52 protein-coding genes and 1 pseudogene (1 of these 53 only partly in view) are annotated in these 52551 nt (G+C 73.3%); 30 read left to right on the top strand and 23 right to left on the bottom strand.

Annotated features, from left to right (window positions below; translation table 11 throughout):
* Positions 1-128: 128 nt before the first annotated feature.
* Together ACFY2K_RS30090 and ACFY2K_RS30085 are read right to left on the bottom strand one after the other, a co-directional pair.
* Complete coding sequence (locus tag ACFY2K_RS30090; RefSeq protein WP_380521884.1) at positions 129-542, bottom strand: SRPBCC family protein; 414 nt, start codon at positions 540-542, stop codon at positions 129-131.
* Between the two features lie 27 nt (positions 543-569).
* The gene (locus tag ACFY2K_RS30085) at positions 570-959 is read right to left on the bottom strand and encodes a VOC family protein (RefSeq protein ID WP_387715608.1); all 390 of its coding nucleotides are present in this window, start codon (positions 957-959) and stop codon (positions 570-572) included.
* A 128-nt stretch (positions 960-1087) separates the two neighbouring features.
* Between ACFY2K_RS30085 and ACFY2K_RS30080 the strand changes: the two genes are divergently transcribed.
* The gene (locus tag ACFY2K_RS30080; protein WP_387715605.1) at positions 1088-1915 is read left to right on the top strand and encodes a helix-turn-helix transcriptional regulator; all 828 of its coding nucleotides are present in this window, start codon (positions 1088-1090) and stop codon (positions 1913-1915) included.
* On the opposite strand, the gene ACFY2K_RS30075 is transcribed toward ACFY2K_RS30080, so the two are convergent.
* Together ACFY2K_RS30075 and ACFY2K_RS30070 are read right to left on the bottom strand one after the other, a co-directional pair.
* Positions 1905-2099: a DUF397 domain-containing protein gene (locus ACFY2K_RS30075; RefSeq protein ID WP_380590698.1), complete on the bottom strand. Its 195-nt coding sequence runs from the start codon at positions 2097-2099 to the stop codon at positions 1905-1907. The genes ACFY2K_RS30080 and ACFY2K_RS30075 overlap by 11 nt on opposite strands.
* A 2-nt stretch (positions 2100-2101) precedes the next feature.
* Positions 2102-2971 (bottom strand): helix-turn-helix domain-containing protein, encoded by an 870-nt coding sequence (locus ACFY2K_RS30070; RefSeq protein ID WP_380521876.1) that lies wholly within the window; start codon positions 2969-2971, stop codon positions 2102-2104.
* A gap of 142 nt (positions 2972-3113) precedes the next feature.
* Here ACFY2K_RS30070 and ACFY2K_RS30065 point away from each other — a divergent pair, with 142 nt between their 5' ends.
* From ACFY2K_RS30065 to ACFY2K_RS30050, 4 genes are all read left to right on the top strand, one after another.
* Complete coding sequence (locus ACFY2K_RS30065; RefSeq protein ID WP_375888510.1) at positions 3114-3491, top strand: ATP-binding protein; 378 nt, start codon at positions 3114-3116, stop codon at positions 3489-3491.
* Complete coding sequence (locus ACFY2K_RS30060) at positions 3488-3733, top strand: hypothetical protein (RefSeq protein ID WP_375888509.1); 246 nt, start codon at positions 3488-3490, stop codon at positions 3731-3733. Before ACFY2K_RS30065 ends, ACFY2K_RS30060 begins: the two co-directional genes overlap by 4 nt.
* A 103-nt stretch (positions 3734-3836) precedes the next feature.
* Positions 3837-4295, top strand: coding sequence for a MarR family winged helix-turn-helix transcriptional regulator (locus ACFY2K_RS30055; RefSeq protein WP_380638894.1), 459 nt, complete (start codon positions 3837-3839; stop codon positions 4293-4295).
* Between the two features lie 46 nt (positions 4296-4341).
* Positions 4342-4869: a hypothetical protein gene (locus tag ACFY2K_RS30050; RefSeq protein WP_387715600.1), complete on the top strand. Its 528-nt coding sequence runs from the start codon at positions 4342-4344 to the stop codon at positions 4867-4869.
* Between the two features lie 56 nt (positions 4870-4925).
* Here the strand turns inward: ACFY2K_RS30050 and ACFY2K_RS30045 are convergent, their stop codons facing one another.
* The 4 genes from ACFY2K_RS30045 to ACFY2K_RS30030 all read right to left on the bottom strand — a co-directional run bounded on the left by ACFY2K_RS30045 (position 4926) and on the right by ACFY2K_RS30030 (position 7364).
* Positions 4926-5540: a hypothetical protein gene (locus ACFY2K_RS30045; protein ID WP_387715597.1), complete on the bottom strand. Its 615-nt coding sequence runs from the start codon at positions 5538-5540 to the stop codon at positions 4926-4928.
* A 72-nt stretch (positions 5541-5612) separates the two neighbouring features.
* Positions 5613-6173, bottom strand: coding sequence for a GNAT family N-acetyltransferase (locus ACFY2K_RS30040; RefSeq protein WP_380638890.1), 561 nt, complete (start codon positions 6171-6173; stop codon positions 5613-5615).
* Positions 6174-6288: 115 nt separating this feature from the next.
* A complete protein-coding gene (locus tag ACFY2K_RS30035) occupies positions 6289-6849 on the bottom strand; it encodes an NIPSNAP family protein (RefSeq protein WP_380521866.1) in 561 nt (186 codons plus the stop codon).
* The gene (locus tag ACFY2K_RS30030; RefSeq protein WP_380638888.1) at positions 6846-7364 is read right to left on the bottom strand and encodes a hypothetical protein; all 519 of its coding nucleotides are present in this window, start codon (positions 7362-7364) and stop codon (positions 6846-6848) included. The genes ACFY2K_RS30035 and ACFY2K_RS30030 overlap by 4 nt, the downstream gene beginning before the upstream one ends.
* A 56-nt stretch (positions 7365-7420) precedes the next feature.
* On the opposite strand from ACFY2K_RS30030, the gene ACFY2K_RS30025 reads away from it, so the two are divergent.
* Positions 7421-8365 carry a helix-turn-helix transcriptional regulator gene (locus ACFY2K_RS30025; protein ID WP_380638886.1) on the top strand — a complete coding sequence of 315 codons (945 nt, stop codon included), beginning with the start codon at positions 7421-7423 and terminating at the stop codon, positions 8363-8365.
* Positions 8366-8429: 64 nt separating this feature from the next.
* Here the strand turns inward: ACFY2K_RS30025 and ACFY2K_RS30020 are convergent, their stop codons facing one another.
* Positions 8430-8627: a DUF397 domain-containing protein gene (locus ACFY2K_RS30020; RefSeq protein ID WP_375888879.1), complete on the bottom strand. Its 198-nt coding sequence runs from the start codon at positions 8625-8627 to the stop codon at positions 8430-8432.
* Between the two features lie 198 nt (positions 8628-8825).
* Between ACFY2K_RS30020 and ACFY2K_RS30015 the strand changes: the two genes are divergently transcribed.
* The 3 genes from ACFY2K_RS30015 to ACFY2K_RS30005 are packed head-to-tail and all read left to right on the top strand — an operon-like array spanning position 8826 to position 15479.
* Complete coding sequence (locus ACFY2K_RS30015) at positions 8826-10493, top strand: TIR-like protein FxsC (RefSeq protein WP_387715590.1); 1668 nt, start codon at positions 8826-8828, stop codon at positions 10491-10493.
* Positions 10490-14488 carry an FxSxx-COOH system tetratricopeptide repeat protein gene (fxsT, locus tag ACFY2K_RS30010; RefSeq protein ID WP_387715587.1) on the top strand — a complete coding sequence of 1333 codons (3999 nt, stop codon included), beginning with the start codon at positions 10490-10492 and terminating at the stop codon, positions 14486-14488. Before ACFY2K_RS30015 ends, fxsT begins: the two co-directional genes overlap by 4 nt.
* 28 nt (positions 14489-14516) lie before the next feature.
* Positions 14517-15479, top strand: coding sequence for a 2-hydroxyacid dehydrogenase (locus tag ACFY2K_RS30005; RefSeq protein ID WP_387715584.1), 963 nt, complete (start codon positions 14517-14519; stop codon positions 15477-15479).
* Positions 15480-15485: 6 nt separating this feature from the next.
* On the opposite strand, the gene ACFY2K_RS30000 is transcribed toward ACFY2K_RS30005, so the two are convergent.
* From ACFY2K_RS30000 to ACFY2K_RS29990, 3 genes are all read right to left on the bottom strand, one after another.
* Positions 15486-16340, bottom strand: coding sequence for an alpha/beta fold hydrolase (locus tag ACFY2K_RS30000; protein WP_375889199.1), 855 nt, complete (start codon positions 16338-16340; stop codon positions 15486-15488).
* 22 nt (positions 16341-16362) lie between these two features.
* Positions 16363-17262 (bottom strand): DUF4231 domain-containing protein, encoded by a 900-nt coding sequence (locus tag ACFY2K_RS29995; protein WP_387715581.1) that lies wholly within the window; start codon positions 17260-17262, stop codon positions 16363-16365.
* A gap of 193 nt (positions 17263-17455) precedes the next feature.
* Positions 17456-18220 carry an SIS domain-containing protein gene (locus ACFY2K_RS29990; RefSeq protein ID WP_375888891.1) on the bottom strand — a complete coding sequence of 255 codons (765 nt, stop codon included), beginning with the start codon at positions 18218-18220 and terminating at the stop codon, positions 17456-17458.
* A gap of 220 nt (positions 18221-18440) precedes the next feature.
* Here ACFY2K_RS29990 and ACFY2K_RS29985 point away from each other — a divergent pair, with 220 nt between their 5' ends.
* On the top strand, positions 18441-19139 hold the full coding sequence (locus tag ACFY2K_RS29985) for a metal-dependent transcriptional regulator (RefSeq protein ID WP_375888894.1): 699 nt from the start codon (positions 18441-18443) through the stop codon (positions 19137-19139).
* Positions 19140-19582: 443 nt separating this feature from the next.
* Here ACFY2K_RS29985 and ACFY2K_RS29980 read toward each other — a convergent pair whose 3' ends face one another.
* The gene (locus ACFY2K_RS29980) at positions 19583-20287 is read right to left on the bottom strand and encodes a bifunctional DNA primase/polymerase (protein WP_375888897.1); all 705 of its coding nucleotides are present in this window, start codon (positions 20285-20287) and stop codon (positions 19583-19585) included.
* A gap of 305 nt (positions 20288-20592) precedes the next feature.
* On the opposite strand from ACFY2K_RS29980, the gene ACFY2K_RS29975 reads away from it, so the two are divergent.
* Positions 20593-21969: a transcriptional regulator gene (locus ACFY2K_RS29975; protein ID WP_380399140.1), complete on the top strand. Its 1377-nt coding sequence runs from the start codon at positions 20593-20595 to the stop codon at positions 21967-21969.
* Between the two features lie 164 nt (positions 21970-22133).
* Entirely contained in the window at positions 22134-23327 is a 1194-nt protein-coding gene (locus ACFY2K_RS29970; protein WP_380638882.1) for a hypothetical protein, read from the top strand.
* A 109-nt stretch (positions 23328-23436) separates the two neighbouring features.
* Here ACFY2K_RS29970 and ACFY2K_RS29965 read toward each other — a convergent pair whose 3' ends face one another.
* Positions 23437-24738, bottom strand: a complete 1302-nt coding sequence (locus ACFY2K_RS29965) for an ABC transporter substrate-binding protein (RefSeq protein ID WP_380521847.1) — start codon at positions 24736-24738, stop codon at positions 23437-23439.
* Between the two features lie 175 nt (positions 24739-24913).
* Between ACFY2K_RS29965 and ACFY2K_RS29960 the strand changes: the two genes are divergently transcribed.
* Together ACFY2K_RS29960 and purU are read left to right on the top strand one after the other, a co-directional pair.
* Positions 24914-25429, top strand: coding sequence for a hypothetical protein (locus tag ACFY2K_RS29960; RefSeq protein WP_375888906.1), 516 nt, complete (start codon positions 24914-24916; stop codon positions 25427-25429).
* Positions 25430-25543: 114 nt separating this feature from the next.
* Positions 25544-26410 (top strand): formyltetrahydrofolate deformylase, encoded by an 867-nt coding sequence (purU, locus tag ACFY2K_RS29955; protein WP_380521845.1) that lies wholly within the window; start codon positions 25544-25546, stop codon positions 26408-26410.
* Positions 26411-26425: 15 nt separating this feature from the next.
* On the opposite strand, the gene ACFY2K_RS29950 is transcribed toward purU, so the two are convergent.
* Together ACFY2K_RS29950 and ACFY2K_RS29945 are read right to left on the bottom strand one after the other, a co-directional pair.
* Positions 26426-27652: a zf-HC2 domain-containing protein gene (locus ACFY2K_RS29950; RefSeq protein WP_375888910.1), complete on the bottom strand. Its 1227-nt coding sequence runs from the start codon at positions 27650-27652 to the stop codon at positions 26426-26428.
* A 37-nt stretch (positions 27653-27689) separates the two neighbouring features.
* Entirely contained in the window at positions 27690-28265 is a 576-nt protein-coding gene (locus tag ACFY2K_RS29945) for a sigma-70 family RNA polymerase sigma factor (protein ID WP_380399131.1), read from the bottom strand.
* Between the two features lie 701 nt (positions 28266-28966).
* On the opposite strand from ACFY2K_RS29945, the gene ACFY2K_RS29940 reads away from it, so the two are divergent.
* On the top strand, positions 28967-29440 hold the full coding sequence (locus ACFY2K_RS29940; RefSeq protein WP_375888915.1) for an ATP-binding protein: 474 nt from the start codon (positions 28967-28969) through the stop codon (positions 29438-29440).
* Positions 29441-29887: 447 nt separating this feature from the next.
* Here ACFY2K_RS29940 and ACFY2K_RS29935 read toward each other — a convergent pair whose 3' ends face one another.
* A complete protein-coding gene (locus tag ACFY2K_RS29935) occupies positions 29888-30859 on the bottom strand; it encodes a GlxA family transcriptional regulator (protein WP_380521841.1) in 972 nt (323 codons plus the stop codon).
* A gap of 240 nt (positions 30860-31099) precedes the next feature.
* Here ACFY2K_RS29935 and ACFY2K_RS29930 point away from each other — a divergent pair, with 240 nt between their 5' ends.
* The 5 genes and pseudogenes from ACFY2K_RS29930 to ACFY2K_RS29910 form a co-directional block, all read left to right on the top strand.
* Entirely contained in the window at positions 31100-32425 is a 1326-nt protein-coding gene (locus tag ACFY2K_RS29930) for an MFS transporter (protein WP_380521839.1), read from the top strand.
* 272 nt (positions 32426-32697) lie between these two features.
* Positions 32698-33330, top strand: coding sequence for a GNAT family N-acetyltransferase (locus ACFY2K_RS29925; protein WP_380590732.1), 633 nt, complete (start codon positions 32698-32700; stop codon positions 33328-33330).
* On the top strand, positions 33327-33671 hold the full coding sequence (locus tag ACFY2K_RS29920) for a DUF4229 domain-containing protein (protein WP_375888924.1): 345 nt from the start codon (positions 33327-33329) through the stop codon (positions 33669-33671). The genes ACFY2K_RS29925 and ACFY2K_RS29920 overlap by 4 nt, the downstream gene beginning before the upstream one ends.
* A gap of 27 nt (positions 33672-33698) precedes the next feature.
* On the top strand, positions 33699-34832 hold the full coding sequence (locus ACFY2K_RS29915; protein ID WP_387715568.1) for a LacI family DNA-binding transcriptional regulator: 1134 nt from the start codon (positions 33699-33701) through the stop codon (positions 34830-34832).
* Between the two features lie 300 nt (positions 34833-35132).
* Positions 35133-35630: pseudogene (locus ACFY2K_RS29910) on the top strand (SdrD B-like domain-containing protein); the annotation flags it as partial.
* 449 nt (positions 35631-36079) lie between these two features.
* Here the strand turns inward: ACFY2K_RS29910 and ACFY2K_RS29905 are convergent.
* Positions 36080-37288: an MFS transporter gene (locus ACFY2K_RS29905; RefSeq protein ID WP_375888930.1), complete on the bottom strand. Its 1209-nt coding sequence runs from the start codon at positions 37286-37288 to the stop codon at positions 36080-36082.
* A gap of 462 nt (positions 37289-37750) precedes the next feature.
* Between ACFY2K_RS29905 and ACFY2K_RS29900 the strand changes: the two genes are divergently transcribed.
* Positions 37751-39076: a dicarboxylate/amino acid:cation symporter gene (locus ACFY2K_RS29900; RefSeq protein ID WP_375888933.1), complete on the top strand. Its 1326-nt coding sequence runs from the start codon at positions 37751-37753 to the stop codon at positions 39074-39076.
* Between the two features lie 287 nt (positions 39077-39363).
* Here the strand turns inward: ACFY2K_RS29900 and ACFY2K_RS29895 are convergent, their stop codons facing one another.
* A complete protein-coding gene (locus tag ACFY2K_RS29895) occupies positions 39364-39567 on the bottom strand; it encodes a cold-shock protein (protein WP_030287184.1) in 204 nt (67 codons plus the stop codon).
* Between the two features lie 454 nt (positions 39568-40021).
* Here ACFY2K_RS29895 and ACFY2K_RS29890 point away from each other — a divergent pair, with 454 nt between their 5' ends.
* The 7 genes from ACFY2K_RS29890 to ACFY2K_RS29860 all read left to right on the top strand — a co-directional run bounded on the left by ACFY2K_RS29890 (position 40022) and on the right by ACFY2K_RS29860 (position 48161).
* Positions 40022-40933, top strand: coding sequence for a menaquinone biosynthetic enzyme MqnA/MqnD family protein (locus tag ACFY2K_RS29890; protein ID WP_375888937.1), 912 nt, complete (start codon positions 40022-40024; stop codon positions 40931-40933).
* A gap of 279 nt (positions 40934-41212) precedes the next feature.
* On the top strand, positions 41213-42946 hold the full coding sequence (locus ACFY2K_RS29885) for a serine/threonine-protein kinase (protein ID WP_387715563.1): 1734 nt from the start codon (positions 41213-41215) through the stop codon (positions 42944-42946).
* Positions 42947-43077: 131 nt separating this feature from the next.
* Positions 43078-44301 (top strand): cyclic dehypoxanthinyl futalosine synthase, encoded by a 1224-nt coding sequence (gene mqnC / locus ACFY2K_RS29880; RefSeq protein WP_380590738.1) that lies wholly within the window; start codon positions 43078-43080, stop codon positions 44299-44301.
* A 52-nt stretch (positions 44302-44353) separates the two neighbouring features.
* Entirely contained in the window at positions 44354-45043 is a 690-nt protein-coding gene (locus ACFY2K_RS29875; RefSeq protein ID WP_387715560.1) for a hypothetical protein, read from the top strand.
* Positions 45044-45375: 332 nt separating this feature from the next.
* Positions 45376-45963 (top strand): hypothetical protein, encoded by a 588-nt coding sequence (locus tag ACFY2K_RS29870; RefSeq protein WP_375888948.1) that lies wholly within the window; start codon positions 45376-45378, stop codon positions 45961-45963.
* Positions 45964-46033: 70 nt separating this feature from the next.
* Positions 46034-46729, top strand: a complete 696-nt coding sequence (locus ACFY2K_RS29865; protein ID WP_380399106.1) for a demethylmenaquinone methyltransferase — start codon at positions 46034-46036, stop codon at positions 46727-46729.
* A 142-nt stretch (positions 46730-46871) separates the two neighbouring features.
* On the top strand, positions 46872-48161 hold the full coding sequence (locus ACFY2K_RS29860) for a geranylgeranyl reductase family protein (protein ID WP_375889202.1): 1290 nt from the start codon (positions 46872-46874) through the stop codon (positions 48159-48161).
* A gap of 84 nt (positions 48162-48245) precedes the next feature.
* Here ACFY2K_RS29860 and ACFY2K_RS29855 read toward each other — a convergent pair whose 3' ends face one another.
* The 3 genes from ACFY2K_RS29855 to ACFY2K_RS29845 all read right to left on the bottom strand — a co-directional run bounded on the left by ACFY2K_RS29855 (position 48246) and on the right by ACFY2K_RS29845 (position 50241).
* Entirely contained in the window at positions 48246-48662 is a 417-nt protein-coding gene (locus ACFY2K_RS29855; RefSeq protein WP_380590742.1) for a MazG-like family protein, read from the bottom strand.
* A 139-nt stretch (positions 48663-48801) separates the two neighbouring features.
* Positions 48802-49512: a peptidylprolyl isomerase gene (locus ACFY2K_RS29850; protein WP_387715555.1), complete on the bottom strand. Its 711-nt coding sequence runs from the start codon at positions 49510-49512 to the stop codon at positions 48802-48804.
* A gap of 84 nt (positions 49513-49596) precedes the next feature.
* Complete coding sequence (locus ACFY2K_RS29845) at positions 49597-50241, bottom strand: TetR/AcrR family transcriptional regulator (protein ID WP_387715552.1); 645 nt, start codon at positions 50239-50241, stop codon at positions 49597-49599.
* 94 nt (positions 50242-50335) lie between these two features.
* Here ACFY2K_RS29845 and ACFY2K_RS29840 point away from each other — a divergent pair, with 94 nt between their 5' ends.
* Positions 50336-51001 (top strand): CatB-related O-acetyltransferase, encoded by a 666-nt coding sequence (locus ACFY2K_RS29840; RefSeq protein ID WP_387715550.1) that lies wholly within the window; start codon positions 50336-50338, stop codon positions 50999-51001.
* Between the two features lie 176 nt (positions 51002-51177).
* Positions 51178-52149, top strand: coding sequence for a DMT family transporter (locus tag ACFY2K_RS29835; protein ID WP_387715547.1), 972 nt, complete (start codon positions 51178-51180; stop codon positions 52147-52149).
* 13 nt (positions 52150-52162) lie between these two features.
* Here the strand turns inward: ACFY2K_RS29835 and ACFY2K_RS29830 are convergent, their stop codons facing one another.
* Positions 52163-52551, bottom strand: the 3' portion of a protein-coding gene (locus tag ACFY2K_RS29830) for a hypothetical protein (RefSeq protein WP_387715544.1). 196 nt of this gene lie beyond the right edge of the window; 389 of the gene's 585 nt are visible here — the last part of the coding sequence; the start codon falls outside the window, past its right edge; it ends in the stop codon at positions 52163-52165.

Raw genomic sequence — 52551 nt, 5'->3', positions numbered from 1 at the left:
GCCCGGCCGCTACGGGATCCTGGAACCGAGTCCGTGCCGCGCCAGTGAAAGCCGGACAGTTGGGGGGATTCCCCTACCGAACACCCTCTCAGAGCCGTCGAGGGTATGTCGCGGGCATGCCGCGGGCGTCAGGAAGCGAGGGCGGCGGCCTCCAGGGTCCGGCGGATCACCCGGATTCCCTGGTCGACCATCGCGGCGATGGGCTCCGCCAGGCCGTGCGGCTGCACGTCGGTGACCCAGACGAAGCGGCTGCGACCGCCGGGTTCGGCGAACACCTGCATGGAGGCGTGGTGGTGGGCGACGTCCATGGAGCCGCCGACCACCGAGTAGGCGATGCGCCGGAGGTCGTCGTCGAGCGAGACGATCAGCTCGTGTACCACCGTGCCGTCCGCGAAGGTCACCACCCGGACATCCCCCTCGACCCGGGTGTCGACCACGAACGCGGGGGCGAGCCGGTGATGGACCTCGCCCCAGTCGCGGATCGCCGCCCAGATCCCCGCGGGGTCGGCCTCGATCAGGACCTCTCGGTGCACGGTTGCCATGGGGGTACTCCTTGTCTGGGGGGACAGTCAGTTGGCGGTGGGCGCGGTGGCCGTCAGGGCCGGGACCAGGCAGAAGGGGTGGCCCTGGGGGTCGGTGAGGACGACCCACCGGCCCTCGCCCGGCTGGAACTCCGGCCGGGACGCGCTGAGAGCGAGCAGCGCCTCGACCGCGCCCTCCAGGTCGGCGACGGCGAAGTCGAGGTGCAGGTGCTTGCTCCCCTCGGGCCACTGCGGCGCCTGGTAGCCCTCGACGCGGACGAAGGCCAGGCCGGACCCTGTGCTGCCCGCGCCGATGGAGGCGAAGTCCTGGTCGCTGTAGGTGAGTTCCCAGTCGGTGGCGTGCTGGTAGAAGGCGGCGAGCGCCACCGGGTCGGCGCAGTCGACGACCACGGTGGTGAGCTGTGCGAGAACGGGCATGTGCGGACTCCAGAATCGTGAACGACCGGAAGCCTTACGGGCTTCGATGAGGAGCCTCGCCCAGCAGCCCCGCCCCGGTCTTGAACATCCTTGCGCGGCTGTCAGACCCGGTGCGTAGCGTTCGAAGGGTGCTCACCGCCGACCCTGTCGCCACCCGCCCCGGCTTCGCCATCAGCGCGGTGTCCTGCCGGTCCGACCACACCCGCTGGTCCGCGCCGGAGGTACGGGCCGACTACCGGGTGGTGCTGGTACGCCGTGGAAGGTTCCGCAGAACGGCCGGCGGCGCGCCCGCCGACATCGACACGGCCCTCGGCTACGTGGGCGTCCCGGGCGAGGAGGAGAGCTTCGCCCACCCCGCCGGGGGCGACACCTGCACGTCGATCAGCGTGGCGCCGCACCTGTGGCGCTCCCTGGCCGGGGACGTGGCGGAACCGACCGCACAGACGCTCTATACGGACCCGAAGCTCGACCTGGCCCACCGGCGCCTGCTCGCCGCCGGTCGGTCGGAGGACATCGACTACGCGCTCGCCGAGGAGCTGGTGGGGCTGCTGTCGACGGCCATCGGCCGCACCGTCGCCGGGCGGACCTTGGTGGGCGACGCGGCAGCCGAGCGCGACCGGAGCCTCGTCGCGGCCGCCCGCGAGGCGATCGCCGAAGCGGACCCGGCCGCGGGGACGCTGTTCGGACTGGCCGAGTCGCTCGGAGTATCCCCCTACCGCCTGAGCCGGGCCTTCCCGCGCCACCTCGGGGTCTCGGTGACCCACTACCGCCACCGCGTCCGCATCGGCCAAGCCCTCGACCGCCTGGAGGCCGGCGAGACCAGCATCAGCACCCTCGCCGCCGAGCTTGGTTATGCCGACCAGGCCCACCTCACCCGCACCGTGCGCCAGCACCTCGGCCACACGCCGACCGCCCTGCGGCGGCTGCTGAGCCCCGAGCCTGGGCTTAGACGGTGAAGTGGTCGAACTCGCCGGCCTTGGCGCCCTGGATCCAGGCGTTGAGCTTGGTGCGGGTGGTGGTGACGACGATGGTGGGGTCGTCCGATTCACGGAGGTAGACCAGCTCGCCGGCAGAAGCGATCTCGACGCAGTTGGTCTGGTCGTTGCTGTAGCTGGACTTCTGCCAGTTGAGCTGGTGCATGGCTATCTTCCCTGGACCTTGTAGCGGACGTGCTGGAGCAAACCCAGCGAGTCCCGCTGAGCTGGCGATGACTCGGATGTTGCCGCTGACAGGGGTGGTAGCGCCAAGCCCCTGAGCCGGTCGAACTTCCGATCAAATGTTGTCACGATCTCAGGGTCACCGATGAAGTCGCCGCCGTGCGGGTGGTCGAGTAGAACGGTGTCGAGGCGGGAGTGTGCTCCTCGGATGAGGAGGAAGGAGCTGTCGTTCGAAGCGTACGTGGTGCAGTCGAACGGGAGGATCTGGATCGTCACGTTCGGCAGTCTGCTCATCTCGATCAGATGGTTCAGCTGGTCCCGCATGACCGCTGCCCCTCCGTACATCATGTGCAGGGCTGCCTCGTGAATCACGGCGCGGTACGGGGGCGCGTTCTTGCCCGTGAGTACCCTGCTGCGCTCGCCGCGGAACTCGACCATCTTCTCGTTGTACCCCTGGATGACCTCGCTGTAGGCCTTGGTCTGCAAGAGCCCGGGGATCAGAAGGGATTCGTAGGTATCCAGGGCCGTTGCGCAGCTCTCCGCTTCGGCCAGGTCGAGCGCACTGCGCGTCGTGTGGTGCTTGAACTCGGTCCACCAGCCCTTGCCCGAGCTCTCGCTCATGGCGATGAGGCCAGCCCGGTACTCGGGGTCTGTGACCTTGCAGATGTCGAACCAGGCTTTCAAACGTTCAGTGTTGAGGCCGAGCCTGCCAGCCTCGGTGTGGCTGATGTTCGGACCTTTCACTCCCAAGGCCTCGCCGATCTCCAAGGCTGAGAGGCCTGCGGCGTCTCGAAGTCGGCGAAGTTCCTCGCCGAAGCGACGTTGGCGCTCGCTGATGCCAGTCCTGAATCCCATGAGCATGTCCTTCCCGCAACATGTGGCTACGGAAAGTGTAGAGGCATGTGCGGAGTGTGTTGCAGAGTTGAGGCAGATTCACCTACAGTTCAAAGCATGCCGTCGATCAGACGGTTCGTCAGTAGTGTTTGGGAGACTCCCCATGTGTGACCCCAACCTCAACTCCCCCTCCCTCCTCGTGTCCCGCGAGCTGTTGCGCGAGGCCATGGCGCGCGCCGGGTACGACCTCTCGGCGATCGCGGACGCCGAAGTCGCCCTCGCCGAACTGATCGTGAACGCCTGGAGGCACGGCCGGACCCCCTCGCCGGCCGTCGTCATCTCCGTCGAGTCCCGCACCCTCCGGGTCGACGTGGCCGACCTCAGCCCCCTCCTCCCCGCCCGCCGCAAGCCCACCGAACTCTCCGAGTCCGGCCGTGGATTGCAGCTGGTGGAAGGCCTCACTCACCGATGGGGCGCCGAGCCGCAGAAGACGGGCAAGCGGGTCTGGTTCGAGCTGTCGCAGGACGGTGGCGCCGCGTGAACGCCCTCCACCCCATCCATCCGGCCGATCCGGCGATCCACCACCTCACCGGCCCGCAGCTCACCGAACTCATCGTGGAACTCCGGACCGAGGGGCGCGAGTTCGGCATCCTCTGGCCGTCCGCCAAGCCGGGCGAGACCGTCCTGAACGGCCGGGTGCTCGTCGACCTGGGCAACGTTCCCGCCAGTACCGTGATCAACCTCCTGGCGCTGCTGCGCGAGTTCAAGCGACACCGGAGCTGAGTGCCAAGTTTGCTACCGCTGGAAAGGAGCTTGACCTCAAGTCGGCTTCACCTCCTAGCGTCGGTCCTGCCGCAGTGATCGACGCGAAGGGGAGGGATCGGCCGTGGAGTACTCGCACAGCGATGCCGAATTGATCAAGCAGCCCATCGGCTACTGGAGTTGGGCCGCGTACAAGGCCGTCGTCAACCGCACCCGTGGGGCGCTGGCCGAGTTCGGCACCACGCAGCCGCAGTGGTGGGTGCTCGCCCAGCTCGCCCGGGCCGAGGAGCCGAGGACCCGCGACGAGGTCTCCGCCGTGCTGCGCGACTACCTCGACACCGGACAGGACGCTCTCGGTGCCGAGATCGACGCGACCGTCGAGCGCGGCTGGGTCGCCGAGTCCGCCGGGGGCCGGCTCGTACTGACCTCCGAGGGGCGGGAGTTCTTCGACCGGCTCGCCGCTCTCCAGGACGAGCTGTGGGCCGAGCGCCACGCGGACATCTCCGACGAGGAGTACCTGACCACGCTGAAAGTCCTGCAGCGGTTCGTCCACAACACGGGCGGGCAGGCCTGGCACCACTGAGCGCAGGGGGGTCGGACTGTCCGACCCCGTTCCTAGGATCGGCGCCATGCCCGATGCCTTCACCGTCCTGTGGACCCACGACACCTGCCGTTCCCTCCGCAAGGGGGGCCGGGTGGGTGAGCGTCCGCCCGTCGCCTACAGCGGGGTGCACCAGTCGCTGCCCGCCTGGTCGACGGCCAAGGCCGGGGACGAGGTGTACGCGCTGCACGTCAACCGGTGCGAGGTGTTCGTCGTCAGCCGGATGCGGATCGTCGACCGGGAGCGCGGCGAGTGCTGCGGCGCGGCCCGAGCGACCTGGCAGGACCCGGCCTTCCCGGGGCACGACGCCTGGTGGATGCTCGGTGCGGGCGGCTGCGGGGCCGAGGCCGTCCACGTGGAGGGGACGCCCGTGCGCTTCGACCAGCGGATACCGGGGGAACTCCTCGGGCAGCTCACCTGGCGCAACCAGCGGGGAAAGGTGCGGGGGTTGAAGTACTTGGTGGACGGGCGCCTCGAACGCTCCGTCAGCCTCCAGGGCTTCTACCGGCTGACCCCCGAGTCGGCCGACGAGCTCGCGGAGCTCGTCGGCCCGTGAGCCGGACCGCTGTGCACGGGAAGTCGGACCGGCCGACTTCCCGCGCACAGCGGCGATCAGGGGCCGACCCGCCCGGCGAGGTTCAGGGCCACCGCGATGTGGCTGTACCCGGGGAGGGACGACCCGACGGCCTTCTCGAAGCGGACGACGTCCGCGATCCCGAGCTTCTCCCCGCCGGGGAGGGTCCGGTTCGAGGTCCACAGGAGCAGCCGCAGTTGCTCGTTCTCCGCGCCGAGCATCGCCGCCGAGGGCTCCAACGGCTTGCCGTTGGCGGCCCGCCACTCGGCGACCTCGGCCCAGAAGGCGGCCACGGTGTCCCAGCAGACCGCGGCCCGGGGGCCGAGCAGGAGCCGGGTCTCCGCAGGAGAGCGGAACACGTCCAGGCTGTGGGAGGCGAGGTTCTGGAGATTCTCCAGGAAGGTGACGGCGAACGCGTACTCGGCCTCGTCCGCCAGCAGCTCCTCGATCAGCGCCAGGACCTCGGCCGTCCCGCCGTGATCCCGCCGGGCGACCCGGAAGGCGACCTGCCGGCAGACGTCCAGGTCCTCGTCGGCGTCCACCGAACGCGGGTCGACACCCGCGAGGTCGAGCAGTCGTGCCGACCGTCCGACCGGCCGTCGGCGCCAGGGGAAACGCATGGTGTTCCTCTCCGCCGAGGCGGTGGTGGGCATGATCGTCAGTGCCGGGGAAGCATGGCACGGTGTTCCACGCGGGCTGCGGGCGGGAGGGCCCAGGGGGAGTCGTCAGCGGCGCTGCTGCCACTCGGCGCGAGTGAGCTCGTACTCGACCTCGCCGTGTTCGGAGCCGGGGATCGCGTCCGGCCAGTCGCCGGTGAAGTTCCGCAGGAACGTCAGGCCGGACTTCTCCATCACGCGCCGGGAGCGGGAGTTGACCGTCATGGTGTTCGCGGTGACCCGCTCCACGCCGAGCTCGGTGAAGCCCTTGTCGATCAGCGCCCGTGAGCCCTCGGTGGCGTAACCCTTGCCCCAGGAGGCCTGGTTGAGCCGGTAGCCGAGCTCGACGACGGCGGGGTCGTGGTCGTCGAGCGGGCGGAACTCGAACCAGCCGAGGAAGGTGCCGGTGGCCTTCTCCTCGGCGGCCCAGAAGCCGCGGGTGCCGGAGCACGGGTGGTCGTGGAGGAGCCGGGGGAGGACCTTCGCCTCGACCGTTTCCCGGCGGGTCGGCTCGCCGCCGTTGATGAAGCGCATGACCTCGGGGTCGTTGTCCAGCGCGAGGAGGTGGTCGGCGTCGGCTTCGGTGAACGGGCGCAGGACGAGCCGTTCGGTCTCAAGGAATACATGCATGGCGCGATCCTGTCCGCCCGCGAACGAGTGTGCCACCGGATATCCGGCGGCCCACCGGCCGGCGCAGGAAGTCGGACGGGCCGACTTCCTGCGTGCAGCCGCCAGCGGTCAGCTGCTAGCCGGTCACCGGGGCCAGACGGAGGTGGTGGTGGGGCCAGGGGGGCGGCTCCGCCGCCGGGCCGAACCAGACCCGGACGTCCTCGCCGGTGCGGACGGGGAGGGCGGGGAAGTCGTTCTCGGCGTGTTCGGTGCGGTGCAGGGCGTGTTCCGGGGCGAGGTGCCGGGCGGCGTACGCGTCGAAGACCTCGAAGGCGGCCGGGTCGGGGTGGCAGACGGTGGCGAGCACCTCGCGGGCGCCGGGCGGCGGCAGGAACCCCGGGCCGCGCAGCAGCAGGACGTCGTCGCTGTCGACCATCGTCGCGTTGGCCGCGTCGCGGTGGGCCCGCCAGACCGGGCCGAAGTAGAAGGCCTCCAGGGCCCGGCGGCGCGCGGCCATGTCGGGGAAGGCGCGCAGCCAGACGAAGCGGTCCGGGTGGTCCAGGTCGCGGAAGCGGCCGCCGAGGGTGATGCCGACGGCCTCCTGCCCGGTCACGAACTCCCGCTCGAAGAGCTCGATCAGGGTGTCCCGGGCGCCGGGGTGCAGGGTGTACCGGCGCAGTTCGACGACGAGGCTCATGCGGCGAGCCCCTTGAACGCCCCGCCGGTACGGGTGAAGTCCATCGTCCAGTTGAGCTCCCAGCTGCGGCCGCCGTCGGCGGAGAACTCCTGCTCCCAGCGGGCGGCGTCCGGGCCGAGGCGGTACCAGGTGAAGTGCACCCGGATCGGGCGGCCGCCGTAGGTGTCGTCGCCGTGGAAGTCGCCGCGGTCGCCGGTGAAGCCGCCGGTCACCGGCGGGTCGAGCCGGCCGGTGCGGCTGTCGGACCAGAAGATCGACCACTGCCGCGCCTCCCGGTCGTACAGGCGCAGGGTGGCGCCCCGGCGGCCGAGGGTGGGGAAGGCGATCTCGTCGATGTTGCCCGCGCCCCCGAACAGTGGCCGGACCACGGACTCGCCGGGGAACTCCTCCCAGCCGATGCCGCTGCCGATGTCGCTGCCGATGTCGCTGTCGCCACCGCTGAGCGGGGCGGTGAGGCGGCGGTTGGCCACCTGCCAGGTGCCGTGCAGGAAGTCGAAGTCGTTCGTGCCGTTCATGTGCCGCAGGCTAGGAGCGGTCCACTGACATCCACTGTCAGTGGATACTGCTGGGTATGCGCGCGAGCCGACTGGTCACCCTGCTCCTGCTGCTCCAGAACCGGGGCCGGATGACCGCCCGGGAGTTGGCGCAGGAGCTGGAGGTGTCCGTCCGGACGGTCTACCGGGACGTGGAGGCGCTGGCCGCCGCCGGGATCCCGCTGTACGGCGAGGCCGGGCACGAGGGCGGCTACCGGCTGGTCGACGGCTACCGGACCCGCCTCACCGGGCTGACCGCCGAGGAGGCCCAGGCCGCGTTCCTCGCCGCGCTCCCGGGCACCGCCGCCGACCTCGGCCTCGGCGGGGCCCTCGCCACCGCCCAGCTCAAGCTGCGGGCCGCGCTGCCCGCGGAGCTGCGCGAGCACGCCGGGCGGATCCAGGAGCGCTTCCTGCTGGACGCGCCCGGCTGGTACGGCCGCGCGGACGAGACCCCGCACCTGGCGGCCGTCGCCGCGGCGGTGTGGGCGCGCCGGGCGGTGGTGCTGCGGTACCGGCGGTGGCGGGCGCCGGAGGAGATCGAGCGGCGGGTGGAGCCGTACGGGCTGGTGCTCAAGGCGGGCCGCTGGTACCTGGTGGCCGGCGGGCCGTCCGGGACGCGGACCTACCGGGTCGACCAGGTCATCGAAATGCGGCCGCTGCCGGAGGAGTTCTCCGTGCCGGAGGGCTTCGACCTGCCGGCGTACTGGCAGGCCCACCTGGCGGACTTCCGGGCCCGGCTGCACACCGGGGAGGCGTTGGTGCGGCTGACCCCGGAGGGTGCCAGGCGGCTCGGCGTGCCGCCGGGGGAGGGCGGCTGGACGCAGGCCCGGGTGCCGATCGAGTCGGTCGACCACGCGCACGGGGAGTTCCTGCGGCTGGGCGCCGACATCGAGGTGCTGGAACCGGCCGAACTGCGCGAGCGGATCGCGGGGACGGTCCGGGCGCTGGCCGCCCGCTACGGGAGCGCCGATTCCGGGAGGTGAGGGCCCAGGGCCGCCCGGAGCCGCCCGGAACCGCTCAGGGCCGCCCGTAGCCGCTCAGAGCTGCTCAGAGCCCGACGAAGTGGTCGAACTCGCCGTCCTTGGCGCCCAGGATCCAGGCGTTGAGCTTGACCCGGGTGGTGGTGACGACCAGGTCGGGGCGGTCGGACTCGCGGATGTAGACGAGCTCCCCGGCGGAGGCGATCTCCAGGTACCTGGCCTCCCCGGCGCTGAAACTCGACCGCTGCCAGTTGAGCTGGTCCATGCGTGCTCCTCCTGATCGTTCGCCACAGCCGCAACGAGGGTACTGCTCCACGCAAGAGGGCAGCGGCACCGTTTCGGTCATGTCAATTCGTGCGGGTCGCTGTGCTATTCCATTGGGGTGTCAGTCGTTCCTACACTGAGACCCCGCCGCACGGGGGCTGCGGGAGCCAGGTTGCCGACGGGCCCGGGGGAGGCACGTGTGACTGACCGGGGCTGGGACGAGGACGAAGCCCGGCCGTACTTCTTCCTCTCCTACGCGCACACGCCGAAGTCCGGTGCGCGGGGCGCCGGCGACCCGAACCACTGGGTGCGCCAGCTGTACCGGGACCTCTGCGAGGCGGTGCTCCAACTGACCACCGTCCCGGCCGGGGTGCCGGTCGGATTCATGGACGAGTCCATGCACCAGGGCGAGTTGTGGGCCGAGCGGCTGTCCGAGGAGCTGGCGACCTGTCGGGTCTTCGTGCCGCTGTACTCACCCCGGTACTTCAACAGCGTTCCGTGCGGCCAGGAGTGGCACGCCTTCACCCGCCGCCCGGTCTACCCGGCGACCATGGAGGTGGAGCGCACCAGTGGCATCGTCCCGGTGCTGTGGGCGCCGATGAGCCGCTACCGGCTGCCCCAGGTGGCCGGCGAACTCCAGTTCAACCACGCGGGGTTCGGGCCCGACTACGCCACCGAGGGCCTGTACGCGCTGATGAAGCTCAGCTACTTCCGGGCCGCCTACGAACTGGCCGTGCACCGGCTGGCCGCGCGGATCGTCCAGGTGGCGGAGGAGACGGTGATCCCGGTCGGGCGGCGGCTGGAGTTCAACGGGCTGCCCAGCGCGTTCAACGTGTCCGCCCCGACCAAGCAGCTGCGGATCTCCGTACTCACCTACCACCAGGGCGAGTTGCCGCAGGACCGCAACCCCGACTTCTACGGCGCCCGGCGCACCGACTGGCACCCGTACCGGCCGGCCGGCTCGCCCATCGCGCAGCACGCCGTACGGCTGGCACGGCAGTTGGGGTTCCAGCCGACCGTGCACGAGTTCGACGACGAGGTGGAGTCCATCATCGAGGGCAACGCCGAGGCCCCCGGACTGCTGCTGCTGGACCGGTGGGCGCTGCGCGACCCGCGCCGCCGGGAGCTGGTCCGCCGCTTCGACCGCTCCGACGCCACCTGGGTCAGCGTCCTGGAACCGTGGAACACCGAGGACCGGGAGTGCCTCGAACGGGACGGCGAGTTCAGCGGGCTGAGCGACCAGACGCTGCGCAAGACCCGGCGGGCCGGGCGCCCGAGCTTCCTCGGCGTCACCGGCCCGACCGGGCTGAACAGCCTGGAGGACTTCGACGACGCGCTGCCCCGCGCCGCGATGAAGGCCAAGTACGCCTTCGAGAGCCGGACCAGGGCCGAACCGGAGGAGCCCCCGGCGCCCCGGCCGAGCCTGCGCGAGGCCTTCCGCCGCGGCCCCGGCGGCTACGGGCCGGACGGCTTCGGCGGGCACCGCACCGAACCCTTCGGGCCGGACCCCTTCGACCGCGACCACGACCCCGACCGGGACGACCGCGACGACAGCCCTGGCCGGGACGACAGCCCCGGCCGGGACGGCCGCGCCGCGCGGGACGACTACGGCGCGCGGGACGGCTACGGCGCCGACGAGGAACGCACCGTCCGACTCTCCCGCGCGGACTACGCCGCCCCCGACCCCCGGACCGTCCCCGACCCCCGCGCCGCCCCCGAGGACCGCACCACCCGTATCACCCGCACCACCCGCACCACCCGTGACGACCGCACCGCCCGTGACAACGATCGCCCCTACCGCAACGACCGTGACGACGGCGATGACCCCGATGCTGGGATGGCGCCCTTGGGAGGACCGCACCGATGAGTGACAACACCACCAGGAACCTGCGCCTCGGCGCCGCCGAACTGGCCGCCACCCGCGAGGCCGCCCGGCAGGCCGCCGAGCAGGACCGCCAGGGCCGGATCATCACCTTCTACTCCTACAAGGGCGGCACCGGCCGCACCATGGCCCTCGCCAACACCGCGTGGATCCTCGCCGCCAACGGCTTCCGGGTGCTCACCGTCGACTGGGACCTGGAGGCGCCCGGCCTCGCCAAGTTCTTCCACCCCTTCCTGGACCCGGCCTCGCTGGCCGGCACCACCGGGATGATGGACCTGATCGCCGAGTACCGCGAGGAGGCGCTGCGCCCGGTCGAGCACGCCGAGGGCTGGCACCTGGACTTCGCCCGGGTGCACCCGCACGCCCTCTCGCTCTCCTGGCCGCACTTCCCGGCCGGCGGCAGCCTGGACTTCCTCTCCGCCGGCCAGTTCAACCGGGACTACTCCGAGGCCGTCACCCACCTCGACTGGGACATCTTCTACGACCGCTTCGACGGCGGGCAGTTCTTCGACGCGCTCAAGGCCGACATGGCCAAGCGTTACGACTACGTGCTGATCGACTCCCGCACCGGCCTGTCCGACATCGCCGAGATCTGCACCGTGCAGATGCCCGACGACCTGGTGGTCTGCTTCACCCTCAGCGACCAGTCCATCGACGGCGCCTCCCGGATCGCCCAGCACATCCACGACCGCTACCGCGACCGCGGCATCCGCATCCTGCCCGTCCCGATGCGCATCGACGAGGGCGAGAAGGAGAAGGCCGACGCCGGCCGCGCCCTGGCCCGGGTCCGCTTCGACGGCCTGCCCGCCGGCCTGGGCAGCGAGGAACTCGCCGGCTACTGGGGCTCGGTGGAGATCCCGTACCGGCCGTTCTACGCCTACGAGGAGATCCTCGCCACCTTCGGCGACCAGACCGGCACCCCCACCTCGATGCTGGCCGCCTGCGAGCGCCTCACCTCGATGATCACCGAGGGCCGGGCCGCCGGCCTGCCGCCGATGGACGAGGAGGTGCGGCTGCGCTACGTGGACGCCTTCACCCGCCGCCGCCCGTCCGTGCCCGCCGACCTCTACCTGTCCTACGTGCCCGAGGACCGGATGTGGGCGGACTGGATCGAGTCCGTGCTGACCAGGGCCGGCTTCCGGGTGCTGCCGCGCGACCTCAGCGCCGGCACCGACCCGCGCGAGGAGACCGAGCGCGGCATCGACTCCGCCTACCGCACGGTCGCCGTCCTCTCGCCCGCCTACCAGCGCTCCCCGCAGGCCCGGGCGCTGTGGGAGTCGGTGGTCAACTCCGACCCCTCCGGCACCCGGCGCCAGCTGCTGCCGGTGCGCGTCGGCGACGTCCGGCTCACCGCGCCGTTCAGCAACCGCAACCCGGTCGACCTGGTCGGCCGCGACGAGAACCAGTCCATCCAGAGCCTGCTGCGCGCCCTCGGCCGCGGCGACGCCGTGCTCGACGACGCCCCGGCCGGCGGCCCGCGCTTCCCCGGCAGCAAGCCCTCGGTGTGGGACGTCCCGCCGCGCAACCCCTCCTTCACCGGCCGCGCCGCCGTCCTGGAGCAGCTGCGCAACCAGCTGCGCGGCGGCATGGCGGCCGTGCTGCCCACCCCGCAGACCCTGTACGGGCTCGGCGGCGTCGGCAAGACCCAGGTCGCGCTGGAGTACGCCCACCGCTTCATGTCCGACTACGACCTGGTCTGGTGGATCGACGCCGAGCAGACCGAACTGGTCGCCCCGGCCCTCGCCGAACTCGCCCGCCGCCTCGGCCTGCGGGTCGGCGACTCCGTCACCGAGGCCGCCGAGGCCGCCCGGGAGGCGCTGCGCCGCGGCGTACCCACCTCGCGCTGGCTGCTGATCTTCGACAACGCCGACGAGCCCTCCGAGATCCGCCGGTTCTTCCCCGGCGGCTCCGGCCACATCCTGGTCACCTCCCGCAACCAGGCCTGGACCGGGCACGCCGAGGCGCTGGAGGTCGACGTCTTCACCCGCGGCGAGAGCGTCGAGCACCTGTGCCGGCGCGCCCGCAGCCTCTCCCGCGCGGACGCCGACCGGGTCGCCGAGGCCGTCGGCGACCTGCCGCTAGCCGTCGAGGTGGCCGCCGCCTGGCTGGACACCACCGGCACCCCGGTGGAGACCTACGTCGCCCAGCTGCACGCCGAGGCCGCCCGCGCCCTCGCCGTCGACCACCCCACCGACTACCCCACCCCGGTCGCCGCGACCTGGAACGTCTCCATCGGCCGGCTGCGCCAGCAGTCCCCGGCCGCCGTCCGGCTGCTCCAGCTGTGCGCCTTCTTCGCGCCCGAGCCGATCTCGATGAACCTGTTCTACAGCGACCAGATGATCCGGGCGCTGGTGAAGTACGACGCCGACCTCAGCGACAAGTTCATGCTCGGCAAGGTCATCCAGGCGATCGGCCGGTACGCGCTGGCCAAGGTCGACGCCGGCAGCAACAGCTTCCAGGTGCACCGCCTCGTCCAGGCGGTGATCCGGGCCGGGATGACCGACGACGAGCAGGAGATCGCCGTCCACGAGGTGCACCGCATCCTCACCGGCGCCCGGCCGGTCCTCGGCGACACCGACGACCCGGCCAACTGGCCCGCCTTCGACGAGATCTGGCCGCACCTGTCGCCCTCCAAGGCGCACAACTGCGACGAGGCCGACACCCGCCAGCTGCTCATCGACCGGGTCCGCTACCTGTGGAAGCGCGGCGAACTCGACCGCGCCCGCGACCTCGGCCACGCCCTCGACGCCGAGTGGACCAGCAAGCTCGGCGAGGACGACCGGCAGACCCTGCTGCTGCGCTTCCAACTCGCCAACGTGCTGCGCTCCCAGGGCAACTACGCCGAGGCCCTGGCCCTGGACGAGGCCACCCTGGAGCGCCAGCGGGTGCTCCTCGGCGAACACCACCCGTACACCCTGATGACGGCCGGCTCGCTCGGCGCCGACCGGCGGGCGCTCGGCCGCTTCCAGGCCGCGCTCGACCTCGACCAGGAGATCCTGGAGCAGTTCCGCGAACTGTTCGGCGACGACAATCCGCGCACCCTGTCGATGGCCAACAACCTCGCCATCGACTTCCGGCTGGTCGGCAACAGCGAGGCCGCCCGCGAACTCGACCAGGAGACCCTCGACCGGCGCACCGCCGTCCTCGGCCCCAAGCACCCCTACACCCTCTCCACCAAGTCCAACCTGGCCCGCGACCTGCGCGAACTCGGCGACTACCGCGGCTCGGTGGACCTCCTCCAGGAGGTCACCTCCGACCTCGGCGACGTCCTCGACCCGGACCTCCCGGAGAACCTGCGCAACGCCAAGTCGCTGGCCGTCTCCCTGCGCCGGATCGGCCAGCTCGCCGAGGCCCGCCGGATCACCAAGGAGACCTACGAGCGCTACCTGGAGCGCTACGGCGCCGACGCCCCCGACGCGCTCGCCTGCGCGCTCAACCTGGCGGCCGACCACAGCGCCTCCGGCGACAAGGAGGCCGCCCGCGACCTCTGCTCCACCGTCTTCGAGGGCCACCGGCGGCTGTTCGGCGACGAGCACCCGTTCACCCTGGCCTGCGCCAACAACCTGGGCATCTACCTGCGCGGCAGCGGCGACGTCCAGGGCGCCATCGAGCGCGGCCGGCTCACCGTCGACGGACTGACCCGCTCGGTCGGCGCCGAGCACCCGTACACCCTCAACGCGGTGATCAACCTGGCCAACGCCTACGGCGACGACGGGCAGACCGACCTCGCAGAGGCGCTCGGCCGGGCCGCCTACTCGGGCCTGTGCGGGCGGTACTCGCCGCAGCACCCGGACGCCGTCGCCTGCGAGGCCAACCTGGCGATCACCCTGCGCTCGGCCGGCCGGCACACCCAGGCCGCCGAACTGCGCGCCCGGGCGATCTCCGAACTGATCCGGCAGTTCGGCGAGGAGCACCCCAACACCGTCTCCGCCCGCGGCTGGAAGCGGATCAACCGCGACCTGGAGCCGCAGCCGGTGTAGTCACCGGGGCGGGGTATCGTGCGCAACCATGGATACTCCGCCCCCGGTCCTGGTCACCCGGCACCCCGCGCCCGGCGTCCTGGAACGGCTCACCGACCGGTACGCCGTCACCGTGCGCGAGACCGACGAGGAGCTGGACCGGGCCGAACTGCTCGCCGCCGTCCGCGGCCGCCGGGCCGTGCTCACCACCCTCAACAACCGGGTGGACGCCGAGTTCCTGGACGCCGCCGGCCCCCAGCTGGAGATCGTCGCCAACCACGCCGTCGGCTACCACAACATCGACCTGGCGGCCTGCGCCGAACGCGGCGTCGTCGTCACCAACACCCCCGGCGTGCTCACCAACGCCACCGCCGAGACCGCCTGGGCGCTGCTGCTGGCCGCCGTCCGCCGGCTCGGCGAGGGCGAGCGGCTGCTGCGCTCCGGCACGCCGTGGACCTGGAGCCCGAACTTCCTGCTCGGCCTGGAACTGGCCGGCACCCCGCTCGGCGTGCTCGGCATGGGCCGGATCGGGCAGTCGGTGGCCCGCCGGGCCGCCGCCTTCGACATGCCGGTCGGCTACCACAACCGCCGCGCCCTGCCGCCCGAGCAGGCCCACGGCGCCGAGTGGAAGCCGCTGGAGGAACTGCTCGCCACCTCCACCGTGCTGGTCGTCACCTGCCCGTGCACCGAGGAGACCCGGCACCTGCTGGACGCCCGCCGGCTGGCCCTGCTGCCGCCCGGGGCGGTGGTGGTCAGCATGACCGCCGGCGTGGTGGACGAGGAGGCGCTGGCCGCCGCGCTGGAGTCCGGCGCGCTGTTCGCCGCCGCCGTGGACAACTTCGAGCACGAGCCGGACGTCCCGTCCGCGCTGCTCGCCCAGGAGCGCGCGGTGCTGGTCCCGCACCTGGGCAGCGCCACCGTACGGACCCGGCAGGCGATGGGAGGCCTGGCGGTGGACAACATCCTCGCGGTGCTGGGCGGCTCCGAACCACTGACCCCCGTGAAGCGCTGACCGGGGTTACCCCGCCGCCCAGGCCAGGGCCGTGGTCATCACCCGGAACGCCCCGAAGTGCGCGGCGCCGGGCTCCAGGAAGAGCTCGGCGCCGGGGACGTGGTCGGCCAGCCAGCGGGAGTGGTCCACCGGCGAGAACTGGTCGTCCGCGCCGTGCCACAGCCAGGTCGGCACCCCGATCGACCCGACGTCGAAGCCCCAGTCGGCGGTGAAGGCCAGCACGTCGTCGATCCAGCCGTCCGCGCCGTGCCGGAACGCCTCCCGGTAGTTGCTCTGCAGCATCCGGCGCAGCCCGCTGTCCGCCACCACCTCCCGGTCGGCGGGCGACAGTTCGGTGCGCAGCCCGTTCAGCAGCCGGACCGGGTCGTCCTTGATCTGACGGGAGCGGAACTCCATCGCGTCGGCGATCCGGCCGTGCCCGCGCTCCGCCTCCCGGTAGGCCCGGACGTTGGACGGGGTCATCCCCGCGTACCAGTCAAGGCCGGTCGCGTTCCGCGGCGCCAGCCCCACCAGCACCGCCACCCGGCTGACCCGCCCCGGCAGCATCGCCGCGCAGGCCAGCGCGTGCGGGCCGCCGCCGGAGCGGCCCAGCACGGCGAAGTCGCCCAGGCCCAACTCGTCGGCGATGGTGCGCACATCGGCCGCCGCGTGCGACACCCGGCGGCCGAACAGCCGGGTCGAGTCGCCGTAGCCCGGCCGGTCGTAGGAGATCAGCCGCACCCCCAGCCGGTACAGCACGGTGCTGCGCGGATGCGGCCCGACCCTGCTGCCCGGCATGCCGTGCAGCAGGAACACCGGACGGCCGCGCGGATCGCCGAGGGACTCCACGGCGAGGGCGCGACCGTCCGCCGCTTTGACCATCCGTAACGCCACGCGTTCCTCCTCAGTGCTCCCGGTCGGTGGTGGTGCGCACCTCCCGGCGGGCCTGCCAGGTGGTGTGCTCGCGGGACACCGCGTCCTCGGCGTCCCGGGCCAGCCGGGCCCAGATCTCCTCGGCGTCCATCGACTCCAGGTCCAGCCGGGCGAGTTGGAGGCGGATCAGCTCCAGCTCCTCGGCGGCCAGCCCGTACGCGGCGGCCAGCGGGCGGTACTGGCGCAGCTGCGCCCAGGCGGTGACCGAGGCGGCCACCGCCGACACCGTGCCCAGCGCGTCGTAGGTGAAGGCGCCGAGCGCCCGCAGCACCGCCAGCGCCAGGCCCAGCGCCGGCAGCAGCGCCCCCAGGACGTCCGTCCAGTAGCCGGCCCGGGCGCAGTAGCGGGCCTTGCCGCGGTACCAGTCGTGCTGCACCCGGATCCGCTCGTTCAGATACACCTCGCGGCGCACCGCCAGCGGCTGCCCGCGCAGGTCGCGCATGGCCGGGGTGATGTCCACCCCGGTCGCCGGCACCCCCACCGGGCCGCCCCGGAACGCGCCCAGCACCCGGGCGAGTTGGAAGCGGTACAGGCCCTCTGCGTCCGGCAGGCTGTGCGGCGGCGGCTGGTAGGCGTCCGCCCGGACGGCGAACTTCCAGGCCAGCGTCTTCACCGACTCGGCGGCCGCCCGGCCCTCGTACCAGAGGCCCTGCGGGTTCTGCCGACCGATCACCACCGCCAGCGCCACCGCGCCCAGGTAGGCCGCGGCGGCCGCCCAGGCCCACGGCTCGCCGTCGGCCGAGCCGGTCGCGGCCGCGACCAGCAGCAGGAGCAGCTCCCAGGCGGAGAGCAGCACCGAACGGCGCTGGCCGCGCAGCGAGGCCGCGTCGGCGGCCCAGAAGAACTCGGGCAGCAGCTCCCGCTCGCGCACCCACCCGGTCCGTCCCGCACCAGACGCCATGCTCGGCCCCCACCCGTCGCTCCGGTCCCTCCGCTCTCCTGCCCCGGGCGGGTCGCCGGTACGCCTGGCCGCGGCGGGGGCGCCGCGCAATGGCCGGGAAGGCCCGGTGGATTGTCCGGTACGCCCCGTGGTCGGACGGTTGCGAGCCGTCAACAAGGTGTCCTCAGTAGGTGTAGAGGATGCGCTCGGCGTTGTCGGCCATCTGCTTGGTGTTCCACTCGGTGCCCCCCGGGACGTTGCCGGAGCGGAACAGCGGCGGCGCGGCGGCGTCCCCGGCGGCCGCCCGGTCGGCCAGCCGGCCGACCGCGGAGGCGACCACGGCCTGCATCAGCGCGCTGGTGACGATGGTGGAGACCGGGCCGAAGGAGGTCTCGGCGCCCGGGTGGGTCAGCTCGCCGTCGCCCACCGCGACCTTGCTGTCCAGCACCACGTCGCAGTGGTCCTTGAGGTAGGTGCCGGAGGGGTGCGCCGAGGGCACCTCCTCGGGGTAGGCCAGCGAGGTCACCCCGATCACCTTCAGGCCGCGGTCCCGGGCGTACCGGGCCAGCTCGACCGGCATCACCTGGCGGCCGGAGAGCGAGATCAGGAACAGCAGGTCCCCGCTGGTCGCCGGGGTCAGGTCCAGGGTCGAGGTGGCCAGCCCGGACACCCGCTCCAGGGCGCTGGCCAGCGGCGCGGGCATCATCGTCACCCCGGCCATCCCGGGCACGTTCAGCAGGTTCATCGGGACCAGCCCGCCGGCCCGGTAGACCACGTCCTGGGCCGGCAGCGAGGAGTGCCCGGCGCCGAAGGTGAACACCCGGCGGCCCTCGGTGATCGCCTCGGCCAGCAGGGCGGCCGCCGCCTCGATGGTGTCGGACTCCTCCGCGCGGACCCGGTTCAGGTGGGCGATCGCCGCGTCGAAGTACCGGCCGACCAGGTCGTTCATCGGTTGCCTTCGCTCTCTGCCGGTGGGGGCGCCGGCCGGGTGGGGCGACCGGGACGGCCCGGACGCCAGTGGAGAAAGCTACGGCGAGCACGGTCGCGCCCCGGCGGCACCGCTGTCAACAGGAACGAAAACCGGTCCCGGAAACCCCGGGGCGGGCCCGGTTGTCGGTGCGGTACGTCAGAATTGGCGGTGAGGACACCGAAGAACGGAGCCAGCGGCGATGTCTGGGCTGATCGACACCACTGAGATGTACCTTCGCACCATCCTGGAGCTGGAGGAAGAGGGCATCGTCCCGATGCGTGCCCGGATCGCGGAGCGCCTGGAGCAGAGCGGTCCCACGGTCAGCCAGACGGTCGGCCGGATGGAGCGCGACGGGCTGCTCCAGGTCGCCGGCGACCGCCACCTCGAACTGACCGAGGAGGGCCGGCGGCTCGCGGTGCGCGTGATGCGCAAGCACCGCATCGCCGAGTGCCTGCTCGTCGACGTGATCGGCCTGGAGTGGGAGCAGGTGCACGAGGAGGCCTGCCGCTGGGAGCACGTGATGAGCGAGACGGTCGAGCGCAAGGTGCTCGCCATGCTCGGCCACCCGACCCAGTCCCCGTACGGCAACCCGATCCCGGGGCTGGACGAGCTGGGCGACACCAAGGCCGAGGGCGAGGGCTTCGACGCCGCGCTCGTCCCGCTGGACACCGTCAAGCCGGGCGAGGCCGGCGCGGACGTGGTGGTCCGCCGGATCGGCGAGCCGATCCAGACGGACAGCGAGCTGATGAGCACCCTGCGCCGGGCCGGCGTCCGGCCGGGCTCCACGATCAAGGTGGCGGCCGGCACCGGCGTCGGCGGCGTGCTCGTCGGCACCGGGGACAACGCGGCGGAGCTGGGCAAGGACATCGCCCAGCACGTCTTCGTCGCCCAGGCCTGACCCCGCCCGGCCGGGCCCGATCGCCGCGCCCCGTGCGACGGTCGGGAAGCCCCGGGTGACGATCGGGGCCCGCTGCTCCCCGTGCAGCGGGCCCTTCCCGTCCCTCCCCGGCTCCCTCCCGGTCCCCTCCTGCCCCTCCCGTTCCCTCCCGGCCCCTCCACCGCCTCGCCCGGCTTCCCCGTCCGAGCGACCCTTCCGGCGACCCCACACACCGCAATTCCTCCCCTCGGCCGATCATGGCAATCCTTGAGCGCTGTCACTCGTACGAGGGGCTTTCCCGGTTGACCAGCGGGTAGACCGAGGCCTTATCCGCACATGCGTGTGACGGGCCCCGCCTCCGGTGGGAGACAAGGCCCGTCACTCCCGCGCGTTGTGTCGCGCGGTGCACGCCCTCACCCGATCGGCGCAGGGCGGCAGGCTTCGGCCGTTCGGACGCCGGCCGTTCAGACGCCGGCCGGCTGGGCTGCCTGGAGCTGCTGGGCGGGCGCCTCGCGGCCGCAGGCGTAGGCGAGCGGACTGATCAGCTCGGCGGCGTCCGGCAGCCAGCGGTTGGACTCGGAGGGGGAGCGGGCCCACTGGGCGTAACCGGTGGAGCCGATCCGCGAGGGCGGGGCGACCGTCCAGTCCCCCTCGCCGCGGGCGACCAGGTCCAGCCGCCCGGGCGGCCAGCCGAGCTTGCGGAGCATCTCCGGCAGCTTGGCCGCGACGCCGGGCAGCACCAGGAAGTGCAGCCGCCGCCCGACCCGGCCGGGCGAGCTGGGCAGCACCACGACCGGGCCGAGCTGGAGGTCCATCCGCTCCATCCGGGCCAGCGCCAGGCACCCGGCGGTCTCCGGCACGTCCAGGACGTCGAAGGACCGGCCGGTGGGCAGCAGGATCGAGGCCTTGGGCCGTTCGGTCCACCAGCGCCGCACCGCGCCCGGCCCGGCGCTCGCCTTGCGGGCCCAGTCCGCGTCCAGCGGGTGGGCGCCCGGCTGGGGGCAGCGCTGGTCGCCGCAGGAGCAGCGGGCGGGCCCGTCGCCGTCGATCAGCCAGGCGCCGGGGGCCACCTCCCAGTGGCGGTTCTCGGCGTAGCCGACGGCTTCGATCAGCAGCGGGGGCAGGCCGGCGTTCTTGTCCTGGCCGGGGGCGTCGGGGATGTCTTCCACGGGCTGCTCAACTACCGTGCGTGAGGCTGGTTACGGCCCGGCGGGCCCCGGTCGGCCGCATCCCGGCAATGTCACCCGAACCGGTGACTCAAGCGAGTTGGGGCGGGCGGAGGCAGGCGCAGCGGGGGCGCACGGAAGCATTCCCCAGGGCGCGCGGGGGGTGCGGTTCGTCACCGTGGGTATCCCGCTGACGTTGCTGATCGCTAACCTGGTGTCAGATTCCTTGGACGGTCGGACAGTCGGCAACAGATCAGCACATCGTCGCCCGCCGGCCGGGACCGGAGGGTGTGGGGAGGCGAAGCCCAATGGCCGCGAGACCACTCGTCGCACGACAGCCCAACGAGCGCCTGCAGCAACTGATCCAGGAGGCCAGTTGCTCCAACGCCGGTCTGGCCCGCAGGGTCAACCTGTGCGGCGCGGAGCACGGACTGGACCTGCGCTACGACAAGACCTCCGTCGCCCGCTGGCTGCGCGGGCAGCAGCCGCGCGGTCAGGCGCCGGCCGTGATCGCCGAGGCGCTCGGGCGCAAGCTCGGCCGCAGCGTGTCGGTCGAGGAGATCGGCATGGCCGACGGCAAGAACCTCAGCTCCGGCATCGGGCTGCAGTTCGCGCCGACCCTGAACGCGGCCCTGGAGCAGGTGTGCGAGCTGTGGCGCAGTGACGTCGGCCGGCGGGACTTCCTCACCGGGGCGACGGTCGCCGCCTCCGCGCTGGTGGAGCCCAGCCGGGACTGGCTGATCACCCCGCCCGACCCGGTGGTGGCCCGCACCGGCGGCCCCCGGGTCGGCCCGACGGACGTGTCCGCGATCAAGGCCACCACCGCGATGCTGGTCGACCTGGACCACCGCTTCGGCAGCGGCCATGTGCGCCCGGTCGTCGTGCACTACCTCAACTCGGTGGTCTCCGGCCTGCTCGGCGGCGCCTACCGGGAGGAGACCGGGCGCCAACTCTTCGCCGCGGTGGCCCGGTTGACCGAACTGGCCGGCTACATGGCGGTGGACACCGGGCAGCCCGGGCTCGCCCAGCGCTACTACATCCAGGCCCTGCGGCTCGCCCAGGCCGCCGACGACCGCGGCTACGGCGGCTACGTGCTGGCCGCCTCGATGAGCCACCTGGCGGCCACCCTCGGCAACCCGCGGGAGATCGCCCAGCTCGCCCGTGCCGCCCAGGAGGGCGCCCGTACGGTGGCCACCCCGACGGCGATGGCGATGTTCTACGCCGCCGAGGCCCGCGGCCACGCCCTGCTCGGCGACGCCCGCTCCTGCGAGGCGGTGTCGGCGAAGGCCCTGGAGATGATGGAGAAGCGCCGCCCCGAGGACGACCCGGACTGGATCGCCCACTTCGACGACGCCTACCTCGCCGACGAACTCGCCCACTGCCACCGGGACCTCGAACAGGCCGGGCCGGCCGAGCACTACGCCCGCCGGGCGCTCGACCTGCACCCGCCGACCCGGGTCCGCCGCCGCGCGGTGGACCTCGTGCTGCTCGCCACCGCCCAGCTCCAGCAGCGCGACCTGGAACGCGCCTGCGAGACGGGCACCCAGGCGGTGCGGCTGCTCAGCGGGCTGCGCTCCAACCGGGGCGTGGAGTACCTGGACGAGTTCCGGCGTCGGCTGGAGCCCTACCGGGAGCAGCGGGTGGTGCGCGAGTTCCACGCCAGGGCGGACGCGGAGGCGGCCTGACCACCGTCTGTGCAGGGAGCGTGTGGGAATGTCCCGCCCGCGTGGTCACCCGGTGAGGCGAACCGGTAGCGTGGGCGCGACGTCCAAGGAACTGTGATGCTCCCAAGAACCGACGAGATGTGGTCCGCCGCCAGTGCGCGGTCCTGCACAGGTGAGGAATCGCGTTGAGTCAGCGCCGCTCGTACAACTCGGGTGACTTCAACCTGGACGACCTGTTCCGCCCCGAGCCCGGCCAGCCCCAGGGCCAGCCGGGCCAGCAGCAGGGCCCCACGGCCGTGCCGCCGGTGGGCCGGCCGTCCGGGCAGCCCGAGTACCTCGGCGAGGGCGCGCAGGCGCCGCCGACCCAGGCGATGCCCCCCCAGCAGCCCGCCTGGGGTGCACCGCCGCAGGCCGGTTACGGCGCCCCGCAGCAGGCCCAGCCGGCCCCCGAGACCCAGCACCTGCCGCCGTACCCGGCCGGCGACCCGCAGGGCGGCTACCCGGCGCCGCAGCCCGGCTACGGCGTCCCGCCGCAGACCGCGCCCGGCTACCAGGGCTACCCGCAGGCCACCCAGCCGCAGCACCAGCAGCAGCACCAGGCGGGCTACCCGGTGCAGGGCTACCCCCAGCCGGACGGCTACGCCACCGACGGCTATGCCACCGGCGGCTACGGGTCGGACGGCTACCGGCCCGACCAGGACGCCACCCAGGCGGGGCGCGGCGGCCGCGGCGGACGCTCCTCCAACAAGCTGGTCATCGGCGGCGTGGTCGCGGGCTTCGCGGCGGCCGGCGTGCTGGTCGCCGTGCTGATGAGCGGCGGCGACGACACCACCAAGAGCGGCCAGAAGACCGCCCCGGTCGCGGCCACCGGCGGCACCGCCACCGGCGCGGCCGGCGCGAGCGGCTCCGGCGCCGCCGCCGACCCGGAGGCCAAGGCGCAGGCGCAGCCGCTGTCCGACCTGCTGGGCACCGCGAGCGACAGCCGCAGCGCGGTGGTCTCGGCGGTCGCCTCGGTGCAGAAGTGCGACAAGCTGCCCGACTCGCAGCAGGCGCTGGCCGCCGCGGCCGGCAAGCGGCGCGAGCTGCAGACCAAGCTCGGCCAGTTGAAGACCGACAAGCTGCCCGGCGGCCAGCAGCTGGTCGAGCAGCTCAACGCGGCCTGGACGGCCTCGGCCCAGGCCGACGACGAGTACGCGGCCTGGGCGACCGACGCCCAGTCCTCCTGCGACCCGAAGAAGCCGGACACCGGCAATCAGCACTACAAGAACGCCGTGCAGGCCAGCGGCACGGCCACCACCGCGAAGAAGCAGGCCTCGACCCTGTGGAACGCGATCGCCACCCAGACCGGCCTGCCCAGCCGCGGCGACGGCGACCTGTAGCGGGACCCCCGGAACACCGGAGGGCGGGCCCGCGCGGGGCCCGTCCGTCCGTGTGCCGCACGCGGTGCGGTGCGGGGAGCGGTGCGGGGAGCGGTGCGGGGAGGAGGGATCAGGACGGGCTGCGGGCCCCGGTGAGGACCCAGCGGACGTCCACGAAGCCCGGCTGCTGCAAGGTCATCCGGCCGCCCTTGACCACCTGGTAGGTGACCCAGGTGTTGACCAGCCGGGGCGACTCGGTGCTGGGCAGCATGTTGGTGGTGCCCCAGTTCAGCGGCGGGGTGAGGCCGACGTCGATGCCCTCGCCGCTGTCCAGCAGGGCGTCGATCGACTTCGCCTCGATCGGCCTGCCGGCCGCGGCGAGCTTCTCCACCACCACCCGGAACACCTCGTAGGCGACCCAGGTGGTCTGCACGCCCGGGTCGGAGACGTCGATGGCGTTCCCGTCGGTGGCCTGGGAGCGGACCACCGCGCGCAGCCCGTCCCAGGTCTTGGCCGACTCCGGCGGGTACCAGCTGGTGACGAACGCGCCGGCCAGCGGGCCGGAGTCGCCGCCGGTGGAGTCGACCACCGACTGCTGGACGCTGCCGATCACCGAGGCGATCCGGGTGTTCTTCACGTTCTGCCGCCGGTAGGCGTCCAGCAGGTTGCTGGTCGGCTCGGCGGCCAGGGCGCTGGTGACGCAGTTGCCCGGGTCGTCCCTGCCGATCGCCTTGCGGACCACCTGGCTGTAGTCGGAGGACTGCTCGGGCGCCTTGACGTCCAGCAGTTTGATGCCGGCCGGCTTGAGCGCGTTGCCCAGGTAGCCGAGCAGGTTGTCGCCGGCCGGGGTGTCCGGGCGGATCAGCGAGACGGCCTTGCAGCCGGCGTCGACCAACTGCCGGCCGCTGCCCGCGATCAGCGCGGGCATGCCGCCGTCCACCGGGTAGGACAGCGGGCTGGAGAACTCGGGCTGGGACAGGCCGTAGCCGCCGATCAGCGGGATGCCGGCGCGCTCCAGCATCGGCATGAAGGCGTCGCCCCACTGGCTGTAGGAGCCGAGCACGGCCACCGCCTTGGCGTCCACCGCCTGCTGGGCGCAGGCCTTGGCGCCGTCGGCGGTGTTGTGCTCGTTGCAGGTGATCACGTGCAGCCGGTGGCCGCTCAGACCGCCCTTGACGTTGACGTCCCGGCCGATCGACTCGGCGAGCGCGGTCATGCCGGGACGGTCCGCGGAACCGGTGCCGGACGGGGCCCAGGTCATCACGGTCAGGTCGTCGGCGCCGGTGGAGGCTCCGGCCGGTCCGCCGCACGCGGAGGCCGAGAAGAGGGTGGGGAACAGCACCGCGGCGGTCACCGCGGCGGCGATCGGGCGGCGCGGGCGGCGTCCGCTGATCGTGGGACGGGCCCGGGACGAGTCCCTTCGGCGGGTCATCGGTCTTCCCTCTCTGGGGCGCCATCCGGCGCACCGGGGGACAGCCAAGCCCCGGAGCCACAAGCCGAGAGGGACGAAATGTGAACGCCCGGCCAACGGACGCCGAAATCCGGGGCGGTACGCGTGTAGATCGCGAGTGGAGCACGAACAGACGGGGAACGTACGATCGTTCACCATGTCCGCCAGCACAGATTCTTCGCACCGGTCCACCCGAAACCCTTCTCGTCCGGGCCACCGCTCCAGCACGATGGGCGGCATGCCGCTCAACGACCTGCCCTGGTGGCGCTGGCGAGCCCGACTCCGCTCGGCGCTGCACATGCTGTCCGACCCCGGTTTCCAGCACGAGGCCTGGCTCACCGGCCGGGAGGGCTACGGCGATGTGACCGACGCCGTCTACCGGCTGGTCGAGGACACCTGGCTGGACCGCTGGTCCGCCGAGAAGTACGTGGGCACCATCTTCCGCGACTCCGCCGAGGCCGCCCTGGTCGACGTCGCGGTGCTGCGCGCGGTCCAGATGCTGCACGAGGTCGGCGCCGACGCCCCGGCCTCCGCCTACCTCGGCCACCCCGGCTGGCCCGAGACCGTCCGGGCCGCCCGCGAGGCGCACGTCGCCCTCGCCACCGGGGACGGGGACGACCCGGACGCGACGCCCAAGTCCCTCGACGTGCTGCGCATCCTCACCCAGGTCTGAGCCGTTCCACCGGCCGGTGCCGTCCCGCAGTACGGGCAGCGGGGCGGCGGCTGTCCAGGATGTGACACGCTGGACCATTCACGCACGTCACCAGTTCAGAACGGGATACCCGCAGTGGAACAGCAGCCGGCCAGCGCCCAGTACGTCCTCACGCTGTCCTGCCCCGACAAGCAGGGCATCGTCCACGCTGTCTCCAGCTACCTCTTCATGACCGGCTGCAACATCATCGACAGCCAGCAGTTCGGGGACGGGGACACCGGACTGTTCTTCATGCGGGTGCACTTCTCCGCCCCCGAGCCGGTCACCGCCGACAAGCTGCGGGCCAGCTTCGCCGCGATCGGCGCCTCCTTCGGGATGGACTGGCAGATCCACCCGACCGAGCAGCGGATGCGGATCGTCCTCATGGTCAGCAAGTTCGGGCACTGCCTGAACGACCTGCTCTACCGCACCCGGATCGGCGCCCTGCCGGTGGAGATCGCCGCGGTGGTCTCCAACCACACCGACCTCCAGGACCTCACCGAGAGCTACGGCGTCCCCTTCCGCCACATCCCGGTCACCCGGGACACCAAGGAGGAGGCGGAGCGGCAGCTGCTCGACCTGGTCGAGAAGGAGAACGTCGAACTGGTCGTGCTGGCCCGCTACATGCAGGTGCTCTCCGACCGGCTGTGCACCGAGCTGTCCGGCCGCGTGATCAACATCCACCACTCCTTCCTGCCGAGCTTCAAGGGCGCCAAGCCGTACCACCAGGCGCACGCCCGCGGCGTGAAGCTGATCGGTGCGACCGCGCACTACGTCACCGCCGACCTCGACGAGGGCCCGATCATCGAGCAGGAGGTGGCCCGGGTCACCCACGACATCAGCCCGGACCAGCTGGTCGCGCTCGGCCGGGACGTCGAGTGCCAGGCGCTGGCCCGCGCGGTCAAGTGGCACAGCGAGCACCGGGTGCTGCTGGACGGGACCAGGACGGTCGTCTTCGCGTAGCCGCCCCGGGGCGGGTCAGGGCCTCGCCAGCAGCGGCAGCGCGTGCAGCACCTCGCGCACCGCGGCCCGGTCGCCGTGCTCGCCCACCGGCAGCCGGTCCGGGTCCCGGTGCGCGGCCGCCAACTGGCACAGCTCCAGGCCGTCCAGCACCATCGAGGCCACCGGCTCCCCGGCGGCGGGACCGGCCGACCGCGCCGATCGCGCCAACCAGGTCGATCCGGCGGGACCGGCCGGTCCGCTCGGTCCGCCGTCCAGCGGCACCAGCCACTCGCCGGCCGCCGGACCGTCCACCACCAGCCGCACCCGCCGAACGGTCCGACCGTCCCCGGACGGCGCCCCGGCGGGCGCGGGCCGCGCCGCGCGCAGCCCCGCCAGCGCCCGCGGCAGCAGCCGGACCACCAGCTCCACCATCTGCCGCAGGTGCTGCGGCGCCGGCGGAGCGTACGGGTAGGCCACCGCGCGGGCCACGTCCTCGCCGTGCACGAAGCACTCCAGGGCGCGCTCCACGAAGGCGTCGCGCAGCGGCAGCACCGCGAAGCCGAGGTCGACCGGGGTGCTGCCCTGCGGCGCCAGCGCGGCGCTGCGCACCAGGTCGTGGGTCTGCTGCCGCCACCGGGCGCGCACCGACCGGGGCGGCAGCCCGGCCTGGTCGGCGAGCAGCCGGGCGGTCCGCGCCGCGTCCGCCGCGTACCGGCCGCCCTGCGGGGGCACCCGCGGCGCCGGGACGCCCGCCTCCTGCGGCGGCACCCGCCGCTCCGCGCCCGGGACCGGCCCGGGTCCGGCGGCGGCCGGCACCGGGTCGGGCAGGCCGAGGGCGAGCGCCAGGAAGCCGTCCGCCGCGGTCAGCCGGCCCAGCACCTCGGCCGGGCGCAGCAGCTCGGTGCCGCCGTGCCACGGCAGTTCGGCCACCTCCTGCCACTCCTCCGGGCCGAGGTCGCGCAGGAGTGCGTCCAGCTTGGCGGTCTCCGCGGTGTACGGCATCCCCCAGGCGGGGACGGGCAGTTCGGCCGGGCGGCTGGCCAGGCACCAGTCCAGCACCTGCTGGCGCAGCGAACCGGGCTGGTCCAGCGGCTCGTCCAGGGAGAGCCAGCCGGCCGCCTCGCGCAGCCGGTCCGCCTCGTCGGCGCACTCCGGGCAGGCCGGCAGGTGCTGCTCCAACTCGGCGGCCTCGCGCGGCGGGCAGGCGCCGAGGGACCAGGCACCGAGCAGCGAGCGCAGGGCGTCGTGCCGCTCCTCGCTCATCCGCCCGCGCACCTCTCGACGGTTCGCACGCTCACCTTCACCTGCCCCCGTTCCCGTCCCCGTGCTCCTGGCGGGCGCGTTCGTCGGCCAGTTCGGTGGCCAGCAGCTCCAGGCCGAGCCGCATCCGCTGCTTGGCGGCCTGCTCGCTGATGCCGAGCAGTCGGGCCGTCTCCTGGTAGGTACGGCCGTCGTAGTACGTCACCGCGATGGTCTCACGCAGGGGTTGGGGCAGGGAGTCGACCACGTACTGCATGCGCGCGGCGGTGGCGACGGCCCGGATCTCCCGCTCGGCCGCCCCGCCGTGCTCCGGCGCCAGCTCGGCGCCGCGGCGCGCCCGCAGCCGTTCGACCGCGCGGCGGTGGGTGAGCGCGCCGAGCCAGGATCGCAGCGAGCCCCGGGCGGGGTCGAAGTCCCCGGGGTGCTCCCAGACGTGGGCGAAGACCTCCCGGGTGAGCTGGGCGGCGGCCGCCTGGTCGGCGAGTATCCGGCCTGCCAGGCCGTGCACCATCGGGGCGAGCCGGTCGTACAGTTCGCCGAGCGCGGTCTCCTCGCCGCGGGCGAGGCGACGCTGCAACTGCTCGTCCCAGCGCGGGATCCCGTCCGGGGTGGCCATCGAGAACCACCCTCCTGACCGGTTCGCTGGCGTTACCCAACGGTATCCCCTGGCCGGTCCGCGGCGGGAGGGATTCGGGCAAGAACGGAACCCGGTCTCGTGGTTCGCCGCCGTCGGTGCCGGTGCCGGTGCCGGTGCCGGTGCCGGTGCGGTTGCCGCCGTCGCCGTCGCCGTCGCCGTCGCCGTCGCCGTCGCCGATGATGATGCCGATGCCGCTGTTCGAGACCCGCTGGACATATGTCGTACGGGTGGTTCGCGAGTGGCGGGCGGGGCGGCGGGGGCGTCCGGCGGTAGGTTCCCGCCCAGGGCGGGTCCGAACAGGCCCCGCGGGACCGGCGTCGGCCCGGGCCGGACGAGTGCCGGTGCGAGGCTCGCGAGAGTGAGCGGGACAGTATGCACTGCCCTGTCCCCCGATCGCCGGAATATGCCCGAAGCGCTTGCTGCGGTCCGTCCGCCCACCCATCCTGAGGCGTATTCGTGTCGCGGTCGTTGTACGACCGACGAGTTGACGCGGGCGAGTGGCGCGGGCGGACGGGTCGGCGAGTGCCCGAGCGGGCACCGGGTGGCCCCGGTGGTCCCGGGCGGTCCCAGGTGGCACCGGTGGTCCCGGGTGGCACCGGGCGAAGTGCGAGGGCCCCGCCGGCCGGCTGATCCGGCCCGATCGGGACGTTGGCCGAACTGCGAGTGCAGGTGGTGGAGCGGTGCAGGTTCTTCAGGTACAGCTTGCGGTGCAGGCGGACCCCGCCGAGGTCGGCCGGGCCCGGCGGTGGGTGCGCTCGCGGCTGCTGAACCACGGGGTGGACCCGGACGCGCCGATGGCCGAGACGGTGGTGCTGGTGGTCTCGGAACTGGTGACCAACGCCGTGGTGCACACCGGCTGTCCGGCCGTGCTGAGACTCTGCCTGCCGGTGGCCGAGGGCCCGGCGCAGGACGTCCCGCCCGGCCCGCTGCGGGTGGAGGTGGCCGACGCGAGCCGGGCCGCCCCGGCCCCCCGGCACGCCGGGGCGGACGAGGACGCCACCAACGGGCGCGGACTGGAACTGGTCGAGCTGCTCTGCGACCGCTGGGGCTGGTACCCGGACGGTTCGGGCAAGCGGGTCTGGTGCGAGATCGGCGCCGGGGCGCGGCCGGTCGATCCGATGGCGGGCGTGGACTGGGCGGCCCTGGCGCAGTGACCGGGCGGACCCGGCGCGGCAACTGAGCGGACCCGGCGCGGTGGCGGCCTCCGGCGGCGCTCACCGGCCGAAAGGCGATCACCGGCCGAAAGCTGACGCAACCATTCCGAATTTCGGACTAGCCATTGACGTGACGTATCCGACTGATCACGCTTGGGTGCGGCTCCCGTTGCGAGGGGACGCCGAGGGAACGTCCGTCCGCCGTCACGGTGCTGCTGTCCAGGGGGATCGCGTCAGCAGGGGGGATCGTGGACTGCCGGTCGCGGACGGCTCCTCGGCGAGTGCGGAGGGCCCGGCGCGGGTTCAGGGCCCGTGCGCCGTGATCGGACGGCGGCCCGGCACGCTGCGCTCGGCGCGCAGGCGGCCGGCCGCCGTCCGTGGTGCCCGCTCCGGACGATCGAATTCCGGCCAGGCGGCTCCACCCGCCCGTCCCGGTGCGGCCGTTGCTCAGAGCGGGGCGGTCCGGAAGGTACGCCGGTAGGCGCTCGGGGCCACGTCCAATCGGCCGCGCAGCTGCAACCGCAGTGAGGCGGCGGTGCCGAAACCGGACTCCCGGGCGACCTGGTCGATCGTCAGGTCCGTGCGCTCCAGCAACTGCCGGGCCCGCTCGGTGCGCTGGGTGGTGATCCACTGGCCGGGGCTGGCGCCGGTCTCCTCGCGGAAGCGCCGGGTGAAGGTCCGCACGCTCATGCCCGCCCGCTCGGCGAGCCGGTTCAACGGCAGCGGCCCGTCCAGGTGCTCCAGCGCCCAGGCGCGCACGGCGGCGGTGCCGGCGCCCCCGGTCTCCACCGGGCTCGGGGCCTCCACATACTGCTTCTGGCCACCGTCGCGCCAGGGCGGCACCAGGCAGTTGCGGGCCACCGCGTTGGCGACCGCGCTGCCGTGGTCGCGGCGCACCACGTGCAGGCAGAGGTCCACCCCGGCGGCCACCCCGCCGGAGGTCAGGACGTCGCCGTCGTCGGTGTAGAGCACGTCCGGGTCCAGCCGGACCTTCGGGAAGGCCCGGGCGAAGCGCTCGGTGTAGCGCCAGTGGGTGGTGGCCGGGCGGCCGTCCAGCAGACCGGCGGCGGCCAGCAGGAAGGAGCCGGTGCAGATCGACATCAGCCGGGCACCGGGCCGGATCCGCCGCAGGGCGGCGGCCAGTTCGGGGGTGAAGGCGGCGTCCGCGCCGTCCGGGGCGGCGTCGTGGGAGGCCGGGACCACCACCGTGTCGGCCCGCTCCAGCAGTTCGGGCCCGTGGTCGACCGAGATCCGGAAGTCGGCGCTGGTGGCGACCGGTCCGCCGTCCAGGGTGCAGGTGGCCACCCGGTAGAGCGGCCGGCCGGAGCCGTCCTTGGCGTTGCCGAAGATCCGCGCGGGGATGCCGAGTTCGAAGGCGATCACACCCCGCAGGGCGAGTACCGCGACGAGGTGCGTCATGCCGTTCCTTTCCAGGGGGCCCGCCCGGGGTGCGGCCGGGGCCCGCCCGGGGCCCGCCCGGGGTGCGGCCGGGCGGTGCGGCCGGGCGGTGCGGGCGGGCGGTGCGGGCGGGCGGTGTGGGCGGGCGTGCGGGCGGTGCGGGGTCCGGGCCAGGGTACGCGCCGGGCGTGGCCCGATTCTTGCGAAAGCTGTCATTCGGGCCACTCGTCCGGGCGGCGCCCGCCCGGGAGACTCGTCCACGTGACCGAACGCAGTGCCCTCGCCGCCTCCACGCCCCCCACCGTCCCGATACCCGCCCCCGGCCGGCGCCCCCGGGTGCACTACGCCTGGGTGGTGGCCGCCGTCGCCCTGCTGGTCCTGCTCGGCTCGGCCGGCTTCCGCTCCACGCCCAGCCTGATGATGGACGCCCTGCACAACGAGTTCGGCTGGTCGCTCGCGACGATCGCCAGCGCCACCTCCGTCAACCTCACCCTCTACGGCCTCACCGCCCCCTTCGCCGCCGCCCTGATGGACCGTTTCGGCGTGCGCCTGGTGGTGGTCTGCGCGCTGCTCACCATCTCGGTCGGCGCCGGCCTCACCATGCTGATGCGCCAGCCCTGGCAGCTCATCCTCTGCTGGGGCGTCCTGGTCGGCCTCGGCAGCGGCTCGATGGCCGGCGCCTTCGCCACCACCATCACCGGCCGCTGGTTCCAGGCCCGCCAAGGCCTGGTCACCGGAGTGCTCACCGCCGCCGGGGCGGCCGGCAACCTGGTCTTCCTGCCGGTCGGCGCCTGGCTGGTCGAACAGCACGGCTGGCGCTCGGCCGTGGTCGTGGTCTCGCTCGCGGCCAGCGCCGTCGCCGTGCCCGTCCTGCTGCTGATGCGCGAGCGCCCCGCCGACCTCGGCCTGCTCCCGTACGGCGCCACCGAGGCCCCGCCCGAGCCGGCCCGGGACGGCCGCGCCCTGGCCCGCACGCTGCGGGTGCTGCGCGACGCCGCCCGCACCCGGCAGTTCTGGCTGCTGGCCGGCTCCTTCGCGATCTGCGGCGCCACCACCGCCGGCCTGGTCGGCACCCACTTCATCCCGGCCGCGCACGACCACGGCATGCCCGTCACCACCGCCGCGAGCCTGCTCGCCCTGATCGGCGTGTTCGACGTGGTCGGCACCGTGTTCAGCGGCTGGCTCACCGACCGGGTCGACTCCCGGCTGCTGCTCACCGTCTACTACGGGCTGCGCGGCGTCTCCCTGCTCCTGCTGCCGCAGCTGCTGGCCGGCTCGCTGCACCCGCCGATCCTCGCCTTCGTCGTCTTCTACGGCCTGGACTGGGTGGCGACCGTGCCGCCGACCGTCGCGCTCTGCCGTCGGCAGTTCGGCGAGGACGCCCCGATCGTCTTCGGCTGGGTGCTCGCCGCCCACCAGATCGGCGCGGCCGTCGTCGCCGGGCTGGCCGGGCTGGCCCGCGACGCGCTCGGGAACTACGACCTCACCTGGTACGGCGCCGGCGCGCTGTGCGCGGTCGCGGTCGGACTCTGCCTGGCGCTGCGCACCGGGCGGTCGGGCGACCGGGCGGTGCCCGCCCTGTCCTGAGGGGCGCGGGGACGCGCGCGGGGAGGGGCGGGCGGATGGGACGGACGTACGTCTGGCACGTACGTCCGTCCGGCGGTGCGGGTGCCGGGTACGGACGTCCGTCTGACAGGTACGTCCGTCTGATCCGCCCATGCGCCCGGCCCGCCCGTGCGTCTGGATCGGACGTCCGTCCAACAGGACGCGTCCGCCCGGTTCAGACGTGCGTCTGATCCGGCCGTACGGGCCGCCATGGCCGTCCGGCCCGTCGGAGCGGAGGGCTAGGCTCCGCATTCATGGCGCTCACCTTCACTCTCGACCCGAAGCCCGACCCCGACCTGCGCACCGCCGTGGTCCGGCTGTGGACGGACGTGACCAACGCCGGCGGTGCGGTCGGCTTCGTGGCCCCGGTCACCGAGGAGGAGGTCTGGGACACCGCCGACCGTCAGTTCGCCGGGCTCGCCCCGGACGGCCCCGACCGCCTCCTGGTCGCGCACGAGAGCGCGACCGGCCGGCTGGTCGGGGTGCTGTTCTTCGCGTCGATGCGTTTCGCGCCGATGGAGCACTGGCGGATGCTCAAGCGGGTCATGGTGCACCCCGACTTCCAGGGCCTCGGCCACGGTGCCGAGTTGCTCGCCGAGGCCGAGCGGGTCGCCCGCGCCTGGGGCCTGGAGTCGCTGCGGCTCACCGCGCGCGGCGGCCTGGGGCTGGAGCGCTTCTATGCCCGCTGCGGCTACCGGGAGGTGGGCCGGGTGCCGGCCGCGATCCGGGTCGCCCCCGGGGACGACCGCGACGACGTCACCATGTGGCTGGACCTGCGCCGACCGGCCGTCGAGGAGGGACGGCGGCCCCCTGGCCCGCGCCCGGTGTCAGGCATGCTTGACTGGGAGACCCGCCCCGGCTCGAACCAGAAGGATGTGTCCCAGTGAGCAGCAACGGCCCGCAGAAGTCGCACGCCACGCTCCGCTACACCTCCATGCGGGCCAGCATCTTCCTCGCCTGCCTGCTGGTCGCCCTGCTGCTCGGGCACTTCCAGGTCATCCCGGTGAGCGGTGAGTCCGGGATGATCTTCCTGTTCCTGCTGGCCGCGATCGCCTCCGCGCCCCTCAGCTACGTGCTGCTGAGCAAGCAGCGCGACGAGATGTCCTCCCAGATCACCACCAAGGTCTCCGGGATGCGCAGCCGCACCGCCGACCGGATCGCCGCGCAGAACGCCGAGGAGGACGCCGCGGACGACGCCGCCCGCGCGGCATCCTCCCGGCAGAGCTGACCCGGGGCGCGCCCCGCCGTGCCGAACGTGCCCGCGGTACCCGCCGATCCGCACCCGAGCACGGGCATCGGCACTGACGCCGGCGCCGAGATCGAGACCGAGATCGACGCCGGTACCGGCACCCGCACCGGGCGTGCCGCCGGGACGTGGCCGGCGCCCGTGCGCAGGCCCACCGGGCGGGACGTGGCCAGGCTGGCCGGGGTCTCCCAGGCCACCGTGTCGCTGGTCTTCTCCGGCGCCGAGGCCGGTCGCCGGGTCTCCGAGGCGACCCGGGCGCGGGTCCGTGAGGCCGCCCGCAGCCTGGGCTACCGCCCGCAGGCCGCCGGCCGGCAGCTGCGGCTGGGCCGCAGCGGAATGATCATGCTTGCCGTGCCCAACCTCCAGGGCCCGTTCTTCGGCCGGGTGCTGGAGGGCGTCCACCACGAGGCCGGCCGGCACGGCCTGGCGGTCGTGGTCAGCTCGGGCTGGGGCAGCGCGACCCTGGCCGAGGCCGCCACCGCGGGCCGCTTCGACGGTCTGCTGATCTGCTCCCCGGACGACAGCCAGCTCGGCGAGCTGCCGTCGGACACCCCCGCGGTCTTCCTGGACGCCGACCCCGGCACCGACCGGGCGCGCCCGACCGTCGAGCTCGACGTGGCCGGCGGGATGCGGGCCGCCGTCGAGCACCTGGCCGCTCTGGGGCACCGCCGGATCGGGCACCTGCGGTCCACCCACGCCGCGTATACGTTCCGGGTCCGGCAGGCCGCCTTCGAACAGGCCGTGCGTGAACTCGGCCTGGACGTAGTGGAGTTGGGTGTGAGCCTGAACGACGGTCACGCAGCCGCGCGGAGCGTGGCGGGGGAGCTGCTGGAACGGGCGGACCGTCCGCGTGCGGTGATCTGCGACGACGACGTGGTCGCCTCCGGGGTCTACCAGGCCGCCGCCGAGCGGGGGTTGCGGGTGCCGGACGACCTGTCGGTGGTCGGTATGGACAACGTCGCCGTCTCCGGGCTGCTCGCCCCGCCGCTGACCACCGTCGACCTGCCCGGCGAGGAGCTGGGCCGGGCGGGGGCGGCCGCGCTCGCCGGACTGCTGGCCGGCGAGCGGGTGGAACCGGTCGCGCCGCTGGCCACCTCGCTGGTGCTGCGCTCCTCGACGGCCCCGGCTCCGTCCCCGTCCTAAGTCCCGAACCCGTCCCAGGTCCCGAACCCGGAAGCGACCTGACGGCCGCTCGTGCTGCCGCCCTGCCGGGATGGTCCCAATGAGTGAAACCAGCCGCTGACCTCCAGCGACCCGACCGTGGTGATCGAGTACACCACCTCGCCCGACCCGTGCGTCACCGGCGCCATCACCGTGCCCGGCCCCTGCGACCCCGGCGCCCGGTGGAGCAGCACCTTCCCGGCACCCGCCACCACCACCTGGTTCCGGGTCCGCCGCCCCGGCACCCTGGCGCCCGGCGGGGTGTTCACCCTGACCTGGCCGATGGTCGCCTCGGTCGACGCCGGCAACGCCGACTTCGCCTGGAACAGCTTCGCCTACACCGCCACCGACTCCGGCGGCAGTCCGCTGCTGCCCGCCGAGCCCGCCAAGGTCGGCGTCGGCGTGACCGCCCCCGTCCTGCCGAACAATGCGCTCGGCGACTTCGTCTGGCTCGACCGCGACGGCAGCGGCAGCCAGAAGCCCGGCGCCGCCGGCGTGCCGGGCGTACGGGTCGCACTGCTGGACGGAACGGGGCAGCCGGTCCGGGACCGGACGGGCAAGCCCGTCACCACCGCCACCGACACGAGCGGGCACTACCTGTTCGACAAGCTGCCGGACGGGGAGTACGCGGTGCGCTTCGACCTGACGACCATCCCGGACGGGGCGAAGGCCACCGTGCGCCACGCCGGTACGGACCCGGCGCTGGACTCGGACGCCGACCCGGCGGCGGGGATCACCCGGACGGTGCGGCTGGAGGGCGGACGGCGGGACCTGGACCTGGACATGGGGGTGGTGCCGGCGAGCTCGCCTTCGCCTTCGCCGACGAACTCGCCCTCCCCGACCGGGGCGCCGTCGCCGTCGCCGTCGCCGTCGCCGTCTCCGTCCGCCTCGCCGAGCCCGACCCACAGCCCGTCGCCGAGCGGGAGCCCGACCACGAGTGAGCCCGGCACGCCGACGCACACCCCCGACGCACACGCACACGCGCACGCCCACGCACACCCCGTCGCCCTCGTGGACCCACGGTGGCGGACAGCTGCCCGGTACCGGTGGCAACGGGATGCTCCCGCTGCTGCTCGCGGCCGGTGCGCTCGGCAGCGGGGTGCTGTTCTCGGTGATCGCCTGGGGTCGTCGGGGCCGCCACAGCTGATCGCCGTAACCGAACGAACGGAGGACATGACTGCGCCCGCCGGCCAGACCCCGGCGGGCGCAGTCGTCTGTGGGGGTGGGGGTCAGCCCACCGGGACGGGTTCGGCGAGCGGCGCCACCGGCGCGCCGCGGAACCAGCGCCGGGCGCCGAACAGCACCAGGCCGCCCAGGGTGATCCCGCCGGCCGCGCACACCGCGACCGGGCGCAGCGATCCCTCGGCGAGGTGGCCGGAGACCGCGTAGCCGAGCGAGTTGCCGGTGGCGAACAGGGTCACCAGCCAGGCGAAAGCCTCGGTGACTGTCCCGGTCGGGGCCAGTTCGGCGACCAGGACGAAGGCGGCCGCCAGCAGCGGGGCCAGCATGACGCCGGAGAGGAAGGCCAGTGCGGCCATCGGGTACGGGCCGGGCAGGGTGACCAGCGGCAGGTAGGAGGCGGCCATGGCGAGGGCCATCAGCCAGGTGCGGGTCGCGGTGCTCTGCCGCCAGGTGACCATGCCGTAGGCGAGCGCGCCGAGCAGGCCGCCGAGCGCGGCCAGCGCCAGCAGGGTGCCCCCGCCGCCGGGCAGGCCGTCGGCGTGCTGCTCGGCGTAGGCGATGAACAGGACGTTCTGCGCGCCGACCGCCCAGCCGGCCCCGGCGAGTCCGACCAGCAGCAGGACCAGGCCGGGGGAGCGCAGCGGGCCGAGCAGTCCGGCGGAGTGGTCGCGGGCGGGGGCGCGCCAGGCCCGGGCCGGTGCGGTGGTGGCGACCACCAGTGCACCGGCCAGTCCGAGTCCGGCGGCCACCCAGAGCGCGGCGACCGGGCTGAACAGGCCGGCGATCCCGGCCACGGCCAGCGGTCCGGCCACGTAGAGGATCTGCTGGGAGGCGGAGTCGAAGGCGTACGCGGTGTCGAGCTGCTCCTCGTCGACCACGTTCGGCCAGAGCGAGCGCAGGCAGGGTTCCAGCGGCGGCATCGCCAGGCCGGCGACGGCGGCGCCGAGCGGCGCGGCGAGCGGGGAGCCGGGGGCGAGGGCGAGCAGCGCGTACCCGCCGCCGGCCACCACGGCGGAGGCGAGCAGGACGCGCGGCTGGCCGGTGCGGTCGACGATCCGGCCGAGCACCGGCCCGCCGACGGCGGCGGCGAGCGCGTACACGGAGGTGGCCAGTCCGATCCGGCCGTACGGGACGCCGGCCTCGCGCAGGGCGAGGGCGATCACCAGGGCGGTCATACCGGCGGGCAGGCGGCCGAGCAGGGTGCCGAGCAGGAGTCGGGAGACGTGCGGGGCGCGGAGCAGGGCGAGGTAGCCCATCGGTGGTCTTCTCCGGTCAGGGCAGGGGAGGGTGGGGACGCCGTCAAAGTTATACGTATAACTGCCGTTCGGTCAATCCGACCGGAAGGTGGGGCTGATGGGGCGTCAGCTTCGTTCGTGTCCGGATCTCACTGCCGGGTGGGGAGTGGCCGTGGCTCGATCTCAAACAAGTACTTTGAACATCTCAAACCTTTACTGCTAACGTATCGGCCGTGACCACCTCAGACGCACTGCGGATGCACGGCCCGGGCCCGCTGCCCGGCGCCGCCCGCCCGGGTGCGCTGAACGGTGCTGTGGACAGCCCGCGCCGTTGTCGCGCCATGAGCTGCGCAGCCATGAGCTGTATCGCGGCGGCACGCCCCTGACCGGGGTTCGTGACCTCTCCCCGTCCGGCCCCGAGCCGTGCCGCCGCCTCCGCCCCGCCCCACCGCCAGCAACGCCCTCCCCCGGAGTCGCACCCCCATGTCCACAGCGCCCGAGGCGACCTCGTCGCCGTCCCTGCTCACCCGCATCCGCAAGACACCGTTCTGGGTGCAGATCGTCGCCGGCCTCGTGCTCGGCGTCGGCCTCGGCTACCTGGCCCGCGCCGCCGACGTCTCCTGGCTGGCCACCACCCTGGAGACGATCGGCAAGATCTTCGTCCAGCTGCTCAAGCTGGCCGTGCCGCCGCTGGTCTTCACCGCGATCGTGGTGAGCGTCGCCAACCTGCGCAACGTCACCAACGCGGCCCGCCTGGCCACCCGCACGCTGCTCTGGTTCATGATCACCTCGCTGATCGCGGTCGGCATCGGCCTGGGCCTGGGCCTGCTGACCAACCCCGGCCAGGGCACCAACCTCAAGACCGACGGCCTCAAGGCGCTCGACTCCAAGGGCACCTGGATCGACTTCCTGACCGGGATCTTCCCGACCAACATCGTCGACGCCTTCGTCAAGGTGAACGTGCTGCAGATCGTCTTCATGGCGGTCGTGGTCGGCGCCGCGATCATCAAGCTCGGCACCAAGGCCGAGCCGGTCCTCAAGCTCAGCGAGACCGTGCTGGAGCTGACCCAGACCGCGCTGTGGTGGGTCATCCGGCTCTCCCCGCTCGGCACCCTCGGCCTGATCGGCAAGTCCGTCGCCAAGTACGGCTGGGACCTGCTCAAGCCCTTCGCCACGCTGACCCTCGACATCTACGTCGGCTGCGCCCTGGTGCTGTTCGTCGTCTACTCGTTGGTGCTGCGCTTCGCCGCGGGCCTCAACCCGCTGCACTTCTTCAAGGGCGCCTGGCCCGCCATCCAGCTGGCCTTCGTCTCGCGCTCCTCGGTCGGCACCCTGCCGGTCACCCGCCGCGTCACCGAGCGCCTCGGCGTCCCGAGCGAGTACGCCTCGTTCTCCGTGCCGTTCGGCGCCACCACCAAGATGGACGGCTGCGCCTCGATCTACCCGGCCGTCGCCGCGATCTTCGTCGCCCAGGTCTACAACATCGAACTGGGCATCAAGGACTACATCCTGATCGCCTTCGTCTCGGTCGTCGGCTCGGCCGCCACCGCGGGCCTCACCGGCGCGATCATCATGCTGACGCTGACCCTGTCCACCCTGGGCCTGCCGCTGGAGGGCGTCGGCCTGCTGCTGGCCATCGACCCGATCCTGGACATGATGCGCACCGCCACCAACGTCGCCGGCCAGGTGGTCGTGCCGGTCGTGGTCGCGGCGCGGGAGCGGATCCTGGACGTGGCCGCGTACAACAACCCCTCCGGGGACCTGTACGAGGAGGACGCGCCGAAGGCCGCGGTTCCGGTCGCTGCCTGATCCTCGGCACGCCGGCTGATCGTCGGCACGCCGGCCGATCGCGCTGCCTGATCCTCGGCACGCCGTTCGATCGTCGGTGCGATCGGTGCGACACGAAGGGCCCTCTCCCGGCAGACGGGGAGGGCCCTTCGGCCTACTCCTGCCCCTCCCCGTCTGCCGGGAAAAGGCAGGGGGCCCGCCGCGATGGGCAGGCCCCCTTGGGTGCTGCTCTTGTGCTCATGGTGACGGCTGTCGGGAGCCGCCGGCGGACCCGAAGGGTCCCGAGCGATCAGAACATCAGAGGATGATCAGACGGCGGTGACGTTCTCCGCCTGCGGGCCCTTCGGACCCTGGGTGACGTCGAAGGTGACCGCCTGGTTCTCCTCCAGCGAACGGAAGCCGTTCGCATTGATGGCGGAGTAGTGGACGAAGACGTCGGGGCCGCCGCCCTCCTGGGCGATGAAGCCGAAGCCCTTCTCAGCGTTGAACCACTTGACGGTTCCCTGAGCCATGCCGTTCTCCTTGCGATGCGTGTCGGGGGCCACACCGTGTGGTCCCCGGTCCGCTGCGCTGATCGCCCTGCCTCCGGACGAGTCCGAAGTTTTTCGATATTGCTGAAAAACTACAAAAAGCCCGCGGTTACATGCTCCGCAGGCTTCAAGTACTGCAAGGGGAATCAAACTGCAACTGAGGGCAACGCTAGCATGCGGCCGCTGTGACGACCAGGGGTCACTTGCCCTTCGGACGACGCGTGTCGTAGGCCCCCCGACGGGGCTGGTTACGGGCGCGGGCAGGCGTGTTGGGGGCCCGCACGAGTCCGCCGGGAGGCGCCCGCGCGCCGGTCCGGAAGCGCCCGCGCGCGTGTCGGGTGGCCGGTGCGAGCCGTCGCGAACAGCAGGCATACGCTGCGGTGAAACGCACGAACAGCGCCGTGGGGAAGCGCACGAACAGCAAGGGAGCGCCGCAGTGGCAGCACCGGACGGACAAACGCGGGAGCCCGAGCACCAGGAGACCACCCCGGTCAGGCCGAGGGTCGGCCACATTCAGTTCCTGAACTGCGTCCCCCTCTACTGGGGCCTCGCCAGGACCGGCAACCTGCTCGACCTCGACCTCACCAAGGACACCCCGGAGAAGCTGAGCGACCAGCTCGTCGGCGGCTCCCTCGACATCGGCCCGATCACCTGCGTGGAGTACCTGCGCAACGCCGAGGACCTGCTGGTCCTGCCCGACATCGCGGTCGGCAGCGACGGCCCGGTGATGTCCTGCCTGATCGTGAGCAAGGTGCCGCTCGCCGACCTCGACGGCCGCCGGGTCGCCCTCGGCTCCACCAGCCGCACCTCCGTCCGGCTCGCCCGCCTGCTCCTGGAGGAGCGGGAGGGCGTGCGCCCCGACTACTTCACCTGCCCCCCGGACCTCAGCGCGATGCTCGCCGAGGCCGACGCCGCCGTCCTGATCGGCGACCCGGCCCTGCGCGCCTACCTCGGCCAGGCCGCCGACCTCGGGCTGACCGTCCACGACCTCGGCGAGATGTGGAAGGAGTGGACCGGACTGCCGTTCGTCTTCGCGGTCTGGGCCGTGCGCCGCGAGTTCGCCGAACGCTGCCCCGAGCTCACCGCGGCCGTCCACCGGGCCTTCCTGGAGTCGCGGGACCTCTCGCTGGTCGAGGCCGCCAAGGTGGCCGAGCAGGCCGCCCGTTGGGAGACCATCGGGGCGGACGTGCTGGAGCGGTACTTCAGCGAGGCGCTCGACTTCTCGCTCGGCGGGCGGCAGCTCGCCGGGGTCGCCGAGTTCGCCCGGCGGGTCGCCCACGACAGCGGCTTCGCGCCGGACGTGACGGTGCGACTGCTGGAGCCGGCGGCGCTGCCGGTCGGGCCGTAGGGTCCGCCTCCGTCCCGCCGTCCGCGGGAGGGGCCGGCCGGACCACGGTGGTGGTGCGGCCGGCCCCTTCGCGTGGGGTGCGGACGGCGCGTTCGCGGGGGTGCGGACGGTGTTCGCGCTGGTCCGGCGGGGCGCGGCGGTCGGGCCGTCGGTCCGGCCTGCGGGCGGGTCGGGCGGCGGTCGGGCGGCGGGTCGGTCCGGCCCGGTACGGTCTGCTCCCGAGGTGCGTCCGGCGGGGTCCCGCGCGGGTGCGGGGTGGGCGAGGGGAGCGTGCGGGACATGCGGGCACTGGGGTCGGACGATCCGCGCCAGGTGGGCGCCTACCGGCTGTTGCGACGGCTCGGCTCGGGCGGGATGGGCCGGGTCTACCTCGGCCGGACGGCCGGCGGGCGCACCGTCGCCGTCAAGGTGGTCCGGGCCGAACTCGCGGACGACGCCGAGTTCCGCGCCCGGTTCCGGCAGGAGGTGGCCGCCGCCCGACGGGTCGGCGGTGCCTGGACCGCCCCCGTCCTGGACGCCGACACCGAGGGCGAGCAGCCCTGGGTCGCCACCGGCTACGTCGCGGGCCCCGCACTCGCCGACGCCGTCCGGGCACACGGCCCGCTGCCGGAGGCCGCCGTCCGCGCCCTCGGCGTCGGGCTCGCCGGGGCACTCGCCCATGTGCACGGGCTCGGCCTGGTGCACCGCGACGTCAAACCCTCCAACGTGCTGCTCACGCTGGACGGCCCGCGGCTGATCGACTTCGGGATCGCCCGGGCCCTGGACGCGACCAGTGGTTTCACCCGTTCGGGTTATGTGGTGGGCTCACCCGGCTTCATGTCGCCCGAACAGGCGAACGGGCAGCCGGCCGGACCGGCCGGGGACGTCTTCTCGCTCGGCGCCGTCCTGGCCTTCGCCGCCACCGGGGTCCACCCCTTCGGAGCGGACGTCAGCGCGGCCGTCCTGCTCTACCGGGTGCTCCACGAGGAACCGGACGTCACCGGACTGCCCGAGGCGCTGCGGGCGGTCGTCCTCGACTGCCTCGCCAAGGACCCGGCCGCCCGGCCCACCCCGCGGCAACTGGCCGCCCGCCTCGACCCGGACGGCGCGGCCGCCGCCCTGCTCGGGCGGGGCGACTGGCTGCCGCCGGCGCTGGCGGCCGGGGTGGGGCGCAGCGCGGTGGAGCTGCTGGACCTGGAGGGGGCGCAGGGGGAGGCGCCGCCGGACGCGTCGTACACGTCGACGTGGGCGTCGGCGTCGGCGCAGGATGCGGAGTCGGAGTCGGCGTCGGAGTCGGCGTCGGGAGAAGGGGAGGGGGACGGGCCGCTGCCGCTGTGCAGCTACCCGGCCGGGACGGGGGAGGAGCAGGGGCTCGCCCGTCGGCGCCGCCGGGCAGGAACCGCGGTGGCGGCGGTGCTGGTGGTCGCGGTGCTCGGGGGCGCCGGGTACGGGTGGTACGCGATGACCGGGCCGTCCGAGCCGGTGGTGTCGGTGCCGACCCTGGGGCCGCTGCCCGTGCCGTCCGTGGACCCGGGCCAGGCCGTCGCGTCGCCGGGGGCCTTCGTGCCGGGTGGGACGGAGGGGGCGTCGCCCTCCGAGCCGGTGTCTCCTTCCACGGCGGCGTCCGGGGCGGCCCCGCCGTCCGGGACGGGTGGGCCGGGGGCGGTGCCCGCGGCGTTCCTGGGCACCTGGAGCGGCGACATGGTCACCGACAAGGGGCTGCCCGGCGGCACCACCACGCTCACCGTCCGCCAGGCGGCGATCGGCCAGGAGGCCACCACCAGCCACAACGGCGTCTCCGGGCTGATCTCGATCAGCTGCGAGGGCGCCTGGACGCTCACGTCGGTCTCCGGCACCGAGCTGGTGTTCCGGTCCCGGCTGGTGCGCTCCTCCCTCCCCGGTGCCTGCACCGGCGGCTCCAACACGGAGACCCTGAGCCTGCGGTCCGACGGGACGATCCGCTTCACCTCCGCCGACCCGGCCGCCGGGAACCCGGCCGGCACCTTGCGCAGGACCGGCTCGGCGGGTCGGTAGCGGGTCGCTGCGGGCGGCGCGGTGGGACGGGTCGAGGCGCAGTTCAGCGGGCTGACGCGGGCGTCCGAAAGGCCTGGCGTAGGCTGGTTCGGCCGTACCCGAGTTGCACTTGAGAGAGAGAAGGCCGCCAGGTGACCGAGCTCGCAGCGACCACCCTCGATGCGTCCAGCACCGACCTGCAGGCCGTGCTCGACCGGGCCGCCGCCGGCGGCCGGATCACCCCGGAGGAGGCGCTGGAGCTCTACCGCTCGGCGCCGCTGCACGCGCTCGGCTCCGCCGCCGACGCGGTGCGCCGCCGCCGCTACGCGGGTACCGAGCACATCGCGACGTACATCATCGAGCGCAACATCAACTACACCAACGTCTGCGTGACGGCGTGCAAGTTCTGCGCCTTCTACGTGCCGCCGAAGAGCGACAAGGGCTGGTCCCGCGAGCTCGACGAGATCCTGCGCCGCTGCGCCGAGACGGTCGAGCTGGGCGGCACCCAGATCATGTTCCAGGGCGGCCACCACCCGGACTACGGCGTCGAGTACTACGAGCGCGCCTTCTCGGCGATCAAGGCCGACTTCCCCCAGCTGGTGATCCACTCGCTGGGCGCCTCCGAGGTCGAGCACATGTCCCGGATCTCGGGCGTCTCCATCGAGGAGGCCATCACCCGGATCCACAAGGCGGGCCTGGACTCCTTCGCCGGCGCCGGCGCCGAGCTGCTCCCCGAGCGGCCGCGCAAGGCGATCGCCCCGCTCAAGGAGTCCGGCGAGCGCTGGCTGGAGATCATGGAGGCCGCGCACGGCCTCGGCGTGGAGTCCACCTCCACCATGCTGATGGGCACCGGCGAGACCAACGCCGAGCGGATCGAGCACCTGCGGATGATCCGCGACGTGCAGGACCGCACCGGCGGCTTCCGCGCCTTCATCCCGTACACCTACCAGCCGCAGAACAACCACCTCAAGGGCTCGACCCAGGCCACCGTCTTCGAGTACCTGCGGATGATCGCGATCGCCCGCCTGTTCCTCGACAACATCGCCCACATCCAGGGCTCCTGGCTCACCACCGGCAAGGAGGCGGGACAGCTGTCGCTGCACTACGGCGCCGACGACCTGGGCTCCGTGATGCTGGAGGAGAACGTCGTCTCGGCGGCCGGTGCCAAGCACCGCTCCAACCTCACCGAGCTGATCCACCTCATCCGCGCCGCCGACCGCGTCCCGGCGCAGCGCGCCACCACCTACGAGCACCTGCGGGTGCTGGACGACCCGGCCAACGACCCGGTCGACCCCCGGGTCGCCTCGCACATCGCCTCCACGGCGATCGAGGGCGGCACGGCGCACCCCGAGCTCAAGATCCTGGACAACGGCTGAGGCCCCGGACGACCGAGGACCACGGACACCCGAGACCGCTCCGGTCGACGCCGTGCTGACCCTGCACCGGGCCGAGTTCCTGCTGCCCGACCCCGCCGCACCCACCGCCCCGTCCTTCGCCGACGGGGCGGTGGTGGTGCGCGGTGAACTGGTCGAGGCCGTCGGCCCGTACGCGGACCTGGCGGCGGCCCATCCGTCGGCCCGGGTCCGGGACTGGGGCCGGGCCCTGCTCGCGCCCGGCCTGCGCAACCCCTGCGGGCAGCGGCTGCTGGAACGGGACTACCACCCGGACCCGCGGGAGGAGATCGGCGTCGAGCCGGTCGTGGACGGGCTGGTCGGCTGCACCGACGAGGCCCGGTACGGAGCCAGTGCGCGGCGCGGCCTGCAGCGGATGCTCGGGTTCGGCGTGACGGCGGTGGCCGGGCCGTTCGCGCGGCCCGCGGTGCGGACGGCGGTGGCGCGGTCGGGGCTGGTGGCGTTGGCGGGGCCGGGGCCGGGGCCGGGGCCGGGGCCGGGGGCGTCGGGGGCTGGGGAGCTGGGCGAAGGGGCGGGCCTGCTGGACCCGTTGGCGGTGCTGCCGCTCGCCCGGGCCGTGCACGGGCGGGTCGCGGCCGGTGGGCGGGCGGACTTCGTGGTGTTCCCGGTGGCGGCGGAGGAGGCGGAGGAGGGCGGGGTCCGGCCGGCGGCCGGTGGGTGCCTGGCGACCGTGCTGGCCGGGCGGTTGGTGTACCGGCGGAGGTGACCGCCCGCGGGGGCGGCTTGCCGGGTCGCTCACCGGGTCGCTTGCGGGGCGGCTCGAAGGGGTGACGGCCGGCGGGCGGAGGCGGGCGTGAGCCCTCCGGTGTGACGTACCCATCAGTAGGCGGATTGCCTTGCCGTGCAGGGGACTTCCTTCGTGTGCACCCGAACTGCCGTGCCCTCCCAGGGGGGTGATTGTCCCTTCACCGTGACCTGAGGGCCCGCCAGCGGATACGATCCCGGACAGCTCACTCCGTACCCTCACCACACCACCACCCGTGCCCGCGGGCGGCGGGGCCGTGTCCCAGGCCCCGGAGGCAAGCCAGGACAGGAACCATGCGAACCGCGACCGTCCCCCCGCCGCGAACCCCGCGGATGGGCCGTGGTTGGTACCTCGCCGCCGTGCTCAGCGCCGTGCTGGCCGTCGGGATGTGCCTGCTCGGTTGGCGCCAGGCCGACCAGGCCGACCGGATCGCGGCCCACCCGGTCAGGGTCGAGGGCGTCGTCACCCAGCTGCCGACCGGCGGCGGCACCTACAGCGCCGTCAGCTACAAGGTCAGCGGTCAGCCGCACACCGCCGCCGCGCTGCCGCTCGCCGACGGCATCAGGCTCGGCGACGCCGTCTGCCTGGAACACGCGGCCGACGACCCGGGCGCCGTCCGGATCTGCGGCGACACCTACCCGCAGCCCGTCGGCGTCGGCCTGGCCCGGTTCAGCGTCCCCGTCGCCGTCGTGCTGTTCGTGATCTGCATGCTGCGCATCCGGCGCCACCGGCGGGCCGTCGCCGTCCGCGGCGGGCAGGGCCGGCTCAGCGCCAACCTGGCCATGGCGACCGGCGCCCTGGCCGAGGGGATGCCCGCGATCACCCAGGGCAAGCGCTCGCGCCGCCGCCGTCGCGCGGGCGGGCGGCGCGGATCGCACTGAGCCCCCGTCGGCGGATCGCACCGAGCCCCCGTTGGTCGGGGCAGCCGTCGCAGGGTGAACAATGGGGGGCGTGACCCGAGCCTCCCTGGACAAGCAGCCGCACGAAGTCGCCGCCATGTTCGACGACGTCGCGGCCAAGTACGACCTCACCAACGACGTGCTCTCCCTCGGCCAGGCCCGCGCCTGGCGCCGGGCGGTGGCCGAGGCGGTGGCCGCGGGACCGGGGGACCTCGTGCTCGACCTCGGAGCCGGCACCGGCACCTCCTCGCTGCCCTTCGCCGAGGCCGGGGCCGACGTCGTCCCGTGCGACTTCTCGGTCGGCATGCTCACCGAGGGCAAGCGCCGCCACCCCGAGCTGCCGCTCACCGCCGGCGACGCCACCCGGCTCCCGTTCGCGGACGACACCTTCGACTCGGTGACGATCTCCTTCGCGCTGCGCAACGTCCAGGAGACCGACGCGGCGCTGCGCGAGATGCACCGGGTCACCAAGCCCGGCGGCAAGCTGGTGATCTGCGAGTTCTCCACGCCGACCTGGACGCCGTTCCGGACCGTCTACACCGAGTACCTGATGCGCGCGCTGCCGCCCGTCGCCACCGCCGTCAGCAGCAACCCGGACGCGTACGTGTACCTGGCCGAGTCCATCCGGGTCTGGCCGGACCAGCCCACGCTGGCCTCCCGGATGCAGGAGAGCGGCTGGTCCAAGGTCGCCTGGCGGAACCTGACCGGCGGGATCGTCGCGCTGCACCGCGGGTACAAGCAGGCGTAGCCGCAGGGGGGCGGTACGCGGCGGAGCACGGGGACCGCAGGAGTCTCCGGCAGCGTGAGCGGAACTAGACTGCCGGAGACAAAAGCCGCCATCCCCGCCGCAGCTCCAGGAGTGTGTCCACGTGTCCGAGACCGCATCCGATCTGACGAAGCCGGACAGCACGGTCGAGAGCACCGCCGACGTCATCGTGGTCGGCGCGGGCCCGGCCGGTGCCACCACGGCGTACTACCTCGCCCAGGCCGGACTGGACGTCCTGCTGCTGGAGAAGACCGCCTTCCCGCGCGAGAAGGTCTGCGGCGACGGCCTCACCCCGCGCGCCACCAAGCAGCTGGTGGACATGGGCATCGACGTCTCCACCGAGAACGGCTGGCTGCACAACAAGGGCCTGCGCATCATCGGCGGCGGCGTCCGACTGGAGCTGGACTGGCCCGAGCTGGCCTCCTTCCCCGACTACGGCCTGGTCCGCAAGCGCGCCGACTTCGACGAACTGCTCGCCCGTCAGGCCGAGAAGGCCGGCGCCCGGCTCTACGAGCGCTGCAACGTCAGCGGCCCGGTCCTGGACGAGCGCACCGGCCGGATCGTCGGCGTCACCGCCAAGCTCGGCGAGGAGAAGCGACCGGTCACCTTCCGCGCCCCGCTGGTCGTCGCCGCGGACGGCAACTCCACCCGGCTCTCCCTCGCCATGGGCCTGCACCGCCGCGAGGACCGCCCGATGGGCGTCGCCTACCGCACCTACTTCAACTCGCCGCGCCACGACGACGACTACCTGGAGTCCTGGCTGGAGCTGTGGGACACCCGCGGCGACCAGCGCAAGCTGCTCCCCGGCTACGGCTGGGTCTTCGGCATGGGCGACGGCACCTCCAACGTCGGCCTCGGCATCCTCAACTCCTCGCCCGCCTTCGGTGAACTCGACTGGCGCGAGGTGCTCAAGGCCTGGTGCGCGAGCATGCCCGCCGAGTGGGGCTACACCCCCGAGAACATGACCGAGCCGATCCGCGGCGCCGCCCTGCCGATGGCCTTCAACCGGCAGCCGCACTACACCCGCGGCCTGCTGCTGGTCGGCGACGCGGGCGGCATGGTCAACCCGTTCAACGGCGAGGGCATCGCCTACGCGATGGAATCCGGCCAGATCGCCGCCGGCGTCATCGTGCAGGCCCACGCCCGCGTCACCGAGGGCGGCCGCGAGCGCGCCCTGCAGGCCTACCCGCGCATCCTCAAGGACGTGTACGGCGGCTACTACACGCTCGGCCGCGCCTTCGTGAAGCTCATCGGCAACCCCAAGGTGATGCAGCTCGCCGCCCAGCACGGCCTGCCGCGCCCGCTCCTGATGCGCTTCACCCTCAAGCTGCTCGCCAACCTCACCGACCCGCAGGGCGGCGACGCGATGGACCGCGTGATCAACGGGCTGGCGAGGGTCGCGCCGAACGCCTGAGGTGGCGGGGGTGCCGGGGCGCTCGGGGCGGTGGGGCGGTGGGGCGGCGGTCGGCGGGGTGCCGGGTGCTCGGGGCGGCGCCGTTCAGGGCGACTTCGGTGCCGTCCCCTGCGCCCCCGTCCCCTGTTCCGTCGTCCCCCGCGTTGAAGGATCTTGCTCGGCCGTCTCCTGCTCCGCCGTGTCGCGGGAGGCGGCGGAGCGCTGTTCGACGTAGGCGAGGCGCTCGTCGAACACCCGGGCCGCGTCGGGGGTGAGCGTCCGCAGGGCGACCAGGGCGCTGAACACGACGTCGCAGAGCTCGTGCTGGACGTCCTCCCAGGTGTGGGTGACGCCCTTGCGCGGGTTCTGCCCGGTCGCGCCGATCACCGCGGCGCCGACCTCGCCGATCTCCTCGGAGAGCTTGAGCAGGCGCAGCAGGCGTTCCTCCTGCGGCGACTGGGTGCTCTGATCGTCCAGCCACGCGACCAGGTGGTCGACGCTCTCCCAGATCCGGCTGTCCATGCGGTGCTGCTCCCTGCGGTGTCGGTGGTGCTGCCACCGTACGGGAGCGGCGAGGGGGCGGGCCGGACCGCTGCGCGCCGGACCGGTGCCGCCCGGTCCACCCCCTTGTGTTCGCCTGCTCGCCTGCCCGGCCGGTGGATCAGCGCTTGCCGATCTTCACGTGGCGGATGTTCACGGGGACGTTCGGGAATCCGTCGCCCGGGCCGTTCTGGTCGTCCTCGCCTGCGGCGGCGATCTTCTGCAGGACGTCCAAGCCGGCCGTCACCCGGCCGAACGGGGTGTAGGCGGGGGAGAGCTTGGTGTCCTTCCAGACGATGAAGAACTGGCTGCCGTTGGTGTTCGGACCGGCGTTGGCCATGGCCACGGTGCCGGCCGGGTAGGTGGCGCCGGTCAGGTTCTCGTCCGGGAAGGAGTAGCCCGGACCGCCGCTGCCCGTCCCGGTCGGGTCGCCGCACTGCAACACGTAGATCCGCTGGGTGGTGAGCCGGTGGCAGTGGCTGCGGTCGAAGTAGTCGTGCTCGGCGAGGAAGCGGAACGAGAAGGTGGTGCAGGGCGCCTTGTCGGTCAGTGCCTCGAAGGTGATCGGGCCCTGGTTGGTGCGCACGGTCACCTGGTAGGGGCGGGCCGCCTTCGCGGCGTCGAAGACCGGGATGCCCTTGAAGTTGTCGGCCGGGACGGCCGGTGTGTAGGTGCAGGCCGCGCTCGGGGTGGGGGTGGCGCCGGAGGGGGCCGCGACGGCCGTGTCGGGGCTCGCCGCGAGCGGGAGGACGGTGGCGGCGGCGACCAGCGCCCAGTGCTTGCGCTTCACGTGACGGGCCTTCCGGGGGGTGGTGGACGGCATGCTTGTCATGGAGGAATCATCCACGGCCGGGTGGGTCTTCGGTAGGGGGCTGGGGCGGCCGGTGCTCCTTCGGCTGTCGATGGTGACGTGGTGTCAGTTCTCCTTCGGGGTGGGCGTGAACAGACCGGCCCGGGCGGCGAGGGCGGCGGCGTCGGCGGCCCGTTCGGCGGTGCCGGCGTCCAGCGGTTCGCCGGTGACGAACAGCCGGTAGTAGAGCGGGGCCGTGGCGGCCCTGATCACCTCGACGCCGTCCGTCCCGACGGGCAGGTCTCCCCGCGCAACGGCCCGTTCGGCGACCTCGGCGGCCTGGCGGTGGCGGGCCGCGAAGAACCCCCGCAGGGCGGCCGCGCCGACGTCGGAGCGTTGGGCGGCGGAGATCAGCGCGGTGGGCGTGGAACCCCGCTCCGGGTCGGTGAAGACGCTGAACACCTCCTGGGTGATGCGGCGGAGGTCCTCCTGGAGGTCTCCGGTGTCGGGCAGTGGCCAGGGCTGGTTGGCGGAGGCGGTCAGGGCGTCGGCGATCAGGCCGTCCACTCCGCCCCACCGCCGGTAGAGAGTCGCCTTGTGGACGCCGGAGCGTGCCGCGACGGCCTCGGCGGTGAGTCCGTCGTACCCCTTCTCGGTGACCTCGGCGAGCGTGGCGGCGACCACCTCCGCGCGGACCCGGGCGCTGCGCCCGCCCGGGCGCGGGGTGGGCGTGCGGGGCGGCTGCCGGTCGGGAAGGGTGGCCTCGCTCAAAGTCGACTCCTGTCGCATTAAGGCTTGCTGCGGGGTGGTGGTCGTGCCATGCTCATCGTAATGCGACTCAAGTCGCATTACGAGAGGAGCCTGTGTGACCACCCGTGCCATCCCCGACCCGACCGCCCTCCACCCGCTCGCCGGCCACGACCGAGTGGTCCTGCTGCGCCCGCTCGTCACCGACCCGAGGATCCAGGTCGGCGAGTACACGTACTTCGACGACCCTGACGGAGCCACCCGCTTCGAGGAGCGCAACGTCCTCTACGCCTACGGCCCCGAACGGCTGGTGATCGGCAAGTACTGCGCGATCGCCACCGGCACCCGCTTCCTGATGGCCGGGGCCGCCCACCCGGCCATCGGCGTCTCCACCTTCCCCTTCACGATGTTCGGCGGCAGCTGGACCGAGCAGACCCTCGACATCGTCACGGGCCTGCCCAGCCGCGGTGACACCGTGGTCGGCAACGACGTCTGGTTCGGCTTCGGCGCCACCGTCCTGCCGGGCGTCCGGATCGGCGACGGAGCGATCATCGCGGCCGGTGCGGTGGTCACCGCCGACGTCGAGCCCTACACGATCGTCGGCGGCAACCCCGCCCGCCCGATCCGACGCCGCTTCGACGACACCGGCATCGAACGCCTCCTCCGCGCCGCCTGGTGGGACTGGCCGACCGAGCTCGTCACCGAGCACGTCCGCGCCATCATGTCCGGTACTCCAGCCGACATCGAGGACATCGCCGAGACGAACGGTCTGCTCGCCGCCTGACCCGCCGGCGCCCGGCAGGGGCATTGATCACCGGCGGCCCGGTGCGCGAAGATGGCGCCCCCGTGCTCCACCCCTCGCCCCGTCCCCCGCTGAGCCACACGCCCAGCTCCCGGGTCCGTCCGACGCCGTACGGTCCTCGCACCCGCCGGTTCCGTTCGTACGGAGGGATCCTCCTCATGCGCGCCTCCCTGTCCTCGTTCTCGTCCTCATCGATCCTTCGCGATCTACCGGTCCTGCTCGTGGCAGTGGTGTGGGGATCGAGCTTCCTCGCCGTCCAGCGGGTGGCCGACCCGGAGACGGTCGTGGCGATGCTCGTCCTGCGCTTCGGGCTGGTGCTGCCGCTACTCGGGCTGGTCGCCTGGCGCTCCCTGCGGAAGCTGAGCCGCGCCGAATGGCTCGGCGGCGCCACGCTGGGCCTGGTCCTCAGTGGGATCTTCCTGCTGGAGACCTACGGCGCCGTGCACACCTCCGCGACCAATGCCGGGCTGATCATCAGCCTCGCGATGGTGCTCACCCCGCTCGGTGAGAGCGCCCTCGCCCGGACCGCACCGCCGCGGGCCTTCCTCGCGGCCGCCGGGCTGGCCGTCCTCGGCGTAGCCCTGCTCACCGGCGACGGCGGGCTGCGCCCTCCGACCCTCGGCGACCTGCTGGTGCTGGGCGCCGCCCTCGTCCGCTCGGCGTACGTCCTGGCGACGGCCCGTGCCCGAGCCGTCCGCCACACCGACATGCTGGCCGTCACCTGGGTCCAACTCGCCTCGGCCACCACGGTGTTCGCCGTGGTCGCGCTCTCCGTCGGGCCCGCTCCCTGGACCATCGCCCGCTCGTACGGGGCCGGCCAGTGGGCCTGGCTGCTGCATCTGTCCCTGTTCTGCACCCTGTTCGCCTTCTTCGTCCAGATGTGGGCCGTCCGGGCCACCTCGCCGTCCCGGGTGAGCCTGCTGCTCGGCACCGAACCGCTGTGGGCCGCCGTCTTCGGCCTCACCGTGGCCGGGAACCGGATGGGCCCGCTCGCCCTGCTCGGCGCAGCCCTGGTGTTGATCGCGACCGAGTGGGGGCGGCGGACCGCCCCTGCGCCGCTCCCGGCCGCGAGCGCGGGCGAGAGCGCACCCGAGGCGGAGCAGCCGAGCCCGGAGCCGGCTCCAGTCTGACCCGCGGCCCTCGTCACCGGCGCCGCCACAGAGTCCGGCGGGCGTAGTCGACCGTGACCGCGCCCAGTAGCGGACCCCAGGCGACCAGGGGCAGGTAGGCGAGAGTCATCACCAGGGCGCTGAGGCCGTGCGGCGAATCCGCCTCGGCCAGGTTCCCGGCCCAGCCGCCGAACAGGGCGAACAGCCCCAGCCCGGTCAGGACGAGTGCGCCCAACAAGGCCGGAACGACGGCGAACAGGGGGCGCACCCGTCGGCCGCCTATCAGCGGGATCCAGCGCGGAGCCACCTGCCCCCAGGGCCGGACCAGGCCCACGGTCAGGAACGCCAGCCCCTCCGCCAGCGCACTCAGCGCCACGCAGTAGACCGTGCCCCAGCCCGGCTGGTGCGCCGCGTACGCCGCAG

The organism is Kitasatospora sp. NPDC001309 (assembly GCF_042896295.1).
Lineage (GTDB): Bacteria > Actinomycetota > Actinomycetes > Streptomycetales > Streptomycetaceae > Kitasatospora.
This window is presented reverse-complemented; position numbering and strand designations above follow the sequence as displayed.

Excerpts from the sequence above, each read along its gene's own strand:
- ACFY2K_RS30090 (WP_380521884.1), bottom strand. The coding sequence starts at position 542 with ATGGCAACCGTGCACCGAGAGGTCCTGATCGAGGCCGACCCCGCGGGG.
- ACFY2K_RS30085 (WP_387715608.1), bottom strand. The coding sequence starts at position 959 with ATGCCCGTTCTCGCACAGCTCACCACCGTGGTCGTCGACTGCGCCGAC.
- ACFY2K_RS30075 (WP_380590698.1), bottom strand. The coding sequence starts at position 2,099 with ATGCACCAGCTCAACTGGCAGAAGTCCAGCTACAGCAACGACCAGACC.
- ACFY2K_RS30070 (WP_380521876.1), bottom strand. The coding sequence starts at position 2,971 with ATGGGATTCAGGACTGGCATCAGCGAGCGCCAACGTCGCTTCGGCGAG.
- ACFY2K_RS30065 (WP_375888510.1), top strand. The coding sequence starts at position 3,114 with ATGTGTGACCCCAACCTCAACTCCCCCTCCCTCCTCGTGTCCCGCGAG.
- ACFY2K_RS30050 (WP_387715600.1), top strand. The coding sequence starts at position 4,342 with ATGCCCGATGCCTTCACCGTCCTGTGGACCCACGACACCTGCCGTTCC.
- ACFY2K_RS30045 (WP_387715597.1), bottom strand. The coding sequence starts at position 5,540 with ATGCCCACCACCGCCTCGGCGGAGAGGAACACCATGCGTTTCCCCTGG.
- ACFY2K_RS30040 (WP_380638890.1), bottom strand. The coding sequence starts at position 6,173 with ATGCATGTATTCCTTGAGACCGAACGGCTCGTCCTGCGCCCGTTCACC.
- ACFY2K_RS30035 (WP_380521866.1), bottom strand. The coding sequence starts at position 6,849 with ATGAGCCTCGTCGTCGAACTGCGCCGGTACACCCTGCACCCCGGCGCC.
- ACFY2K_RS30030 (WP_380638888.1), bottom strand. The coding sequence starts at position 7,364 with ATGAACGGCACGAACGACTTCGACTTCCTGCACGGCACCTGGCAGGTG.
- ACFY2K_RS30025 (WP_380638886.1), top strand. The coding sequence starts at position 7,421 with ATGCGCGCGAGCCGACTGGTCACCCTGCTCCTGCTGCTCCAGAACCGG.
- ACFY2K_RS30020 (WP_375888879.1), bottom strand. The coding sequence starts at position 8,627 with ATGGACCAGCTCAACTGGCAGCGGTCGAGTTTCAGCGCCGGGGAGGCC.
- fxsT (WP_387715587.1), top strand. The coding sequence starts at position 10,490 with ATGAGTGACAACACCACCAGGAACCTGCGCCTCGGCGCCGCCGAACTG.
- ACFY2K_RS30005 (WP_387715584.1), top strand. The coding sequence starts at position 14,517 with ATGGATACTCCGCCCCCGGTCCTGGTCACCCGGCACCCCGCGCCCGGC.
- ACFY2K_RS30000 (WP_375889199.1), bottom strand. The coding sequence starts at position 16,340 with ATGGTCAAAGCGGCGGACGGTCGCGCCCTCGCCGTGGAGTCCCTCGGC.
- ACFY2K_RS29990 (WP_375888891.1), bottom strand. The coding sequence starts at position 18,220 with ATGAACGACCTGGTCGGCCGGTACTTCGACGCGGCGATCGCCCACCTG.
- ACFY2K_RS29985 (WP_375888894.1), top strand. The coding sequence starts at position 18,441 with ATGTCTGGGCTGATCGACACCACTGAGATGTACCTTCGCACCATCCTG.
- ACFY2K_RS29975 (WP_380399140.1), top strand. The coding sequence starts at position 20,593 with ATGGCCGCGAGACCACTCGTCGCACGACAGCCCAACGAGCGCCTGCAG.
- ACFY2K_RS29965 (WP_380521847.1), bottom strand. The coding sequence starts at position 24,738 with ATGACCCGCCGAAGGGACTCGTCCCGGGCCCGTCCCACGATCAGCGGA.
- ACFY2K_RS29960 (WP_375888906.1), top strand. The coding sequence starts at position 24,914 with ATGTCCGCCAGCACAGATTCTTCGCACCGGTCCACCCGAAACCCTTCT.
- ACFY2K_RS29950 (WP_375888910.1), bottom strand. The coding sequence starts at position 27,652 with ATGAGCGAGGAGCGGCACGACGCCCTGCGCTCGCTGCTCGGTGCCTGG.
- ACFY2K_RS29945 (WP_380399131.1), bottom strand. The coding sequence starts at position 28,265 with ATGGCCACCCCGGACGGGATCCCGCGCTGGGACGAGCAGTTGCAGCGT.
- ACFY2K_RS29935 (WP_380521841.1), bottom strand. The coding sequence starts at position 30,859 with ATGACGCACCTCGTCGCGGTACTCGCCCTGCGGGGTGTGATCGCCTTC.
- ACFY2K_RS29925 (WP_380590732.1), top strand. The coding sequence starts at position 32,698 with ATGGCGCTCACCTTCACTCTCGACCCGAAGCCCGACCCCGACCTGCGC.
- ACFY2K_RS29905 (WP_375888930.1), bottom strand. The coding sequence starts at position 37,288 with ATGGGCTACCTCGCCCTGCTCCGCGCCCCGCACGTCTCCCGACTCCTG.
- ACFY2K_RS29900 (WP_375888933.1), top strand. The coding sequence starts at position 37,751 with ATGTCCACAGCGCCCGAGGCGACCTCGTCGCCGTCCCTGCTCACCCGC.
- ACFY2K_RS29895 (WP_030287184.1), bottom strand. The coding sequence starts at position 39,567 with ATGGCTCAGGGAACCGTCAAGTGGTTCAACGCTGAGAAGGGCTTCGGC.
- ACFY2K_RS29885 (WP_387715563.1), top strand. The coding sequence starts at position 41,213 with ATGCGGGCACTGGGGTCGGACGATCCGCGCCAGGTGGGCGCCTACCGG.
- ACFY2K_RS29870 (WP_375888948.1), top strand. The coding sequence starts at position 45,376 with ATGCGAACCGCGACCGTCCCCCCGCCGCGAACCCCGCGGATGGGCCGT.
- ACFY2K_RS29855 (WP_380590742.1), bottom strand. The coding sequence starts at position 48,662 with ATGGACAGCCGGATCTGGGAGAGCGTCGACCACCTGGTCGCGTGGCTG.
- ACFY2K_RS29850 (WP_387715555.1), bottom strand. The coding sequence starts at position 49,512 with ATGACAAGCATGCCGTCCACCACCCCCCGGAAGGCCCGTCACGTGAAG.
- ACFY2K_RS29835 (WP_387715547.1), top strand. The coding sequence starts at position 51,178 with ATGCGCGCCTCCCTGTCCTCGTTCTCGTCCTCATCGATCCTTCGCGAT.